At 66.3% G+C, this 55291-nt stretch carries 47 protein-coding genes and 2 pseudogenes; 21 read left to right on the top strand and 28 right to left on the bottom strand.

The window, feature by feature from the left end:
* Window positions 1–74: 74 nt before the first annotated feature.
* From A6A05_RS06495 to asnB, 3 genes are all read right to left on the bottom strand, one after another.
* Complete coding sequence (locus A6A05_RS06495; RefSeq protein WP_068498613.1) at window positions 75–680, bottom strand: exopolysaccharide biosynthesis protein; 606 nt, start codon at window positions 678–680, stop codon at window positions 75–77.
* Entirely contained in the window at window positions 677–979 is a 303-nt protein-coding gene (locus tag A6A05_RS06490) for an ATPase inhibitor subunit zeta (RefSeq protein ID WP_068498626.1), read from the bottom strand. The genes A6A05_RS06495 and A6A05_RS06490 overlap by 4 nt, the downstream gene beginning before the upstream one ends.
* A gap of 111 nt (window positions 980–1090) precedes the next feature.
* Window positions 1091–3124 (bottom strand): asparagine synthase (glutamine-hydrolyzing), encoded by a 2034-nt coding sequence (asnB, locus tag A6A05_RS06485; RefSeq protein ID WP_172822207.1) that lies wholly within the window; start codon window positions 3122–3124, stop codon window positions 1091–1093.
* 67 nt (window positions 3125–3191) lie between these two features.
* Between asnB and A6A05_RS06480 the strand changes: the two genes are divergently transcribed.
* Window positions 3192–4400 carry an O-antigen ligase family protein gene (locus A6A05_RS06480; RefSeq protein ID WP_068498611.1) on the top strand — a complete coding sequence of 403 codons (1209 nt, stop codon included), beginning with the start codon at window positions 3192–3194 and terminating at the stop codon, window positions 4398–4400.
* Entirely contained in the window at window positions 4397–5653 is a 1257-nt protein-coding gene (locus tag A6A05_RS06475; protein WP_068498622.1) for a glycosyltransferase family 4 protein, read from the top strand. Before A6A05_RS06480 ends, A6A05_RS06475 begins: the two co-directional genes overlap by 4 nt.
* Here A6A05_RS06475 and A6A05_RS06470 read toward each other — a convergent pair.
* Together A6A05_RS06470 and A6A05_RS06465 are read right to left on the bottom strand one after the other, a co-directional pair.
* Window positions 5640–6581 carry a glycosyltransferase family 2 protein gene (locus A6A05_RS06470; protein WP_082910751.1) on the bottom strand — a complete coding sequence of 314 codons (942 nt, stop codon included), beginning with the start codon at window positions 6579–6581 and terminating at the stop codon, window positions 5640–5642. The two genes, A6A05_RS06475 and A6A05_RS06470, sit on opposite strands and share 14 nt — an antisense overlap.
* A complete protein-coding gene (locus tag A6A05_RS06465) occupies window positions 6578–8413 on the bottom strand; it encodes a hypothetical protein (RefSeq protein WP_156520940.1) in 1836 nt (611 codons plus the stop codon). Before A6A05_RS06465 ends, A6A05_RS06470 begins: the two co-directional genes overlap by 4 nt.
* A gap of 29 nt (window positions 8414–8442) precedes the next feature.
* Here A6A05_RS06465 and A6A05_RS06460 point away from each other — a divergent pair, with 29 nt between their 5' ends.
* From A6A05_RS06460 to mog, 4 genes are read left to right on the top strand one after another with little or no spacing between them, the layout of a single operon-like run.
* A complete protein-coding gene (locus tag A6A05_RS06460) occupies window positions 8443–10323 on the top strand; it encodes a polysaccharide biosynthesis protein (protein ID WP_068498606.1) in 1881 nt (626 codons plus the stop codon).
* Window positions 10323–12398: a heparinase II/III domain-containing protein gene (locus tag A6A05_RS06455; protein WP_068498604.1), complete on the top strand. Its 2076-nt coding sequence runs from the start codon at window positions 10323–10325 to the stop codon at window positions 12396–12398. Before A6A05_RS06460 ends, A6A05_RS06455 begins: the two co-directional genes overlap by 1 nt.
* Window positions 12399–12408: 10 nt before the next feature.
* Window positions 12409–13161, top strand: coding sequence for a YkgJ family cysteine cluster protein (locus A6A05_RS06450; RefSeq protein ID WP_068498602.1), 753 nt, complete (start codon window positions 12409–12411; stop codon window positions 13159–13161).
* Window positions 13162–13164: 3 nt separating this feature from the next.
* A complete protein-coding gene (mog, locus tag A6A05_RS06445; RefSeq protein WP_068498601.1) occupies window positions 13165–13695 on the top strand; it encodes a molybdopterin adenylyltransferase in 531 nt (176 codons plus the stop codon).
* On the opposite strand, the gene A6A05_RS06440 is transcribed toward mog, so the two are convergent.
* From A6A05_RS06440 to ccoN, 18 genes are all read right to left on the bottom strand, one after another.
* Entirely contained in the window at window positions 13696–16086 is a 2391-nt protein-coding gene (locus A6A05_RS06440; RefSeq protein WP_156520939.1) for a DUF748 domain-containing protein, read from the bottom strand.
* 9 nt (window positions 16087–16095) lie between these two features.
* The gene (locus A6A05_RS06435) at window positions 16096–17829 is read right to left on the bottom strand and encodes a sensor domain-containing diguanylate cyclase (RefSeq protein ID WP_216635766.1); all 1734 of its coding nucleotides are present in this window, start codon (window positions 17827–17829) and stop codon (window positions 16096–16098) included.
* Between the two features lie 56 nt (window positions 17830–17885).
* Window positions 17886–19298 (bottom strand): diguanylate cyclase, encoded by a 1413-nt coding sequence (locus tag A6A05_RS06430; RefSeq protein WP_068498595.1) that lies wholly within the window; start codon window positions 19296–19298, stop codon window positions 17886–17888.
* Window positions 19299–19386: 88 nt separating this feature from the next.
* A complete protein-coding gene (locus A6A05_RS06425) occupies window positions 19387–20403 on the bottom strand; it encodes an NAD(P)/FAD-dependent oxidoreductase (protein ID WP_068498593.1) in 1017 nt (338 codons plus the stop codon).
* A 14-nt stretch (window positions 20404–20417) separates the two neighbouring features.
* Window positions 20418–21284: a TIGR01459 family HAD-type hydrolase gene (locus A6A05_RS06420; RefSeq protein WP_082910749.1), complete on the bottom strand. Its 867-nt coding sequence runs from the start codon at window positions 21282–21284 to the stop codon at window positions 20418–20420.
* The gene (locus A6A05_RS06415; RefSeq protein ID WP_068498588.1) at window positions 21281–22342 is read right to left on the bottom strand and encodes a quinone-dependent dihydroorotate dehydrogenase; all 1062 of its coding nucleotides are present in this window, start codon (window positions 22340–22342) and stop codon (window positions 21281–21283) included. Before A6A05_RS06415 ends, A6A05_RS06420 begins: the two co-directional genes overlap by 4 nt.
* 1 nt (window position 22343) lies before the next feature.
* Complete coding sequence (locus A6A05_RS06410) at window positions 22344–22688, bottom strand: DUF952 domain-containing protein (RefSeq protein WP_068498587.1); 345 nt, start codon at window positions 22686–22688, stop codon at window positions 22344–22346.
* Window positions 22685–23539 carry a pantoate--beta-alanine ligase gene (panC, locus tag A6A05_RS06405; protein ID WP_068498585.1) on the bottom strand — a complete coding sequence of 285 codons (855 nt, stop codon included), beginning with the start codon at window positions 23537–23539 and terminating at the stop codon, window positions 22685–22687. Before panC ends, A6A05_RS06410 begins: the two co-directional genes overlap by 4 nt.
* A gap of 12 nt (window positions 23540–23551) precedes the next feature.
* On the bottom strand, window positions 23552–24385 hold the full coding sequence (gene panB / locus A6A05_RS06400; protein WP_068498582.1) for a 3-methyl-2-oxobutanoate hydroxymethyltransferase: 834 nt from the start codon (window positions 24383–24385) through the stop codon (window positions 23552–23554).
* A 16-nt stretch (window positions 24386–24401) separates the two neighbouring features.
* On the bottom strand, window positions 24402–25157 hold the full coding sequence (locus A6A05_RS06395; RefSeq protein ID WP_082910747.1) for a helix-turn-helix domain-containing protein: 756 nt from the start codon (window positions 25155–25157) through the stop codon (window positions 24402–24404).
* Window positions 25158–25179: 22 nt separating this feature from the next.
* On the bottom strand, window positions 25180–25380 hold the full coding sequence (gene ccoS, locus A6A05_RS06390) for a cbb3-type cytochrome oxidase assembly protein CcoS (RefSeq protein ID WP_156520938.1): 201 nt from the start codon (window positions 25378–25380) through the stop codon (window positions 25180–25182).
* Entirely contained in the window at window positions 25377–27716 is a 2340-nt protein-coding gene (locus tag A6A05_RS06385) for a heavy metal translocating P-type ATPase metal-binding domain-containing protein (protein WP_068498580.1), read from the bottom strand. The genes ccoS and A6A05_RS06385 overlap by 4 nt, the downstream gene beginning before the upstream one ends.
* Complete coding sequence (locus tag A6A05_RS06380) at window positions 27713–28201, bottom strand: FixH family protein (RefSeq protein ID WP_068498579.1); 489 nt, start codon at window positions 28199–28201, stop codon at window positions 27713–27715. Before A6A05_RS06380 ends, A6A05_RS06385 begins: the two co-directional genes overlap by 4 nt.
* Before the next feature lie 13 nt (window positions 28202–28214).
* Window positions 28215–29645: a cytochrome c oxidase accessory protein CcoG gene (gene ccoG, locus A6A05_RS06375; RefSeq protein ID WP_068498577.1), complete on the bottom strand. Its 1431-nt coding sequence runs from the start codon at window positions 29643–29645 to the stop codon at window positions 28215–28217.
* A 248-nt stretch (window positions 29646–29893) separates the two neighbouring features.
* Entirely contained in the window at window positions 29894–30757 is an 864-nt protein-coding gene (gene ccoP, locus A6A05_RS06370) for a cytochrome-c oxidase, cbb3-type subunit III (RefSeq protein ID WP_068498575.1), read from the bottom strand.
* A gap of 1 nt (window position 30758) precedes the next feature.
* Window positions 30759–30923, bottom strand: coding sequence for a cbb3-type cytochrome oxidase subunit 3 (locus tag A6A05_RS20010; RefSeq protein ID WP_082910745.1), 165 nt, complete (start codon window positions 30921–30923; stop codon window positions 30759–30761).
* Window positions 30924–30937: 14 nt separating this feature from the next.
* A complete protein-coding gene (gene ccoO, locus A6A05_RS06365; protein WP_068498574.1) occupies window positions 30938–31666 on the bottom strand; it encodes a cytochrome-c oxidase, cbb3-type subunit II in 729 nt (242 codons plus the stop codon).
* Between the two features lie 14 nt (window positions 31667–31680).
* Window positions 31681–33132, bottom strand: a complete 1452-nt coding sequence (gene ccoN / locus A6A05_RS06360; RefSeq protein ID WP_068498572.1) for a cytochrome-c oxidase, cbb3-type subunit I — start codon at window positions 33130–33132, stop codon at window positions 31681–31683.
* A 230-nt stretch (window positions 33133–33362) separates the two neighbouring features.
* Here ccoN and A6A05_RS06355 point away from each other — a divergent pair, with 230 nt between their 5' ends.
* The 9 genes from A6A05_RS06355 to A6A05_RS21745 all read left to right on the top strand — a co-directional run bounded on the left by A6A05_RS06355 (window position 33363) and on the right by A6A05_RS21745 (window position 45616).
* On the top strand, window positions 33363–34568 hold the full coding sequence (locus A6A05_RS06355) for a class I SAM-dependent rRNA methyltransferase (protein ID WP_068498571.1): 1206 nt from the start codon (window positions 33363–33365) through the stop codon (window positions 34566–34568).
* An 88-nt stretch (window positions 34569–34656) separates the two neighbouring features.
* Window positions 34657–36750: an adenylate/guanylate cyclase domain-containing protein gene (locus A6A05_RS06350; RefSeq protein WP_068498569.1), complete on the top strand. Its 2094-nt coding sequence runs from the start codon at window positions 34657–34659 to the stop codon at window positions 36748–36750.
* Between the two features lie 9 nt (window positions 36751–36759).
* On the top strand, window positions 36760–37788 hold the full coding sequence (gene dctP / locus A6A05_RS06345; RefSeq protein WP_068498566.1) for a TRAP transporter substrate-binding protein DctP: 1029 nt from the start codon (window positions 36760–36762) through the stop codon (window positions 37786–37788).
* 200 nt (window positions 37789–37988) lie between these two features.
* On the top strand, window positions 37989–38720 hold the full coding sequence (locus tag A6A05_RS06340) for a DUF6901 family protein (RefSeq protein WP_068498617.1): 732 nt from the start codon (window positions 37989–37991) through the stop codon (window positions 38718–38720).
* Window positions 38721–38792: 72 nt separating this feature from the next.
* Window positions 38793–40487 (top strand): hypothetical protein, encoded by a 1695-nt coding sequence (locus tag A6A05_RS06335; RefSeq protein ID WP_068498563.1) that lies wholly within the window; start codon window positions 38793–38795, stop codon window positions 40485–40487.
* A gap of 169 nt (window positions 40488–40656) precedes the next feature.
* Window positions 40657–41643 carry a bifunctional riboflavin kinase/FAD synthetase gene (locus A6A05_RS06330; protein ID WP_068498561.1) on the top strand — a complete coding sequence of 329 codons (987 nt, stop codon included), beginning with the start codon at window positions 40657–40659 and terminating at the stop codon, window positions 41641–41643.
* 17 nt (window positions 41644–41660) lie between these two features.
* On the top strand, window positions 41661–44516 hold the full coding sequence (ileS, locus tag A6A05_RS06325) for an isoleucine--tRNA ligase (RefSeq protein WP_068498559.1): 2856 nt from the start codon (window positions 41661–41663) through the stop codon (window positions 44514–44516).
* A 5-nt stretch (window positions 44517–44521) separates the two neighbouring features.
* Window positions 44522–45025: a signal peptidase II gene (gene lspA, locus A6A05_RS06320; protein WP_068498557.1), complete on the top strand. Its 504-nt coding sequence runs from the start codon at window positions 44522–44524 to the stop codon at window positions 45023–45025.
* A 3-nt stretch (window positions 45026–45028) separates the two neighbouring features.
* Entirely contained in the window at window positions 45029–45616 is a 588-nt protein-coding gene (locus A6A05_RS21745; RefSeq protein ID WP_082910743.1) for a DUF3035 domain-containing protein, read from the top strand.
* A gap of 466 nt (window positions 45617–46082) precedes the next feature.
* On the opposite strand, the pseudogene A6A05_RS21740 reads toward A6A05_RS21745, so the two are convergent.
* A pseudogene (locus tag A6A05_RS21740) lies at window positions 46083–47003 on the bottom strand (methyl-accepting chemotaxis protein); the annotation flags it as partial.
* A gap of 94 nt (window positions 47004–47097) precedes the next feature.
* Window positions 47098–47526, bottom strand: a complete 429-nt coding sequence (locus A6A05_RS06295; protein WP_156520937.1) for a cache domain-containing protein — start codon at window positions 47524–47526, stop codon at window positions 47098–47100.
* Between the two features lie 717 nt (window positions 47527–48243).
* On the opposite strand from A6A05_RS06295, the gene A6A05_RS06285 reads away from it, so the two are divergent.
* The 5 genes from A6A05_RS06285 to A6A05_RS06265 all read left to right on the top strand — a co-directional run bounded on the left by A6A05_RS06285 (window position 48244) and on the right by A6A05_RS06265 (window position 52103).
* Window positions 48244–48582 carry a hypothetical protein gene (locus A6A05_RS06285; protein WP_156520936.1) on the top strand — a complete coding sequence of 113 codons (339 nt, stop codon included), beginning with the start codon at window positions 48244–48246 and terminating at the stop codon, window positions 48580–48582.
* A 370-nt stretch (window positions 48583–48952) separates the two neighbouring features.
* Window positions 48953–49192 (top strand): hypothetical protein, encoded by a 240-nt coding sequence (locus tag A6A05_RS06280; protein ID WP_156520935.1) that lies wholly within the window; start codon window positions 48953–48955, stop codon window positions 49190–49192.
* The gene (locus tag A6A05_RS06275; RefSeq protein ID WP_425411937.1) at window positions 49189–51090 is read left to right on the top strand and encodes an Eco57I restriction-modification methylase domain-containing protein; all 1902 of its coding nucleotides are present in this window, start codon (window positions 49189–49191) and stop codon (window positions 51088–51090) included. The genes A6A05_RS06280 and A6A05_RS06275 overlap by 4 nt, the downstream gene beginning before the upstream one ends.
* A gap of 367 nt (window positions 51091–51457) precedes the next feature.
* Window positions 51458–51709 carry an AbrB/MazE/SpoVT family DNA-binding domain-containing protein gene (locus A6A05_RS20715; RefSeq protein ID WP_156520934.1) on the top strand — a complete coding sequence of 84 codons (252 nt, stop codon included), beginning with the start codon at window positions 51458–51460 and terminating at the stop codon, window positions 51707–51709.
* A complete protein-coding gene (locus A6A05_RS06265; RefSeq protein WP_068498536.1) occupies window positions 51702–52103 on the top strand; it encodes a type II toxin-antitoxin system VapC family toxin in 402 nt (133 codons plus the stop codon). Before A6A05_RS20715 ends, A6A05_RS06265 begins: the two co-directional genes overlap by 8 nt.
* A gap of 108 nt (window positions 52104–52211) precedes the next feature.
* On the opposite strand, the pseudogene A6A05_RS06260 reads toward A6A05_RS06265, so the two are convergent.
* Both A6A05_RS06260 and A6A05_RS06255 read right to left on the bottom strand, forming a co-directional pair.
* A pseudogene (locus A6A05_RS06260) lies at window positions 52212–52985 on the bottom strand (transposase family protein); the annotation flags it as partial.
* Between the two features lie 16 nt (window positions 52986–53001).
* Window positions 53002–53559, bottom strand: coding sequence for a recombinase family protein (locus A6A05_RS06255; RefSeq protein ID WP_068498535.1), 558 nt, complete (start codon window positions 53557–53559; stop codon window positions 53002–53004).
* A gap of 109 nt (window positions 53560–53668) precedes the next feature.
* On the opposite strand from A6A05_RS06255, the gene A6A05_RS06250 reads away from it, so the two are divergent.
* Window positions 53669–53884: a hypothetical protein gene (locus tag A6A05_RS06250; protein ID WP_068498533.1), complete on the top strand. Its 216-nt coding sequence runs from the start codon at window positions 53669–53671 to the stop codon at window positions 53882–53884.
* Between the two features lie 64 nt (window positions 53885–53948).
* On the opposite strand, the gene A6A05_RS06245 is transcribed toward A6A05_RS06250, so the two are convergent.
* Window positions 53949–54497 carry a recombinase family protein gene (locus A6A05_RS06245; RefSeq protein WP_068498531.1) on the bottom strand — a complete coding sequence of 183 codons (549 nt, stop codon included), beginning with the start codon at window positions 54495–54497 and terminating at the stop codon, window positions 53949–53951.
* Window positions 54498–55291 lie beyond the last annotated feature (794 nt).

The following is a 55291-nucleotide window of genomic DNA, read 5'->3' as shown; positions in this document are numbered from 1 at the left end:
CTGTCCGGCGCAACCCTCGATTGGGACATGCCGTGGGACGGACCGCCAGCCGTTTCAGGGGGCGAACATAGGGTCTAAACCAAGAAATGGGACAGCGTCAGGCCGCCGCCCCACACCAGGCCGCCCAGAATGGCGAACGAGGCGATCGACAGGCCATAGCCGATCAGAATGGCGATCCCATCGCGCCAGATCAGGCCGGCGCTCAAGGCCAGGATGGCCAGACCCGGCGGGATATTGCCGAGGGGAATCGGCAGGGCCAGCATCAAGCCCTGTCCCGCCACGGCCAGGGTGGCGAGGACGGCGCCGCCACCGCTGGCCAGCACCGTCAGCCGCGCGGCCGACCTTCGTTCGACCCGACGCAACAGCGGCACCAATCGTCGCAAGGCAGCGTCCATCACCGGCTGCGGCAGACGGCGCCCGCCCAGGATGGACGGCAGGCTTCCGTGGCTCCGTCCGATCAGGTGGGCAAGACTGAGCCACATCACCAGCACGCCGCAAATCAGCCCCAGGGGGATGCCGGGCGACGGCACCATCCCCAGGGCCGCCAGCGGCAAAATCGGCAGCAGGGCCGAGCGCTCGGCCAGCCGGTCGGTGGCCTGGGCGAGGGTGGCGTCGCCATCCCCACCCAGCCTGCGCAAGCCGGCCACGGTCAAGGCCAGAGATCGGTCCTTGGGCGTCATCTCGGTCCCGGCGCGTCCTCGGCGGCCAGGCAAAGGGCCAATTGGGCGTGCAACTGGTCGGGCGTGACGCTGCCCTGCGGCAGGTCGAGCAGCAGCTTGGCGACGACATCATCGTCGCCGGGCAGTTCGAAATCGGCCTCGACCAGGGATTTCGCATAATCGGTCGCTGCCTCGCCCGCCAGTCCCAGCCGCTCGGCCGCCCACTGGCCCATGCGCCGCACGCCCCGAACCCTGGCCTTGAAGGCGGCGTCCTCGTCCAGCTTGGCCTTGCCGTCACGGGCGGTCATGAATGCATTCATCGTGTCCTCCATCATCGTCGGCGGCTGCGATCCCGCGTCGAATACAGAAGTGGGTCCGAAGATTGACAAGTTAAGGCCGGGAAATGATATCTGATTAATCGGAAAACGTTATCAACCGCAGCAACCGCCGCCCCGGGCCTTGGGCGCCTCGCCGATCCAGCGGCGGTTCCAGGCGGTGATGTTCCACAGCACCCAGATCGGCAGCGAGGCATCGCGCCGGCCGGCGATGTGGTCGTCGATCATCGCCGCCACCGCCTTCTTCGAGAAGCCGAAGCGGTCCAGCAGCGACGACGACAAGATCTCGGCGCGGGCCTTGGCGCCGAAGCCCCCGCGCAGCCATTGCGCCATCGGCGCGCCGAACCCCATCTTGGGCCGGTCGATCACCGCGTCGGGAATAAGCCCGCGCACCGCCTGCTTCAACAGATCCTTGGCCCCGCCGGCCACCTTGTCGGCCTGGGGAATATCCATGGCGAAATCGACCAGATGATGATCCAGGAACGGCACCCTGGCTTCCAGCGAACTGGCCATGGCGATCTTGTCGACCCGCATCAGCAGCAATTCCGGCAGCCGCAGGCTAAGGTCCAGATGGGCCATGCGGGTCAATTGGTCCGAGCCGGGACGGGCGTGGTCGAAGCCGCCCAGCACCCAGCCCGGCACACGCGCGCTGTCGGGGTCCAGCCATTCGTCGGGCAGCAGGCCGGTGGCGACCAGCGTCTCGGCGGCGGGCGAACCGGCGAAGGCCCGGTTGTCGGGAACAAGCGCTGCCTTCTGGCCTTCCCACAGCGACACGGCGCCGCCCCAGAACAGCTCGCCGTCGGGCTGGGCGGCGCGGTCCAGGATGTCCAGCCGGCTGGCCAGATCGGGCCGGGCCCAGGCCAGCGGGGCGGTCAGCCCGGCGGCCAAGCCGCGCAACGGCCGGGGCAGCCAGCGCCGCCACGGCCCCCAGGCCCGCCGGTGCACATCCAGCCAGCTCATCCAGCTGGAATAGCCGCAGAACAATTCGTCGGCGCCCTCGCCGACCATCACCACCTTGACCCCGCTCTTGCGCACCAGTTCCGAGACGAAATGCAGCGGGATACAGACCCAATCGGCGATCGGCTCGTCCTGGGTGTGGATCAGTTCGTCCAGATAGGCCTCCATCTCGGGGGCGGCCAGGGTGACGACATGGTGCCGGGTGGAAAATTCGCCCGCCACCCGCTCGGCCCAGTCCAGCTCGTTCAGATGGGTGTGGTCGGTGAAGCCGACGGTGAAGGTGTTGACCCGGCTGCCGGCCAGCCGGCTCATCAGCGCCACCAGGCTGGAGGAATCGATGCCGCCCGACAGGAAGGCGCCGACCGGGACGTCGGCGGCCAGATGGCTGGCCACCGCCGCTTCGAGCCGCGTCCGGATGCCGGTGACGAAATAGTCGCGCCGGGCGGCGGCCGACAAATTCTCGACCGACGGGGTGCGGCCGGGTAACGGCCGCCACCAGCGCTTGGCCGCCAAGGTGCCGGCGGCCGAGATGTCCAGCCGGTGACCGGCCGGCAGCTTGAACACCCCTTCGAACAAGGTCAGCGGCGCCGGCGCGGTCAGGAACGACAAGGCGTGCCACAAAGCCGGCGCGCAGACGTCGCGCACCAGCCGGGGATGGGCCAGCAGCGCCTTGATCTCGGACGCGAAAGCCCAGGCGCCGTCGATGCGGGCGAAATAAAGCGGCTTGATGCCCATGCGGTCGCGGGCCAGATGCAGCGTGGCGCCGGCCTGGTCCCACAGGGCAAAGGCGAACATGCCGTCCAGGCGTTCCAGCAGGCCGTCGATGCCCCATTCCTCGAAACCGTGCACCAGGACTTCGGTGTCGGAATGGTCGGTGGCGAAGCGATGGCCGGCCCGTTCCAAAAGCCGGCGCAGGGCGGCGTGGTTGTAGATCTCGCCGTTGAAGGTGACGCGGACGGTGCCGTCCTCGTTGGCCATGGGCTGGGCCGCCCCGTCCGACAGATCCAGGATCGATAGCCGCCGATGGGCCAAGCCGATGGCGCGGTCGTCGGACAGCCACAGGCCCGACCCGTCGGGGCCGCGATGGGTGATCGCGGCACTCATGCCGGCCAGCAGCCCCGGCTCGACCGAACCGGCGCCTGGGGGGTGAAGAAGGCCTGCGATGCCGCACATGGCAGCCTTTCTAGGCCATGCCCGGCGGGTTGGCAACCGGTCGGCTCGCTGATATGGTCCGGCCATCATGACCACCACCTCGCCCACCCGCTTATTGCTGTTCGTGGCCGGCCTGACCATGCCGCCGCTGGCGGTGCTGGCCGCCAATGGGCTGGCGCCAATGGCCGCAGTGGTCGGGCTGCTGGCGCTGGCGCGGCTATGGTCGCGCCGCATCGACCTGGCTGCGGGATGGTCGGTGGCCGCCTTGTCCATCTTGTTGTTCGCCTGGGCGGCCCTGTCGGCGCTCTGGTCGCCGGTGCCGCTGACGGCGTTGGGTTCCGCGGCGCGTCTTGGTGGCTTGGCCTTGATCGGAACCGCCGGCATTCTTGCCGCGCGTAGCCTGGACAGCCATGAACGCAGCGGATTGATGACCGGACTGATGATCGGGTCGCTGATCGCCGCCTTGATCCTGAGCGTGGAATACCTGACCGGCAACAGCCTGTCGGGTGCCCTGTTCGAAGTGCGCGGCATGAAGCCGCTGCCGCCGGGTGCCAAGTCGCAATTCAATCGCGGCGCCACCATCCTGGCCTTGGCGGCGTGGCCGCTGGTCGGCTGGCTGACCGAGCGGCAGGGCCGCAAGCGCGGTTTCATCCCCCTGGCGGTGATCGGCGCGGTCATCCTGGCCGGCGACAGCCTGGCCGCCATTCTGGCTGTGCTGGCTGGATCGATTGTCTATGGCGCCGCCGTGTGGTCGCCAAGAGGAGCGGCCCGGCTTGTGGTTGTCGCCACCGCCGCAGCAGCGCTCGCGGTGGTGACGGTATCGCCACGCCTGCCCACTCCGCCGGCCAGCTTCACTTCTCTGGACTGGCTGCCGATTTCGGCCCATCACCGCTTGGCGGTGTGGCAGTTCACCGGCGCCAAGGCGACCGAGCACCCGCTGCTCGGCTGGGGCATGGAATCCTCGCGGGTGATCCCCGGCGCCGAGGACCGCCTGGACACCGAATGGTTCACCCCGGATGGAAAAAGCAAGGGCAGCCTGACCGGCACGCGCCTGCCGCTTCATCCCCACAACGCCCTTTTGCAGATCTGGCTGGAATTGGGCATGGTCGGCGTCGCCCTGACCCTGCTGCTGGTCGGCCAGGCCACCCGCGACCGCCGACCGGCTCATCTGGCCTGCCTGACCGCCGCGCTGGTGGTGGCGTCGGTCAGCTATGGGGCCTGGCAAAGCTGGTGGGTCTCGGCCCTGTGGATCATCGCCGCCCTGTGCGCGCCCGACAGGGAAGGCACGCCCGCATGAACATCGTGTTCCTGACCGAGAACTTCCCGCCCGAGACCAACGCCGCCGCCACCCGTGTCTATGAACGCGCCCTTTACTGGGTCAAGGCCGGGCACCGGGTCACCATCCTGACCTCGGCCCCCAATTTCCCGCAAGGTCGCCTGTTCGACGGCTGGCAGAACCGCTGGCGCCAGGTCCAGGATGTCGATGGCATGCGGGTGGTGCGGGTCAAGACCTATATCAGCGCCAACGAAGGCTTCGCCAAGCGCACCCTTGATTTCGTCAGCTTCATGATCACCGCCTATGGCGCCGGCCTGTTCGAATCCCGTCCCGACGTCATCGTCGCCACCAGCCCGCAATTCTTCGCCGCAATCGGCGGCTGGGCGCTGGCCGCCACCCGCCGCGTCCCCTTCATCTTCGAGCTGGGCGATCTGTGGCCGCGCTCGATCACCGCCGTCGGCGCCATGCGCGAAAGCCCGGTGATCCGCGCGCTGGAAGCGGTGGAGCTGTTCTTGTACCGCCGCTCGGCCGCGGTGGTCGCCCTGACCCATGCCTTCAAGGCCGATCTGGTCCGCCGCGCCATCCCGCCGGAAAAGATCGCGGTGGTGATCAACGGCGTCGATCTGCCGCGCTACGCGCCCCGCCCGCGCGATACCGAACTGGCCCGGCAGTGGGGCCTGGAGGGCAAGTTCGTGCTGGGCTATGTCGGCACCCACGGCATGGCGCACGGCCTGATCAACGTGCTGGACGCCGCCGAGATGTTGCGCGACGACGACCGCATCCGCTTCCTGTTCGTCGGCGCCGGCGCCGAGCGGCAGATGCTGATGGACGAAGCGGCGCGGCGCAACCTGCCCAACGTGGTGTTCCAGGGCATGCAGCCCAAGGAGATGATGCCGCGCATCTGGTCGTTGTGCGACATCGCCCTGGTCCACCTGAAAGACGATCCCGCCTTCGCCGAGGTGATCCCGTCGAAGATTTTCGAGGCCATGGGCATGGGTCTGCCACTGCTGCTGGTCGCCCCCGAGGGCGAGGCCAGCCGCATCATCCAGTCCGACCGGGCCGGTTTGTGGGTCCCGGCCGCCTGGCCGCAACAACTTGCGGATGCGGCCAGACAATTGCTTGATGACAGCGCCTTGCGCACCGCCTTGGCAGAGGCCAGCAAAACGGCGGCAAACAGCCATTCCCGCGCCTATCAGGCCCAGCGCTTCCTGGATGTGATGGAACTTGCGGTTGCGGGCGCCAGCCGCGACCGGGCCGGTTTCATCGATTCTTAACGAATCGTTTCGGAACCGCCGCAATGTCGATGGCGATTGACTGCAAAAGAAGTTGCAAGCCAAGGATCACCGGCATCGCGACCAGCATCACCGTGCCGGCCGAGCGCACCTGACCGCTTTCCACCGAGCGGACCCATTCGAAAACCCCAGTGATTCCGCCAAAAAGCAGCATGGGCACCGCCAGCAGCAGATAGATCGACGCCATATTGAAGTCGTGGACGAAATAGCGCAGCAGCAATCGGCGCAGGAAGGCCCGGGCCAATTTGGCCGGAAATTGCCGCGCCACCCGCGCCACCGACAGCGAGCTGGGCTCGTCGCCATAGCGGGCCGGCAGGGCGATATCGACCACCACCGCTTCGACCAGATACAACCGACACAACAGGTCGATCTCGAAAAAATAGCCTGAATCAAGGCGTTCCAGCATCAGTGCCTCAAGCGTCTCGCGGCGGATGGCGGTGAATCCGTTGGTCGGGTCCATCACCGTCCAATAGCCCGAAGCCGCCTTGACCAGGAACGACAGCACCGAATTGCCGAACAGCCGCGCGGGCGGCATCGCCGCCAGGGCCTTGAAGTCGCGGAAGCGGTTGCCCTTGGCATAATCGGCCTCACCCTCGGCCAAGGGCCGGATCAAGCGGGCGGCATCGGCCGGCGCCATCTGGCCGTCGCCATCGATCTTGACCAGGATATCGGCGCCCAGCGCCAGGGCGGCGCGATAACCATCGACCATGGCGGCGCCGACGCCGCCATTGACGGCGCGCTTCACCACCGTCACCCGGGGATCGCCAAGGGCGGCGGCGACCTCGCCCGAGGATTCCGGGCAGCAATCATCGACCACGACGATCTGCGCGAATTCCGGCCCGATCGCCCGGATCACCGCCGCGATCTGACGCGACACCCGATAACAGGGCAGGATGGCGGCAACGATCATGGCTTGTCCCCGTTCCAGCGCTTCAGGATGATCCATCCCTCGTGACTTCGTTGCAACAGCGTTGCCTGTTCGGCGGGCATGGGGATGCCCACCGCACTCTCGACGGCCGGGGTGGCGCGGCGGACGATCAGATGGGTGTATCCGGCCAGGCGGGCCGCCACCATCGCCGCATCGGCGTCGGCCAGGTTGAACAGCCCGTCGACCCGCGCCCGGCTGCCCCGTAACGACCAGCGCATCGCCAGCCAGGTTTGCCCGGAATCGGTCAGATCGACCACCGCCAGCCGGTCACCCGCGCCCAAGGCCGGCGCCGCCTGCTGGGCGACATGGCGCAGGAACGGATGGGGGGGCTCGCGATCGAAACGGATGCGGGGGGCCAGCAGGGCCGGGCCGGCCACCACCAGCGCCACCGCCAGCCAGCCGATCCACGCCCGGCCGCGCCAATGGCGCCGGTAAGCCACCCAGGTCACCAGGGCCAGGGTCAGCAGGGCGCCGACATGCAGGTTGTAGCGCCAATAGGAGGCGGCGGCGGCGGCCTCGTAACGATCGAAGGCGGCGACATAGGCGAACAGCAGGAAGGCCTGATAGCCCAGGGTAACCAGGGCGGCGATGGCCACCAACCGTTCAGGCCCCGGGCGACGGCGCCACAAGGCCCGCGCCCCCAGCCCGGCCACCACCGCCATGGACCCGAAATGACCACCCTTATTGATCGCGACATGCCCCATGCTGGCAAGGATGTCGGGCAACAGGTCCAGCGACCAGTTGGCGAACGGCCGCACGGTGAATTCCGCCCCCGGCAGATGGGTCGCGACGTGGCTGCGCCACAGCATCAGCACCAACACCGGCAGGGCGAAGATCAAGATCAGATGGCCCAGCGCCGTGCCCCGCCCGATCCGGGTCTCTTGCAGGAAAGCCACGGCGATGGCCACGCCCAGCAGCACCAGCAGGACCAGATTGGATTGCTTGAAGGCGACCATTCCGGCCAGGACCAGGCCGGCCTTCCACGCCAGGGTGCGCGCCTGCCCGTCGCGGCCGGCGGCCAGCGCCTCGATGGACGCCCACCCCAGAAAGGCGCCCAGCGCCAGCAGCACCGCCGTTCCGGCATCGGCATAGGCGGTCAGCGCCACCTTGGCAACGAAGCTGGGGCCGGCCAGGGTGGCCAGCAGCAAGCCTGCCGCCACCAAAGCCGGACCGGGCCGGGACAAGCCCTGGCTGTCGGCCATGATCCGGGCCATGACCAGACCGAACGAGGCCAGCAGCATGACATTGCCCAGGGCGCCCGCCTGTTCGATCAGGCCGCCGGCCAGGCGCGAGGCCAGATAGGGCAGCAGGGCGGCGCCGAACGGATAGGCCGGGAAACTGCCCGAATGGGCCGCCAGCCCCTGGCGCGGCACCCGGTCGTGCTCGACCAGATAGGCGGCGTTCCACAGCCATTGCGAAAATTCGTCCCATTGCGACGGCACCATCGCCGCCACCACCACCAGCAGCGGCAGGACCAAAGCCACCGCCAGCACCGCGCCCGGCGCCACCGGCGGCTCGGAACGGCGCCCCAGCCACCACGCGCCGCCCGCGACCGCCACCGCCAGCCCGGCGCCCAGCCCGGTCAACGGCCAGCCGAAGGTGCCGCCCACCAGGGTCAGCAGGGCGGCGCCCAGCCCCCAGCCGGCGGCCAGGTCGGTCTCGCGCCAGGTGGTGCCGCCCAGGGCGGCGCCCAGCACCGCCAGGGCCGCGGCGGCGGCCAGGACGGCAAGCAGGCCGATGGCCTGGCCGATGTCGGGAAAAAAGGCGGATACGGTTTCCATCGGGCCAGAAAGTAGCGGAATCGCCTTGGACATCAAAGGCCAAGTCCGCTAATGATCCGATCATGCGCGTGAAACCGATTCTGCACCGTGGCCATGTCGCCTTCGCCCATGACGTGATCATGGCCGCCCTGTCGTTCCTGGCCGCCGTCCACCTGCGTCAGGGCGAACTGGCGATGCCCGGCTGGGACGCCGCCATGATGGCGATCGCCACCATGGCCTTCACCCTGACCGCCGCCGCCGCCTTCCTGATGTCGCGGATGTACAAGGGGGTGTGGCGCTATGCCTCGGTCAACGATCTGATGACGCTGACCCGTGGCGCCACCCTGACCATCCTGATCTTCACCGTGCTGATGTTCCTGGTCACCCGCCTGCAGGATCTGCCGCGCTCGGTGCCGGTGATCAACTGGTTCGTGCTGCTGGCCCTGTTGGGCGGCCCGCGCTTTCTGTATCGGTCGTGGAAGGATCGTCGCCGCTCGGCCAAGAACGCCGCCGGCGGCACCCGGGTTCCGGTCCTGCTGGTCGGCGCCGGCGACGAGGCCGAGCTGTTCATCCGCGCCACCATGGCGCCCGACGCCGAATATCGGGCCATCGGCCTGATCTCGGATGGCGGCGGCCGGGTCGGACGCAACATCCACGGCATCGACGTGCTGGGCTCGACCGCCGAGCTCGAATCGGTGATGGCCCGCCTCAAGGCCGCCGGCAGCCTGCCGCAGCGGCTGATCGTCACCGACCACCGCCTGGATGGCGGCGAGATGCGCCGCCTGCTGGACCAGGCCGACCGCCTGGGCCTGCCGCTGGCCCGTATCCCCCGCCTGACCGACCTGAAGGACGGTGTCGAGGACAAGCTGACCATCCGCCCGATCGCCGTCGAGGACCTGCTGGGCCGGCCGCAGACCGTGCTGGACCGCGAGGGCATGGAGGCCCTGATCAAGGGCAAGCGCGTGCTGGTGACCGGGGCCGGCGGCTCGATCGGCTCGGAACTGGTGCGCCAGATTTCCGACTGGGCGCCGGAAAGCCTGGTGCTGTTCGAGGCCTGCGAGTTCAATCTTTACACCATCGACCTGGAACTGGCCGGCCGCCACCCCGACCTGGCCCGTCACCCGGTGCTGGGCGATGTCCGCGACGCCACCCGGATCGACGACGCCATGCGCGCCCACCGGCCCGAGCTGGTGTTCCACGCCGCCGCCCTGAAACACGTTCCGATGGTGGAATGGAACCCCGACGAGGGATTGCTGACCAACGCCGTCGGCACCCGCAATGTCGCCGATGCCTGCGCCGCCCACGGGGTTCGGCTGATGGTGCAGATCTCGACCGACAAGGCGGTCAACCCGACCAACGTCATGGGGGCGTCCAAGCGCGTCGCCGAGATGTACGCCCAGGCCCTGGACCTGTCGGGCATCAGCACCCGTTATGTCACCGTGCGGTTCGGCAACGTGCTGGGCTCGACCGGCTCGGTGGTGCCGCTGTTCCAGAAGCAACTGGCCGAGGGTGGGCCGCTGACCGTCACCGACCCCGAGATGACCCGCTATTTCATGACGGTGCGCGAGGCGGTCGAACTGGTCCTGCAGGCCTCGGCCTTCGGCGACGCCCATCCCGATTATCGCGGCAAGATCTTCGTGCTGGATATGGGCGAGCCGGTCCGCATCGTCCACCTGGCCCGCCAGATGATCCGCCTGGCCGGCCTGCGCCCCGATATCGACATCAAGATCGCCTTCACCGGACTGCGCCCCGGCGAGAAATTGTTCGAGGAAATCTTCCACGGCGCCGAGCCGCCGGTCGCCACCGACCGCGAGGGCATCCTGGTGGCCACGCCCCGCTCGGTCGATGTGGCCGAACTGGCCGCCGAACTGCACAACCTGGAAGGCGAATGCCGCGCCCACGACGCCCCGGCCGCCATCGCCCGCCTGCGCCGGCTGGTGCCCGAATACGCGCCCAAGCCCTGATGTCGCTGACCCACCTTATCCGCCACGCCCTGACCATGTCGCCCACCGAGGCGGCGGCCAAGACAATCCGTTACGCCACCAGAACAATAGGCCGGCGGCTGGTCGGCAAGATGCTGCGCAGGCAAAGCACCTTCCCGCCGCCCGAGCAGGTCCGGGGCGCGCTGATCCGTCGTTTCCACGCCCCCGACCGCGCGCCTCTGGAGGCCAACGCCGATTCCTTGCGGAGGCTGGCCGCCGATGTGCTGGCGCATCGCTTCGACCTGTTGGGGTCGGGGCCGGTGGTGGTGGCGCACGGGGCGCGCTTCGCCGGGTTCGGCCGCCATCGCTATGGCCCCGGCCGCGCGCTGGGCGCCGACTGGAAGGCGGCCATCGTCGCCCAGGCCACGCCGGGCAACCGGGTGCAGGTGATGATCCTGCTCGATTGCCTGACCAATCCCGATTACCGCCCGATCGACTGGCATGTGGATTTCAAGTCGGGCTATCGCTGGCAGCCCGACACCTTCGGCCCCAGCGTCGCCTATGGCCACAAGCCGGGCGTGGACGTCAAGGTGCCGTGGGAACTGGCCCGGCTGCAGCACCTGCCCGGCCTGGCCCTGGCCTTCGGACTGGATAATGATCGGCGCCTGGCTGACGAGTTCCACGACCAGGTACTGGACTTCCTGGCCGCCAACCCGCCCGGCTGGGGGGTCAACTGGGCCTGCCCGATGGACGTGGCGATCCGCGCCGTCAACATCATCGTCGCGCTGGACCTGTTCCAGGCCGGCGGCGCCACCTTCGACGAGGATTTCCACGCCTTCGTCGCCACCGCCCTGCTGGCCCATGCCCGCCATGTCGCCGGCCATCTGGAATGGAACGAGGCCCATCGCGGCAACCACTTCCTGGCCGACATCTGCGGCCTGGCCTGGATCGCCGCCACCCTGCCCGCCACCCCCGAGACCGACATTTACCTGGCCCTGGCGATCCGCTGGCTGCAGGTGGAAATCCCCCGCCAGTTCGATGCCCAGGGCGCCAATTTCGAGGCCTCGACCGCCTATCACCGCCTGTCGGCGGAAATGGCCATCCATACCGTGGCGATGATCAACGGCCTGCCCGAAGCGCGCCGGGTCACCGACTATGATCACCGCCTGTGGCGGCGCCGGCCCGCCTTGCCGCCCGGTCCCATCGCCTGGCCGCCCTTCGGCCCCGAATGCCTGTCCCGTTTGGCCGGCGCCGCCCGTTTCGCAGCCGATACGACCATGCCGTCGGGCCGCATGGTCCAGATCGGCGACAATGATTCCGGCCGCTTCCTGATCTTGACCCCCGGCCTGGACGGGCTGGACCCGGGGGCGCTGATCGCCGCCGCCCAGGGGTTGGTGCGGGTGGACCTGGCCGCCCCGCCCCGGGCCGCCCTCGAGACCGAGCTGGTCCGCCAATTGTCCGGCGGGCCGGTCGAGGTCACCATCCCCGCCGCCGTCTGGCCGGCTGGGAATGCCGCCTTCACCCCGGCCATCCGGCTCGAGATCGTGCCGCCCGATGCGACGGCGCTGGGTGGCCTGACCGCCATCGCCTCTCCGGAATTCGGATTGTTCCTGTGGCGAAACGACAGGACCTTCATCTCGGTGCGCTGCGGCCCGGTCGGCCAGAACGGCAATGGCGGCCATGCCCACAACGACCAGCTGGCGGTCGAGATCGAGATCGACGGCATCGGCTGGGCCACCGACCCGGGCACCGGAATCTATACCCCCGACCTGTCGATACGCAATCGCTACCGTTCTGTCCTGGCCCATTTCGCGCCGCGCCTGGGCGAGCGCGAGCCGGCGGCCCTGCTGGCCCCGTTCCGGCTCGAGGATTGCGCCCAGGCCCAGGCGATCCGCTTCACCGCCGTGGAATTCGTCGGAACCCACCATGGCTTCGGCCAGCCGGTGACCCGCCGGGTGTCCATCGAGCCCGGCCGTATCGTCATCGAGGACAGCGCCGGCCACTTGGCGCCCGGCACCCATGTGGTGACCTCGCCCGACCAGTTGGCCCGGTTGTGGGGTCTGACGGTGCCGTTCTCGGCCGGCTACGGCTTGCCAAACCCGCCCGCCGGGCTGTAGGACTGAACCCATGGACACGCGCTTTTCCTGCACCGCCTGCGGCAAGTGCTGCTTCGGCTGGGTGCCGCTCACCATCCCCGAGGCGCTGGCTCATGCCGGCCGCTTCCCCTTGGCCATGGTGTGGTCGCCGCTTCGCGCCACCCCCGGCCGCGAGCCCGGCGCCGGGGTCGGTCTGCTGGTCCCGGTCGGGCCGGGCCGGCTGTTGCCGGTGCGGGTGGCGCCGACCGCCTATATCCCGCCCAGCTTCCGCTGCCCGGAACTGCAATCCGATGGGCTGTGCGGCATTCACCACTCCAAACCGATCCGCTGCCGCACCATGCCGGTGGCGGGCTGGCGCGCCCCCGACGATCAGGCCGACCTGCTGACGCCCCGGCCCGGCTGGGAGTGCGACATCGGCGAGAGTGCGCCGGTGGTGGTTCAAGACGGCAGGATCGTCGACGACACCGACTGGCGGGCCGAACACGACGCCCTGCTCGCCGACCAGCCAGCCATCCGGGCCTTCGCCGCCATGGTGATGCAGGCCGAACCGCGCATGGGCCAGATTCTGGCCCAGACCGCCGCCCAGGCCGGCGGCAACGTGGTGATGGGCTTCGGACCATTGCTGCGCCAATTGGCCGGCACCGACGTCGCCCTGGTGGCGTCCCGCCAGCGCCCGGTGCTGGAGGATTTCGCCGCCCGCACCGCCGCTGATCCCGGCCTGGCCGATTATCACGCCCGCTACACCAGTTGGTCGGCCGACCTGGCCCGCCTGTCGAGGACTTAAGCCATGATTGCCAAGATCGGTTTCGTCACCGTGTCCGACCGCGCCTCGACCGGCGTTTATCAGGATCTGGGCGGACCGGCGATGGTGGAGTGGATCACCAAGGCGCTGACCAGCCCGTGGCAGGCGGTCAGCCGCCTGATCCCCGACGACCAGCCGACCATCGAGGCGACCTTGCGCGACCTGGCCGACCAGGACGGATGCTGCCTGATCCTGACCACCGGCGGCACCGGCCCGGCCAAGCGCGACGTCACCCCCGAGGCGACCGAGGCGGTGTGCGAAAAGATGATGCCGGGCTTCGGCGAGCTGATGCGGACGGAAAGCCTGAAGGTGGTGCCGACCGCCATCTTGTCGCGCCAGACCGCCGGCATCCGCGGCGCCAGCCTGATCGTCAACCTGCCCGGCAAGCCCAGCGCCATCGCCGATTGCCTGGCCGCGGTGATGCCGGCCATCCCCTATTGCGTCGACCTGATCGGCGGCCCGTTCCTGGAGACCGACCCGGCGGTGTGCCAGGCGTTCCGGCCCAAGCAGAAATAATCACAACATCAGCAGCACGCCGGGCTGCGAATTCTTGTCGGAACCGACCCGCGACCGGCAGGTGAACAGACGGCCGGGATCGATGCCGGCGCGTTCGACCAGATAGGTCTTGGCCGCCTGGGCCCGGGAATCGGCCAGCGCCAGCAGGCGTTCGGTGTCGGGGGGCGTGGCCGGTTCCTTGCCGACCAGGGTCTGCAGTCGGGCCAGCAGGCTGCCGGCGCGGATCAGCGCGCTCCAATCCTCGTGGGTGTCGGCGGTGCCGCAGACCGACAATTTCAGCCCCGGACGCTGGCGCAACAGGCCGCCAACCGTCCCCAACTGCTCGAGCGCCGGACCTTCCAGCTGGTTGGAGCCGGCGGCGAAGCGCAACGGCTCCAGCCCCAGGCGGGGCTTTTCCGCCTCGTCGATCACCAGCCCGATCAGGGCGGCGACCGGAAAGGCCACCTTCAGCGTGGTCAGCACCGTCGATTTCAGGGCGCCGGCCACCGCCTGGCCGACGGCGTCGGACACGTCGAAATCGGGATTGGTCAACTCGCCCTTGACCGGGATGGTCAGGCGGATGCGGCCCTCGGAATCGCGCAATAGGTCCAGCACCGTCTCGATCGGCATGTCGGCCTGCTTGGCCAGCTTCGCGTTGGGATCGGGCTGGGCGACGTAAAGCTGGGTCAGGGTCAGCTCCAACTGACCGGTCAGGCGACCGTTGTCGGTGCTGGCCTTGATGTCGGCGTCCAACTGGCCGGTATGCAGATGCACCCCCAGCACGTCGGCGGCATAGGGCGACAGCACCGGCAAGTCGATGGCCCGCGCGGTAACGGCGACGCGGCCGGCGAAGGTATCGGCGAACGGCCGGATATCACCCGAGGCCGTGATGCGGCCCTCGCCCAGCCGGGCCTTCAGGGTGAACGGGCTATCGCGGCCGGGCCGGGTGCTGTCGAGGTCCTTGGCGGTCAGGTCCAGCCCGTCCAGGGCCAGCCGCACCGGCTCGGCGGGCACGCGGTCCTCGTATTCCAGGCGCGAGCGGCCGTCGATGCGCAGCCGGCCGACGGCGAAGGACGGCATCTCGCCACCGCCGTCATCGCCTTGGCCCAACCCGACCCAGCCGGTCTTCAGCCGCGTCACCCTGATCAGCGCGCCGGTGATGTTGGCCGCGGCCACCGTCACCCGACCATCGGGATCGACGTGCAGCCCTTCCAGACCGACCTGACGGCTTTCCAACCGGCGGGGAAAGGCCTCGGCGCCCTTGCCGGCCAAGGCCGCCAGCATGCGAAAGTCGATCCGGCCGATGGTCGCCGGCTGACCGGCGGCCAGTTGGATGCCGCGGGCGTCGATCCGGTCGGCGCTCAGCCACTCCCGGTCCGGCTGATGGATCGACACCCCGTCGGCCACCAATTCGGCCTGGCCGGTCAGCGGCGGCAGGATGCCGAAGGCCTTGGCCGGCATCAGGGTGCCGTCGATGGTCAGGCGGCGATTGGCGATGGTCATGTCGCCGGTGATGACCCGCAGATTGTCGATCACGCTTTTGCCGGTCACGGCCCGGGTGGCCAGCGATGCAGTGCCGGTCCATTCCAGCCGCTCGGCCGAGATGCGGCCGCCGTCCCAGGCCAGGGCGGCGCCCGCCACCGCGAACCGGCCATCGGCGGACAGGCTGTCCGGTTCGCCCTCGACCTTGATGCGCGCGTCAAGCACGCCGCCCGGCGGGGTGATGCCGGCACCTTTGGCCAACTCGGCCAGGCTGCCCAGATCGAACCGGGCGATGTCGAGGGTCACGGCCAGCGCCGGCCGGTCGGCGAACGGGGTGGCGTGGCCCGAAAGCGTCAGCGGCGCGCCGTTGATCCGGCCGGCCAGGCGAAAGCGGGCCGGCTGGTCTGGCGCCCAGCTCTTCAGGTCGGTCAGGTCGAAGCGGTCGATGGCGATGGTCGCCTTGAACGACCCGTCGGACAGGTGGAAGGTGCTGTTGGTCAGGGCCAGGGCGGCGATGTCGAAGCTCCAGGAATCGCCGCCGGCGCCGCCGCTGGCCGCCACCGGCAATCCGTTGACCTCGATTTTGGTGCCGACGCGGCGCGCCTCGACCGTGACGCCGGCCAGGTCCAGCCGTTCGACCTCGACCCGCTTCGACAAAAGCGGCTTCCAGCGGAACCGCAAATCCAGGCCGTCGATGCCCAGTGCCTTGCCCAGGCTGGGGCCGGCTTCCATGCTTTTGACGACGATGGCGCCGTTGAACAGCGACAAATCGGCATGGGCGATGGCCACCTGGGTCCAGCCCATTTGATGCAGAACGCGGTTCAGGGCCCAGCGCAACCCGGCATCCGGCCCCCAATGGGCCAGCCCGGCCAGGGCCGCCAGCACCAGTGCCGCCACCCCACCCCAGATTGCCCGCCGACGCCCGGTCACAGAGCGCCTCTAGCCCGCTTCGACCCGGTTGCGGCCGGCTTCCTTGGCACGGTACAGCGCCTGGTCGGCGCGGTTCAGCAAGATATCGACCGCCACGTCCTCGGGCCGGCAGGTGGTCAAGCCGATGCTGGCGGTGATGCCGATGGCGCCGCCATCGGCCAGCTTCAGTCGCAGCGCCTCGATATTGCCCCGCAGCCGCTCGGCCACCTCGAGCGCGCCGGACAGCCCGGTCTCGGGCAGCATGATGGCGAATTCCTCGCCGCCCATGCGGCCGATGGCGTCGATGTCGCGCAGCGAATCCTTGCAGGTCGCGACCAATGCCTTCAGCGCGTCGTCGCCGGTGGCGTGACCGTGTCGGTCGTTGATCATCTTGAAGACGTCGACATCAAGCATCAACACCGACATCTCGTGGCCATAGCGCAGACAGCGCTCCATCTCATTGGAGGTCAGGGACAAGATGTTGCGACGATTGTGGGCGCCGGTCAGCGGATCGGTGGTGGCCAGGCGGCGCAGCTCGCGTTCCATCACCTTGCGATCCGAGATGTCGGTCATGATGCCGATGGTGCCGACCGGGCGGCCTTCCTCGTCGCAAAACGCGGTCTTCAGGAACAGCCCGTCAACGCGGCCGCCGCCCGGCAGCATGATCGCCGCCTCGAAGCTGGTCCGCTCGATGGTTCCGGCCATCAGTTCGACGTCCGAGATCGCGTCTTCGTCGGGCAGGGCGGCAGCGCCGTCGCCCGGGCCGAACAGGTCGCGGAAGGCGCGGTTGGCGCTTTGGATGTTGCCTCGGGCGTCGCGGAACCATACCGGGCTGGGCACGGTGTCGGTCAGCCGCTCGGTGAAGCGCCGGGCGGCATCGGCGATCTGACGCATCTCCTCGGCCTTGGCCCGTTGCTCGGCCAGTTCGCGGGTGCGGCTGACCACCCGCATCTCCAGCGTTTCGTTGGCCCGACGCAGGGCCATCACCGCGCGGTTGTGGGCGGTGATGTCGCGCGCCTCGACCATCAGCTCCTGGCCGGTGCGCGACGGCAGCTTGGCGATCTTGACGATCGCGTCGAAGTTCGAGCCGTCCTGGCGGTGCAGCCGAAGCGGCACCGAGGTGTCCTCGGCGATCGCCGTCTCGATCATCTCGCCCTTCAACAGATCGGCGTAATCGGGATGGAAGATCTCTTCCAGGCGGCGGCCCAGCACCGCCTCGGGCTCGGCCGCGCCCAGCATCTTCAGGCCCGCCTGATTGACATAGCGGATCACGCCTGCCACCACATGGCAGACCAGATTCATCGAATTGTCGACCAGCAGGTGGAAGCGGGAATCGCTGTCTTGCGCCGAGCCGGCCAGCTTGCCTTCCTTGGTGATGTCGCGACACGTCACCACCGTCGCGTCGGCGGCGATCTCGCGGGCGCGGTGCACCTGCAGCTCGACATCGCGGGTCAGGCCGTCAAGGCGCTGGATGCGGGTGGGCACCGGCCGGTCCTCGCTGGCCATGCCGGCCAGGAACAGGTCCAGCACCGGACCGTATTCGGGGATCAGGAATTCGGCCATGCGCCGCCCGATCAATTCCTCGGTGGTCTTGCCGCCCAGCATGCGGGCACCCGCCCCGTTGATGGCGGTGATGGCGCCGCCCCGGCACAGGCAGATCAGGTCGCGGCTGACCTCGAGAATCTGCATCATCTCGCCGTCGAAGCGCGGTCCCCGGCGTCGCCGTTCCGTGGCGAGATCGATGATGTTCTGGCCCGGTTCCATGTCCATACCCCTTTCTCGGCCGGCTCTTCCATCCCCCTGGAAGGCGGCCCGTCCCCTTATGGCTGACAGGCATCCACCCGGTCGCGCCCCGATTCCTTGGCCCGATACAAGGCCCCGTCGGCGCGGCCGAGAAAGGTGTCGAACAGCAACTCGTCGGCGTCGCGTTCGGCGACACCGAAGCTGGCGGTCACCGACAACCCTCCGTCCGTCAGGGGGATGATGATCGCCCCAATGGCCCGGCGCAAGCGTTCCGCCACCGCGACCGCCGCATCCAACCCGGTTTCCGGCAACAACACGGCGAATTCCTCGCCGCCCAGGCGGCCCAGAAGGTCGATTTCGCGCAGGCAACCTTGCACCGCGTCGGCGACTTTGCGCAACACCTCGTCGCCGATTCCGTGGCCGTAGGTGTCGTTGACCTTCTTGAAATAGTCGATATCCAGCATCACCACCGAAAGCGGGGTCTGATAGCGTGCCGCGCGCTCGATCTCGATATGGCCGCTGGCCATGAAACGGCGGCGATTGGCGGCGCCGGTCAGGGGGTCGGTGACCGCCAGGCGGTGCAGTTCCTTTTCCAGCGCCTTGCGCTCGCTGATGTCGGTGGCGATACCGATGATGCCGTGCACGGTTTCGTCTTGGGTGAACACCCCCTTGGTGATCAGAAGCGTGCGCTGCTGGTCCCGGGCATCGACCAGCTGGGTCTCGAGCTCGATGCGGGTCTGGTGGCCGCCCAGCAGGGACTGGTCGCCGGCATCCTCGTGCACCGGCATGCGCGCCCCCAGCGCCTGGGCGGCGGTCATGCCGTGCCACTGGTCGGGCCCGATGGCGAACAATTCGCGGAAGGCGCGGTTGGTCAGACGGTAACGCTGCAGGGCATCCTTGAACCATACCGGCTGCGGCATCAGCTCGACCAGGGATTCGGCGAAGGCGCGGGCCTCGGCCAAATCGCGGGTGCGTTCCTCGACCCGGGCTTCCAGGGTGGCGTTCAACTGCTCGATGGTGGAAATCTGCTGCCACGACCGAAGGGCCGCGACCAAGGCGGTGAACAGCTTCTGCGCGGTCAGCTCGGTCTTGGCGCGGTAGTCGTTGATGTCGTAGGCCAGCATCACGTCGCGTTCGGGGGCCTCGCCCGGCTGGCCGGTCCTGAGGATGATGCGCTGGCGGCGGTCGCCCAAATCCTCGCGGATCATGCGGGCCAGATCCAGGCCGGCATGGTCGGTTTCCATCACCACGTCCAGCAGCACCACCGGGATGTCGTGATTGGCCTTCAGGATCCCCTGGGCCTCGCCGGCCGAATGGGCGCTGACGATGGCGAAGGGGCGGCCCTCGAACTGGAAGTCGCGCAGCAGGACCTGGGTCATGCTGTGGACCTGAGGCTCGTCATCCACCACCAGCACCTGCCAGGGATCGGTCCTCTCGGTCTTGGCGCGCGAGCCCTTTTTCAGGGATAGCTTGGTCTTTTCCTCTGCCATCGGCCCCGATCCGTCGTGGAATCCCCCCCGTGGGGCCATCTTCGCAGAGGTCCCGAACGACGCCAACCGGAAAGAAGAAAGGCCCAGGTCAGCGCGGAACGCCCGCGCTGGTCGAGTGCTCGAAATGCAGGGCCTCGCCGGGATGGGCGAATTCATAGGCCGAATGGGCGGCCCTGGCCGCCTCGGCAAAGCCGGTCAGGATCAGCTTCAGCTTGCCGGGATAGGCCGAGATGTCGCCGGCGGCGAAGATGCCCGGCGCACTGGTGGCCATGGTCGCCGGATCGACGGCGATGGTGTTGCGGTCCATGGCCAGCCCCCATTCGGCGATCGGGCCAAGGTTGGTGGCCAGGCCGAAGAACGGCAGCAGGGCGTCGGCCTCCAGGCGGCGGACCTCGCCTTCCAGGGTGGCGACGGTAACCGCCGCCAGCCGGCCGTTATCGCCTTCCAGCCCATGCAGCTGATAGGGCACCACCAGCTCGACCCGGCCGGCATCGGCCAGGTCCTTGAGGCGCGATTCGGATTCGGGGGCGGCGCGGAATTTCGGCCGACGATGCACCACCATCACCCGCTCGGCCAGTTCCGCCAGCGAGATGGCCCAATCGACGGCGGAATCGCCGCCACCGGCGATCACCACCGACTTCCCCCGGAAGTCCTCGCGCCGGGCGACGAAGTAATGGACGCCCAGGCCGGCTCCCTTGCCCTCGAAGGCGGTGATGCCGTCCAAGGGCGGCCGGTTGGGGCCAAACGCGCCCGAGCCGGCGGCGATGATCACCGCCTTGGCGGTGATCTGGGTGCCGTCCGACAGGGTGCAGCGCCAGGAATCGGCCACGCGGTCCAGCCCGACCATCTGGCGGCCCAGATGGATGGTCGGCTTGAAGGCCGCCGCCTGGGCCTCGAGCCGGGCGATCAGCTCGGCCGCCGGCAGACTGGCGAAGCCGGGAATGTCGTAGATCGGCTTTTCCGGGTACAGCGCCATGCATTGGCCGCCGACCGCGTCCAGCGCATCGACCAGATGGCAGCGCATCTTGACCATGCCGCACTGGAACACCGCGAACAGCCCCACCGGGCCGGCCCCCACCACCACCGCATCGGTTTCGTAGTTCATGCAGGTCGAGCCTTTCACCAGTAAAGAGTGGGCAAAGCCGCCAACGGACGGTCGCCATGGCGGGCGACCACTTCGTCCAGGCGGCTGGCATCGGGAATGGCGCCGGGGCGGATGCCCAGTTCCTCGGCATGGATGCCCTGGGTGACGAAGATGGCGCCGATGCCGGCGCCGTTGGCGCCGCGAATATCGGTGTGCAGCGCGTCGCCGACCGCCAGGATGCGGTCCTTCGGCGCCCCCAGGATCGACGACACCTGGCCGTAGATGGCCGGGTCGGGCTTGCCGCGCGTCGATACAAGGCCGCCCAGTTCGGCGTAGCGGCTGGCCAGTTCACCGGCGCACATGATGCGCGCCCCTTGGCGGATCACCACATGGTCGGGATTGGCGCACACCATCGGCAGGCCGCGCCCGACCCCTTCGGCCAGCAACGCCTGGTAATCAGAGATGGTCTCGGTCAGCTCGACCGGCCCGGTATTCAAGATGAAATCGGCCTGGTCCAGCGGCACCGGACGGTAATCCAGCCCGTCATAGACATTGCGGTCGCGATCGGGGCCCAGATGATAGAGCTTGCGGCCCAGCACAGCATAGAAGGGATCGGTGCGGTTCTTCAGCTCCAGATGGACCGCCTCGCCCGAGGACAGCACGAAATCATAGAGCTCGCGGCCGATGCCCATCTTGTCCAGCTGGGCCACCAGCGCGTCGGACCGCCGGGGCGCGTTCGACAGCAACAGCGTGCGCTTGCCGGCGGCGCGGATGGCGACCAGGGCCTCGCGGGCGCCCGCATAGGCCTCGACCCCGTCATGGATCACCCCCCACAAATCGAGAATCAGCCCGTCGAAACGGTCGGCCAGTGCCGACAGCCCATCGATGATCGGAATGGTCACCGGTGATCCGCCCCCACCGCGTCGGCCAGGCAGGCGAAGCCGTCCCGGGCCAGCAGGCCGATCAGGCCGCGATTGACCCGGGTGACCAGGCCGGGGCCTTCATAGATCATCGCCGAGTAAAGCTGGACCAGCGAGGCGCCGGCCCGGATCTTGGCATAGGCCTGTTCCGGGCTGGCGATGCCGCCGACCCCGACCAACGGCAATTTCCCCTGGGTCAGCACATACATGCGGCCCAGCACGGCAGTCGAAGGGGCGAACAGCGGCGCCCCCGACAGGCCGCCGGTTTCCTTGGCGAAAGCCGATTTCAGGCTGTCCGGCCGGGCGATGGTGGTGTTCGACACGATCAGCCCGTCCAGCGCGCCGGCCAGGGCGACGGCGGCGATGTCGGACAGATCCTCGTCGTTCAGATCGGGAGCGATCTTCAGCAACAGCGGCGGGCGCTTGCCCGACGGCACCGCCCGGTCCAGCGCGTCGCGGGTGCGCCCAACCAGCCCTTCCAACTGGTCGCGGCCCTGCAGCGAGCGCAGGCCCGGCGTGTTGGGCGACGACACGTTGATGACCAGATAATCCGACAGCGGCGCCAGGCGAGCGGCGCCCTTTTCGTAATCCGAGGCGGCGTCCTCGGTGTCCTTGTTCTTGCCCAGATTGGACCCGACGATGCCGATGCGCGGCCGCGCTTCCAGGCGCTTGGCCACCGCCTCCAGGCCTTGGTTGTTGAAGCCCATGCGGTTGATGATGGCCCGGTCCTCGGGCAGGCGGAACATCCGGGGCTTGGGATTGCCGGGCTGCGGCCGGGGCGTCACCGAACCGATCTCGACGAAGCCGAAGCCCTGATGCAGCATGGCGTCGGGCACTTCGGCATTCTTGTCGAAGCCGGCGGCCAGGCCGACCGGATTGGGGAAGCGCAGGCCCCACAGGGTGCTTTCCAGCATGGCGGAATCGACGCGCGGTTGGCCGGGCACCAGGCCGCAGGCCAGGGCGCGGACGGTCAGGCCGTGGGCCTTTTCCGGGTCCAGGCTGCGGATGACCGGCCCGGCGAGCTTGAAGTAATCGAACAATTCAGTCCCTCAGCGGCGGGAAGTGATGACGGCCATCGACCAGCGGCAGGTCGTGAACGGCGTTGACCGCCGCCACCGGCAGCGATCCGTAAAGATGCGGGAACACTTGGCCGCCGCGCGCTGTCTCCCACTTCAAGGCCGGACCCAGCCGGGCGGCATCGACCTCCAGTAGCACCAGGCCGTCCTGGCCGGCGCGATGCTTGGCGGCGCTGGCCTCGACCTGAAGCGCGGTCGAGAAATGGATGAAGCCGTCGGCCACATCCTGCGACGAGCCGTCATAGCGCCCTACGGCCTGGGCGGCCCGCCATTCGTCGGCACGGCACATATGGTAGATGGTCGGACTCATGGCTCCACGCCGATATTGTCGATCAGCCGGGTGGCGCCCAGCCGGGCGGCGGCCAGAATGCGGGCCGGCCCGGTCAGATGCGCCATCGGCGCCAGGGTCAGGGCGTCGCGCACCTCGACATAATCGACCGACGCGAAACCGGTGGCCAGCAGGTCGGCGGCGGCCAGATGGCACAGTTCCTCGGACCCCTTGCCGGCCTTCAGGCCCTCGGCCACCGCCTGCAGGGACCGATGCAGCATCGGCGCCACCTTGCGGTCCTCGGCCGACAAATAGGCGTTCCTGGATGACATCGCCAGACCGTCGGCCTCGCGCACCGTCGGCACGCCCACCACCTCGACCGGGATGTCCAGGTCGGTGACCAGCCGGCGGATCACCGTCAATTGCTGCCAGTCCTTCTCGCCGAACAGGGCGACATGGGCCTGGGCCTGTAAAAGCAGCTTGGTCACCACCGTCGCGACACCGTCGAAATGGCCGGGCCGGGCACCGCCGCACAAGCCTTCCGACTCGCCGGCCACCGATACCTTGGAGGCGAAACCTTGCGGATACATCTCGTCGACGGTCGGCGCGAACAGCAGGGCGCAGCCGGCCTGGTCCAGCAATTGGGCGTCGCGTTCCTCTTGGCGGGGATAGCGCGAGAAATCCTCGTTGGGGCCGAACTGGGTCGGGTTGACGAACACCGAGGCGACCACCCGGTCGGCGATGTCCAGTCCGGCGGTGACCAGCGCCAGATGGCCGTCATGCAGCGCCCCCATGGTGGGGACGAAGGCGACCTTGAGGCCCTGGTCGCGCCAATAGCGCACCCGGGCGCGAAGGTCGGCCTTGGAGCGGACGATGTCGAGGGATTCGGCCATGGGCTACGCTCGTCAGATCTTGGGGGGTTTGGGCACGCCGAAGCAATGTTCGGGCGCCGGGAAGGTGCGTGCCTTGACCTCGGCGGCAAAGGTCGCCGCCGCCTGGTCGATGATCGGACCCAATTGGGCATAGCGCTTGACGAATTTCGGGGTGAAATCCGAGAACAGACCGAACATGTCGTCGCTGACCAGAACCTGGCCGTCGCAGGCCGGCGAGGCGCCGATGCCGATGGTCGGGATCATGATCTCGGTGGTCAGCGCGCGGGCGACCGGCTCGACGGTGCCTTCGACCACCACCGAGAAGGCCCCGGCCTCGCACACCGCGCGGGCGTCGGCACGGATGCCCGCCGCTTCCTCGGACTGGCGGCCTTGCGCCCGGAACCCGCCGGCGGCGTGGACCGCCTGTGGCTTCAGCCCGACATGGGCCATCACCGGAATGCCGCGCTCGACCAGGAAGGCGATGGTATCGGCCATCTCGCGGCCGCCTTCCAGCTTGATCGCCGAGCAGCCGGTCTCGACCATCACCCGGGCGGCGTTGCGAAACGCGACCTCCTTGCTTTCCTGATAGCTGCCGAACGGCATATCGACCACCACGCAGGCATGGTCCGAGCCGCGCATCACCGCACGGCCATGATTGATCATCATGTCCAGCGTCACCCCCAGGGTGGTATCCATGCCGTAAAGCACCATCCCCAGCGAATCGCCGACCAGCAGCACATCGACATGGCGGTCCAGCAGGCGCGCGACCGGGGTGGTATAGGCGGTCAGCACGACGATCGGTTCGCCACCCTTGCGGGCGCGGATGTCGCGGGTGGTGACGCGCTTGGCTTGGACTTGGGTGCTCACGGTGGCGATCCTCGCTTCAACCGGTGGGGCCGCCCTCGGCGGTTTCCTTGAGGCGCTTGGTGTCTTGCAGGACCACATGGCCCGAGGCCGGCAGTCCGATGATGCCGTCGCGCTTCAATTGGGTGAAGGTGCGGCTGACCGTCTCGATGGTCAGGCCAAGATAATCGGCGATGTCGGCCCGGCTCATCGGCAGATCGACGGGGCTGGCGGCCAGTCCGCGCTCGACGGCGCGCCGCGACAAGGTGTCGAGGAAGCTGGCCACCTTCTCGCGCGCGGTCTTGCGGCCCAGCAGCAGCATCTGGTCGTGCGCCGCCACCAGGTCCTTGACGGTCATGGTGAACAGCCGGCGTTCCAGCATCGGAATCTCGCCGCGCAACGAATCGAGCTTCCTATGGGTGAAGCGGCACAATTGGGTCTGGGTCAGGGTCTCGGCGGTATAGGCGTAGCCGCCGTCGAGGCCCAGGCCGAACAGATCGCCCGAGAACAGGAACCCGATGATCTGGCGTCGCCCATCTGACAGAAGCTTGTAAAGCTTCACCGCGCCGCCCGAGATGGAATAGACGTGGTCGGCGACGTCGCCCTCGCGGAACACGGTGAAGGCGGCCGGCAACTCGGCGTGGCAGCGCACGCTGGCCAGGCGCTTGATCTCGTCCGACGACAGGTCGGCGCAAAAGGCGATCTCGCGCACGACGTCGCAATTGCGGCATGACGGCCGCGCGAGATCGATTTCGCGTTCTGCCTTGTGGTCTTCAAAGTCCAGTGGTGGCGGCATCACACTCAACCATTCGCCCCCGTCAGCCCGATGACCCGTTGGGACCGGGCGGCGGGGCCGCCTTCGGCTGGGCGGGGGCATCGTCGTCATCTTCGAAAAGAATGCGATGCGCCGCCCCGTCCAGGTCGTCGAACTGACCGGACTTCAGGGCCCACAGGAAGGCCACCAGGCCGATCAGCCCCAGAACCAGAGCCACCGGAATCAGCATCAAAAGATTGGTCAAGCCTTTCTCCCGCGCGTCAGCCGCAGGGCGTTGCCAATTACTACCAGCGACGAGGTCGACATGGCAATCGCCGCGATGAGGGGGGTGACCTGGCCGGCCACCGCCAACGGTACGGTGAAGAGGTTGTAACCCAGGGCCAGCGCGAAATTCTCCATCACCAGACGGCGCGATTTTTCCGCCACCCGCAAGGTCTCCAGCACCGGGGCCAGGCGCTCGCCCTGGAACACCACGTCGGCGGCGGTCTGGCTGACATCGACCGCACTGGACGGCGAGGCCGAGACATGGGCGGCGGCCAGGGCTGGGGCGTCGTTCAATCCGTCGCCGACCATCAGCACCTTGTGTCCCTGCCCCTTCAGCTGTTCAAGCCGGGCCACCTTGTCGGCCGGGGTGCAGCCGGCCCGCCAGGTGTCGATGCCCAATTCGGCAGCCAGCAGCCGCACGGTCGCCTCGCGGTCGCCCGACAACAGCTCGACGGTCAGGCCGCGCGTTTTCAGGTCCCGCACCATCGCCGCCGCATCCGGTCGCGGTCCATCCTGGAAGGCGAAGCGCACCGGGGCCACGCCCGGCCGGTCCAGCCACAATTCCGGCCCCTGGGCATGTTCGTCGTCGGCGATGCCCAGCCAGGCGCGGCTGCCCAGACGGATGGCGCCGGCGACCATGCCGCGGCCCGGTTCCTCGCGGAGATCGGGGGCCAGCCCCACCGATGGCGCCGCCGATGCCAGCGCCTTGGCCAGCGGATGGTGCGAGCCGGCGGCCAGACGGGCGGCGTCCGCCAGGTCGGTGGCGTTCCAGCCGCCATTCTCGACCAATACAGGGCGGCCCAGGGTCAGGGTGCCGGTCTTGTCGAACACCACCCGGTCGATTTCGGCGAAGCGTTCCAGCGCGGTGGCCGATTTCAGCAAGATGCCCTGACGCAGCAGCCGGCCCGATGCGATCACCTGGACCACCGGCACCGCCAGGGCCAGGGCGCACGGACAGGTGATGATCAGCACCGCAACCGCATGCAGCAGCGCCACCTGCCAGGGGATCGAGCCCAGCAGCACCCAGCCCAGGAAGGTGACGAGAGCGGCGACATGGACGACGGGCGCGTACCACCGCGCCACCCGGTCGGCCAGGGCGACATAGCGGGCGCGGCCCTGCTCGGCCACCTCCATCATGCGCACGATCTCGGCCAGCAGGGTCCGCTCGCCCACCGCATCGACGGTCAGGCGCAGCGGCCCCGACAGGTTGATGGTGCCGGCGAACACCCGCGCGCCGGGTCCGATGGCGGCCGGTACCGTCTCGCCGGTGATCAGGCTGGTATCGACATCCGACACACCCTCGGCGACCAGTCCATCGACGCCGATCCGCTCGCCGGCCGCCACCAGCACGGTCTGGCCGACCGCCACCTGGGTCGGCGGCACCAGCTTCTGGGTGCCGTCGGCTTCCAGCACGGTGACGGCGACGGCGTCGAGCGCCAGCAGATGTTCCGCCGCCGAGCGGGCGCGCCCCCTGGCCCGGCTGTCGAGATAGCGCCCGATCAGCAGGAAGAACAACAGCGTGATGGCCGAATCGAAATAGGCATGTTCGCCCGAGCGGATAGTTTCGGCCAGGCTCATGGCTGAGGCCAGGGTCACACCCAGGGTGATCGGCACGTCCATGTTGGTGCGCCCGCCGCGCAACGCGGCAAAGGCAGAGCGGGCGAAAGGCCGCACGCAATACAGCACCGCTGGCAGCACGATCAGCGCGCTGATCCAATGCATCAGGTCGCGGGTCGCCGGCCCCATATAGGAAAAATGCCCGGCCCACACCGACACCGACAGCAGCATGACGTTGCCGGCGGCGAAGCCGGCCACGGCCATGGCACGCAGCAGGTCCTTTTCCGCCTTGTCGGTCTCGCGGCCCAGCTTGGCCGGGTCGAACGGCACCAGGCGATAGCCGACCTTGAAGACCGGGGCCAGGAAGGTGCCGGGATCGACCTGATCGGGCCGCCAGCGCACCACCAGGCGCCGGGTGGTCATGTTGACCCGCGCCCAGGTGACACCAGGCTGGCGCGACAGCAGCGCCTCGATCAGCCAGACGCAGGCGGCGCAGTGAATGCCCTCGACCATCAGGTTCAGGCTGGCTTCGCCGTTATCGCCCTGCTGGACATGGGCGGAAACGTCATGGAAGGCCGAGGCGGCCTCGTCCGGGCGGGTCGGCCGGGCGTTGGGATCAAGCGAACGGCGCGCGTAATAGCGCTCGAGCCCCAGCCCCTGGACCAGCTCGAAGGCGCCCTCGCAGCCCCGACAGCAGAACTCGCCGCCCAGCGAGGCCGGAACCGGCGACCCGCAATGACGGCACGGTCTTTCGATCACGGAACCACGATGCGCTGGCTGTGCTGATAGGAAACGCCTTCGCCAAGGGCCGCCATCTCCAGATCCCACACCCCGTTCAAGGGCAGGTCGTAATGGCCGCCATAGCGCCCACCGCCCAGCGGGGCCAGGGTGATCTGGTGATCAAAGCCGCCCAGGGTCGGACGGATCACCGAAGCGGTCACCGCCAGCCCTTCGACCGGCTTGCCGTCGCGGTCCTTGTAGGCGATGTCGATATCCACGCCAGGCTGCACGCCGGCCACCGGCTTCAGCTTGGTATCGACCGTCCAGCCCATGTCGGCCTGGGCCTTGGCCGCCTCGAGCGCACGGTTGTAAAGACGGCCCTTTTCATAGGCGTCGGTTTCCGCCAGACCGGTGAAGGTCGAGGTGGCGAAATAGGCCAAGGTCGCGTTGACCCCGATGACCACCAGGAAGGCGCCGACGAAGATATAGGGATACCACCAGCCGCGTTGGCGGGTCTTTTCCATGCTCGTCATATCCTTATGGCCCCGCGAAGAGTGATTCGGTGCGGAGCGTGCTCCCCTCGGACAATTCCGTCAACTCGAAGAAGATCGGGGTCTTTTTGCCCCTAAGGTTGCCTTCCGGCACATCGACATAGACGCGGAAGGTGCCGATATCGTCGCCGGTCACCTGCAGCTCGGTCTCGGCCACACGGGTGGCACCGCCCACCACGCTCAAGGTGGCGCCCTCGAGACCGGTCACCTTGACCCGGTAGGTCCGGTCCTTGCGGATCATGTTCAGCACCTTGTAGGTGTAGCCGTTGCGGATTGCGCCGTCGGACTGCACCACGAACAAGGGCGTGCGTTCGTGAAGCACGTTGGCCTCGGTGGTGCGCCGGGTCCCCAGCGAAATCATCATGCCGGCGGCGATGACCACGATCAGGGCGGTGTAGAGCAGGGTGCGCGGACGGATCAGCTTGGTCTCGCCCTTGGTGCCCTTGGCGCGGGCCTCGACATTGTTGGCCGAATCATAGCTGATCAGGTGCGGCGGCAAACCGTACTTCTTCATCACCGTGTCGCAGGCGTCGGCGCACAGGCCGCAACCGATGCAGCCCATCTGCAGGCCTTCGCGGATGTCGATGCCGGTCGGGCAGGCCTGGACGCAGGCCTTGCAATCGATGCAATGGCCGCGGCCTTCGAAACTGCCGCCCTTGCGCATCGGGGCGCGCGGCTCGCCGCGCCAGGTCTCGTAATTGATGATCAGCGAATGCTCGTCCAGCATCGACGACTGGAAGCGCGAATAGGGGCACATGTACAGGCACACCTGCTCGCGGGCGAAACCGGCCAGCAGATAGCAGAAGCCGCCGATGATGAAGATGCACGAATAGGCGCCGATCGACGCTTCCAGCGTCAGGATTTCCTTCAGGGTCTGGAAGGCGTCGCCGAAGAACAGCACGAACGAGGCGCCGCACGCCGCCGAAATCAGCAGCCACACCGCATGGACGATGGCGGTCTTGGTGATCTTGTGGGCATCCCACTTGCGCCGGACCAGATTCATGCGGGCCGGGCGGTCGCCGACCACCAGCCTTTCCACCAGGATGAACAGGTCGGTATAGACCGTCTGCCAGCACAGGAAGCCGCACCACACGCGACCGGCCAAGGCCGACATGAAGAACAAGACGATCGCCGCCAGCAGCAACAGGCCGGTCAGGTAATAAACCTCCTGCGGCCAGATCTCGATGAAGAAGAAATAGCCGCGCCCCCCGTCCAGGTCGGCCAGGATGGCCTGGTCCGGCGCGCCGGGCCCGCGATCCCAGCGCAGGAACGGCGCCAGGTGCCAGAAGCCCAGGGTCAGCGCCATCAACCACCACTTAAGGTTCCGGTAGATACCCTTGACCGCGCGCGGGTGGATGATCACCGTCTCGGCGTAAAGCGAGGTGGATTGCTTGGGCGGCGACACATGCTGGTTCATCGCGAAACTTCTCTCCGGGGGCTGAGCCCCTTGCTTTGCGCCCGAAACGGGCGCTCGACCGGGCCATCCAACGATTATCGCCGACATGCGCGCGCGGCACGGCCGGCGTCAACTTAATTTCAGGTAATCGACCAATGACAAATGCCCTGACCCGAAGGCACGCGGTGCGAACCTTCGGGTCAGGACACCAGAAACGGAGAAGGGGTGCGCCCCGCGAACAGAGCGCACCCCGACCCGATTACCTTGGCTTACTTGCCGCCACCCAGCGAGTGGACGTAGACAGCCAGGACCTTGATGGTGCCAGCGTCCAGACGCTCGGTCCAAGCCGGCATCGAGCCGTGCTTGGGCTTGGTGATCTGGGCGATGACGCCTTCCTTGCCGCCCTTGTAGAGCCAAATGTTGTTGTTGAGCGCCGGAGCACCCAGGTCCTTCATGCCAACGCCGCCTTCCTGGTGACAGGCCGAGCAACGTTCAGCGAAAAGGGCCTCGCCGGGCGAACCGGCGGCCGGGGTCTTGGCACTCAGCGACACGACATAGTCGGCCAGCTGGCTGACCTGGTCGGCCGACATGGCGTCGCCGGTACCGAAGGGCAGCATTTCGCTCTGACGCGAATCCGGGTGGGCATTGCGGACACCGAACTTGATGGTCTGTTCGATATCGGCCAGGGAACCACCCCAAATCCATTCGTCATCGGCCAGACGCGGGTAGGCGCCGGGAACACCGACACCGCCGGCGCCGTGACAGGCCGAGCAGTTTTCGCCGAACAGACCCTTACCCGCCGACTGGGCGAAGTTGAGCAGGGCCTTGTCCTTCACGATGTCCTCGGGCGAAGCGTTCTGCAGCTTGGCCATCCACTGGGCGCGCGAAGCCTGCTGAGCCTTCAGATCCTCGGCCACGTTGGCGCGCGAGGAATAGTTCAGCATGCCCTGGGTGTAGCCCGTAGGCGTCGGCCAGGCCGGCATCGCGATCCAGTACCCGATGGCCCACAGCACGCAGGCCCAGAACACATAAACCCACCATTTCGGCAGAGGAGTGTTCAACTCCTTGATGCCGTCCCACTCGTGACCGGTCGTCATCTGACCGGAAACCGAGTCCTTTTCCATCGAAGCCATGTTAGCGCTCCTTGTCGTCGTCGTCCCTCAGGGGAATGTCACCGTACGATTCCAGCCGATCCTTGTTCTTGGGGCGGAAGGCGTAGATGACGATCCCGAGGAACAAAACCATCAACCAAAGTCCCCAGATGGAACGGAGGAACTCAGAAATTTCAATAAGAGTCACTCCGTGTCCCTCCGTTAACGGCGAATGGTTTCCGGCTTAACCTTGGTGAAGTCGACCATGGTGCCGAGGACCTGCAGATAGGCCACCAGAGCATCCATTTCGGTAACCTTCTTGGGGTCACCATCGACATCACCCATGCGGGCCTTCGGGTAGGACTTCAGAACGGCGGCGTCCGGCGAATCGCTGGAAGCCTGTTCGGTCAGATCCTTCACCGCGTTGGCGATCTGAGCATCGGTGTAAGGAACACCGACGATCTTGAGCGCCGTCATGTTGCCCTGGATGCTCGAGGTATCCAGAGCGCGCATGAGGTGCGGATAACCCGGCATGATCGATTCCGGAACGACGTCGCGGGGATTGATCATGTGACGGACATGCCAGTCGTTGGTGTACTTGCCACCCACGCGGGCCAGGTCCGGGCCGGTACGCTTCGACGACCACTGGAAGGGGTGGTCATACTTGGACTCGGCCGCCAGGCTGTAGTGACCATAGCGTTCGACCTCGTCCTTGAACGGACGGATCATCTGGCTATGGCAGTTGTAGCAGCCTTCGCGGACATAGATGTCACGGCCAGCCTGCTCGAGCGGGCTGTACGGACGGACACCGTCGACCTTCTCGATGGTGGATTCGATGTGGAACAGCGGCACGACCTCGACGAGGCCGCCCACGATCACGCACAGCAAAATGCCCACCGCCAGGAAGAAGACGTTGGTTTCGAGATGCTTGTGATGCTTGAAGACAGACATTGCCGTTCCTCCCCTTAGCGAGCGCCGGCGGTGGAGGGCTGCATGGCCTCGTCGGCCACGTCACCCTTGATGGTCTTAACGAAGTTATAGACCATCACCAGCGCACCCAGGACGAACAGCAGGCCGCCCAGAGCACGGATCACGTAATAGGGGTGCATGGCTTCCACGGTCTCGATGAACGAGTACTGCAGGAAACCAAGGTTGTCGTACGCACGCCACATCAGACCCTGCATGATGCCGGAAATCCACATGGCGGTGATGTACAGCACGATACCGATCGTGGCGACCCAGAAGTGCACACCCACCAGCTTCAGCGAGTAGACTTCCTTACGGCCCCACAGCTTCGGAACCAGGTAGTACAGGGCACCGAACGACACGAAGGCAACCCAACCCAAGGCACCCGAGTGCACGTGGCCGACGGTCCAGTCGGTGTAGTGCGACAGCGAGTTCACCGCCTTGATCGACATCATCGGACCTTCGAAGGTCGACATGCCGTAGAAGGCCACCGACGACACCAGGAAGCGCATGACCGGATCGGTCCTAAGCTTGTCCCAGGCGCCCGACAGGGTCATCAGGCCGTTGATCATGCCACCCCACGACGGCATCCACAGCATCACCGAGAAGGTGGCACCCAGGGTCTGGGCCCAATCCGGCAGGGCGGTGTAATGCAGATGGTGCGGGCCGGCCCAAATGTACAGGAAGATCAGCGCCCAGAAGTGCACGATCGACAGACGGTACGAATAGACCGGACGCTCGGCGCGCTTGGGCACGAAATAGTACATGATGCCCAGGAAGCCGGCGGTCAGGAAGAAGCCCACCGCGTTATGGCCGTACCACCACTGGGTCATGGCGTTCTGGACGCCACCGAACAGGTTGTACGACTTCATCCACGAGCCACCGAACAGACCGGCCGGAACGGCCAGGTTGTTGCCCAGGTGCAGCATGGCGACGGTCAGGATCATCGAGAAGAAGAACCAGTTCGCCACGTAGATGTGGGGTTCCTTACGCTTCATGATGGTGCCGGCGAACGCGATCAGGTAGGCCACCCAGATCACGGTCAGCCACAGGTCGATCCACCATTCCGGCTCGGCGTATTCCTGGCCCTGGCTGAAGCCCAGCACATAGGTCAGGGCGGCCACGACGATCAGCGCCTGGAAGTTGAAGAAGATGAAGTTGCCGAGACCGGTGCCGCCGAACATTTCGGCGCGGCAGGTCCGCTGAACCACATACAACGAGGTGGAGAAAAGAATATTGCCGCCGAAGGCGAAGATCACGGCGGAGGTGTGAACGGGACGCAGACGACCGAAGGTGGTCCACTCCAGGTCCATGTTCAGGGCGGGGAAGGCCAGCTGCCAGGCGATGAAATCGCCAGCCAGAAAGCCCACCACACCCCAGAAAATCGCCGCAAGGACGAACTTCTTCACCACGTCTTCGCAATAGCGCGTGGCGTCGGTGTTGGTGCTCATGCCGAACTCCTGTTTCGACCGGAAAAGGGTCAACCCGAAGCGCCTACCGGCCCATGCGAAACGTTCCCCCGCCGCACGACCCGGTCGGTTAGACTTTGCCTCGAGTGGGCGCACTATGACCAGATGAACAAGGAACGCCATTGATCCATATCAAAATCGCTTAAAAATTAAGGTCTCCGCCGCAGTTTTTCTGCCTTTCCTGGATTCATTCCGCTCGTTAGAGTGGGGCCATGCCCGCCTCATCCCCCGACACGCCCGCCACCCGCCCGGTGATTCGCTTCGCCAAGGGCCGGTCGCGGCGCTTCCGCGCCGGCCACCCGTGGATCTTCTCGAACGAAATCGAGATGACCCCCGAAGCCAAGTCCTTGCCGCCCGGCAGCCTGGTCACCATCCAGGATGCCGGCGATGAGAAACTGGCGGTGGCCACCTTCAACCCCCATTCGCTGATCGCCGCCCGAGCGTTGTCGCGCGACTGGACGGAAACGGTCGATGCCGCCTTCCTGGCCCGCCGCCTGCGGGCCGCGCTCGGCTTGCGCGACACCTTGTTTCCTTCGCCCCATTACCGGCTGATCCATTCCGAGGCGGACGGACTGCCCGGTCTGGTTCTCGACCGCTATGGCGACGTGCTGGTGGCCCAGGTCAACAGCGCCGGCATGGAAGCCCTGACGCCCCTGCTGCTCGATGCCCTGACCGAGGTGCTGGCGCCCACCGCCATCGTGCTGAAGAACGACAGCCCGGTGCGCGGCCTGGAAGGCCTGGCCCTCGAGCACCGCGTCGCCCTGGGCGCCATCGACGGCCCGGTCGAGTTGATCGAGAACGGCTGCCGCTTCCTGGCCGACCTGGATGGCGGCCAGAAGACCGGCTGGTTCTACGACCAGCGCGACAACCGGGCCTTCGCGGCAGGGCTGTCCAAGGGCCGGCGTATGCTGGACGTCTATACCTATGCCGGCGGCTTCGCCGTGCAGGCGGCGATGGCCGGAGCCACCGAAATCGTCGCCATCGATCGGTCGGAACATTCGCTGGAGCTGGCGGCCCGCTCGGCCGAGCTGAACGGTGCCCGCGTCACCTGGGTCCGGGCCGAGGCCTTCGCCGAGATGGCCCGCCTGCACAGCGCCGGCGAGCGGTTCGGCATGGTGGTGGTCGACCCGCCGGCCTTCGTCAAGTCCAAGAAGGACCTGCAGGCGGCCTCGAAGGGCTATCGCAAGATGGTTCGCCTGGCCGCCCCGCTGGTCGAGCCCGGCGGCTTCCTGCTGGCCGCCTCGTGCTCGCATCACATGCCGTTGGACCTGTTCACCGACGAGATCGCCCACGGCCTGTCACAGGCCGGCCGGACCGGGCGGATCCTGCGCCGCTCGGGCGCGGGCGCCGACCATCCGCTGCATCCGATGGTGCCGGAAAGCGCCTATCTCAAGGCGGTGACCCTGCAATTGGATTAGTTTGCCGGGTTGATCTTCGCCGATCAGGCGACTACCCTGCCCCGCGCCTATGCACAAAGGCATAGGGCGGCGGCGCGGGAGGCGCACCATGGAAAAGTCCAGAGTACGCCTGCGAATCGGCATCGCGGTGACCTTTCTGGTCGTCGTCGTCCCGCTGACGGTGGCGATGGTCGGCTTTCTCTATCGCCAAAACGCGATGCTGGCCCGTCAGATGGCGGTCCAGGCCATGCAATTGGCCGAGCGTGAGGTCAAGATCACCGTCACCGCCCTGTTCGGCAACCTGGCGGCGGCGGTGCAGATGTCGGTGGCAGCCGGCCAGGCGGCCCAGGACGGGCTGCACCGGCCGGAATCCTTGCGGCCGCTGTTCGAGCAATTGCAGCGCATCCCCCAGGCCTACAGCCTGTATTACGGCCTGCACGGCGACGGCGCCTTCCACCAGATCGTCCGCCTCAGCCCCGAGATGACCAAGTTCGGCCCAGCCGGGGCCAAGCCGCCGGCCGACGCCAAATGGGTGATGCGGGTCATCGATTCCTCGTCGGGCGAGCGGCGCGACACCTATCTGTACCTCAGCACCTGGGGCAAGGTGCTCAAGATTGAGCGCGCCAACGCCACTTACGACCCGCGCGAGCGGCCGTGGTACGTCGCGGCGATGCCCGATGACCAAGTGGTCAGTTCCGGCGCCTATGTCTTCAGCGGCACCGGCCGGCCCGGGCTGACCCTGTCGAAGCGCCTGACCACCGAGGACGGCACCCGCGTCGGCGTGTTCGGCGCCGACCTGTCGATCGATTCGCTGTCGGCCTTCCTGCGCGAACGCAGCATCGGCCTGGGCGGCACCACCTTCATCCTGGACGAGGATTTGCGGCTGATCGGCTATCCCTATGCCGACCGCATCGCCATGCAGAGAAACGGGCGCCTGACCCTGGTGCACGGCTCTGAAGTGGACGATCCGGTGGTGTCGGTGGCGGTCGAGGCCTATCGCGGCGGCAGCCAAAGCTTCACCGTCCAATCCAAGGAGGACGGCAGCACCTGGCTGGCCAGCCTGAGCCCGTTCCCCGACCAGTTCGGCCGCAAGTGGGTGATCGGCGTGGTCGCCCCCGAGGATGTCTTCGTCGGACCTTTGCGTCAGGCCAGCATGGCCATCTTAGGGATCGGCACCGCCTTCGTCCTGATCGCCACCATTGCCATCGTGTGGCTGTCGCGCCTGCTGGTCCGGCCGATCCACGCCTTGATCGAGGAAACCGACCGCATCCGCCGGTTGGAACTGGACGCGCCGGTCGCCACCAGCTCGCCGATCCTGGAAATCGACGCCCTGGCCAACGCGGTCGACACCATGAAGGCCGGCCTGTCCAGCTTCGGCCGCTATGTGCCCAAGGGGCTGGTCGAAGACATCGTGCGCTCGGGCATCGGCACCACCATCGGCGGCCAGCGCCGGCCGTTGACGGTGATGTTCTCGGACCTGCAAGGCTTCACCGCCGCCACCGAATCCATGGACCCGGAAGCGGTGCTGCCGTGGCTGTCCGACTATTTCGACCGGATGTCGAAGGCCATCCATGCCAATCGCGGCACCATCGACAAGTATATCGGCGACGCGGTGATGGCGATGTGGAACGCGCCGCTGGACGATCCCGACCATGTGATCAACGCCTGCCGGGCGATGCTGGCCTGCCGGGATGGCATCCACCAGGACCAGGCCGGTCCGGCCCTGGTCACCCGCATGGGCCTGCATACCGGGATCGCCATGGTCGGCAATGTCGGCTCGTCGGACCGCATGCAATACACCGCCCTGGGGGCGATGGTGAACCTGGCCTCGCGCATCGAAAGCCTGAACAAGCAACTGGGCACCGAGTTGCTGGTCACCGACGCTGTGGCGCAGGCGGTGGCGGGCCGCTTCCTGCTGCGCCCGTTCGGGCCGGTGGTGGTGGCCGGCGCCTCGATCCCCATCGCCGTCCACGAACTGGTGGACCAGGCCGGAGCCGACCACCCGCATCTGGCGGCGTGGAACCGGGCCTTCGCCGCCTATGAATCCCGCGATTGGGCCGCCGCCATCGACGGCTTCGCCGCCTTCACCGAATCACACCCCGCCGACAAGGCGGGCCATCTGTTGCTGGCCAACGCCCGGCACTTCCAAGCCGAGGGCTGCCCCGCCGACTGGGACGGCGCCCTGCGGTTCACCAGCAAATAGGAGACGTCGATGACATTGGCCCGCGCGCTCCTGTTGATCCTGGCGGCCCTGCTGGCCCGGCCCGACCATGCCGGCGCCGCCGCCGTGCAGATCCTTCTGGGCCATCCGCAGCAGCATCTGCCCAAGTCGGACCCGGTGGCTGCCACCGCCGATTTCTTCCGCGCCGAGGTCAAGCGCCTGTCGGCCGGCCGCATCGCCGTCGAGATCCTGTCCGACGGCCTGGTCGGCGGCAATCGCGACATGACCGGCCTGGTCGGCAAGGGAACCCTGCACGCCGCCATGACCACCATCGGCGGCGTCTCGCCCCTGCATCCGCCGATCCAAGTCCTTTACCTGCCGTTTGCCTTCGACAGCATCGCCCAGGCCCGGCGGGTGCTGGACGGCTCGTTCGGCCGGGCCTTGGCCGCCGACATGGCCGCCACCACCAAGATGCGCCTGTTGGGCTTCGTCGATCCGGGCGGCTTTCACATCCTGACCAACCTGGATCGCGACATCCGCGTGCCCGACGACATGTGGGGCCTGAACGTCCGCGCCATCCCCGGCTTCAAGCCGCTCGAGGCGATGATCCGTGCCGCCGGCGCGCGGCCGATGCGGGTGTCGTCGCGCGAAGAGATGATCGCCCTGGCCACCGGGGCGGTCGATGGCCAAATGAGTCCGGCCATCACCGTCGTTTCGCGCAATTTCGACACGGTCCAGGGCTATGCCACCCTGACCAACCATCTGTACGCCCCGCTGGTCTTCCTGTTCCACGGCCCGACGCTTGATGCCTTGGCGCCCGAGGACCAGGCATTGGTGCGCCAGGCGGCGACGGCCGCCATCGCCCACGGCCGGGCCACCGCCGACCGCCTGGAACGGTCCGAGCGCGGCCTGATGGGCTTACGCAAGCGCATGATGGTGCGCACCCCGACGCCCGAGGAACAGGCCGCCTTCCGCGCCGTCTTCCGCCCGCCGGTGGAAGAGGCGATCCTTGAGGCGCTGGGCGACCAGGGCGAAAAATGGGTGGGGATGTTTAACCAGGCCATTCGCAGCGGCCGCTAGGGCGAAGGAAGTAGGCGAACGACGCGTAAGTATAGGCCCTCGGGTTGCCACCCGAGGCCCTTGGGGTTGCTACCCGACATCCTTCCGAGTGATTGTCGCCCGGCCTTGCCGTCCCTATGATTCATTCAATCGAACTCGTTGCAATATTTGACGATATTGTGACCAAGGAAGGCGCACGTCGAAAGGCGGCGAACGGGACCATGGCTCACATCGACAGTACGAACGCCAGCCTGGCCTTATCGGCGGCAAGAACCATCCGCTACACCTTCTTCACCGCCGGCCAGCCCGACATCGCCATCACTCTGCGTTTCGACGCCAAGACCCACCGCCTGGAACTGCCGCCCGACGCGCCCAAGCCCGAATGGGCCCGGCTTTCCTGCAACAAGTGCCCCAACTGCCAGCTGGCCGAGACCGAGCAATGGTGCCCGGCCGCCCTGGGCCTGGCCACCATCTTGCCGGATTTCGCCGGCCGGGTGTCGCACGAGCGTTCGGTGGTCGAGGTCGGCACCGCCAACCGCACGGTGGTCACCAAGACCACCCTGCAGCAGGGTCTGGCCTCGCTGATGGGGCTGATCTGCGCCACCTCGGGCTGCCCGCAAACCAAGTTCCTGCGGCCGATGGCCCGCTTCCACCTGCCGTTTGCCGACGAGCAGGAGACCTTGTTCCGGTCCTTCGCCACCTGGCTGCTGGCCGAGCATGTCCGCAACCACCTGGCCGGCATCGACGCCAAGGCCTCGCTGGAAGGCCTCAAGCACCGCTACGAGGAGATGAGCGTGGTCAATTCCAGCCTGGCCGAGCGGCTGCGCACGGTGGCGACCCGCGACGCGGTGCTGAACGCGGTGATCATCCTGGATCTGTTCGCCCAGATCGCCCCGGCCAACATCGACGGCGATTTCGAGGACATCCTGACGGCACTAGAGGTAGAGGACTGACCCGGCCATTAACCGATTCTTATCCGCAAACCCGGCTAGATACCAGAGTAACGCACAATCCGGGGGACCAGGGTGGCGTCGGGGCGCGAGAATTTCGAAGTTCAGGTACTGAAGGAAGGCCGCTGGGTCACCGAGTCCGCTCGGGACAAGGAAGAAGACGCCCGCGCCCTGGCCAAGAAGTTCCTGTCCGACAAGTCCTGCGCCGGCGCGCGGGTCATGCGCAACTGGTTGAACCGCGACGGCTCGATGAACGAGACCGTATTGTTCGAGCAGACCCAGTCGCCCAAGGGCGAATCCGTCGTCCGCATCAACCCCATCGAGTCCGCTCCGGCCATCTGCGAACGCCCGCGCGACTATTTCGGCCTGGAAAGCCGGATGGCGATGAATCGCATCTTCCGCACCTATCTGGAACAGGTGTTCCTGACGCCGACGGAATTGCTGCACAACGCCAAGGAACTGAGCCGCATCCGCGAGAAGGACAGCCTGGTGCCGTCGGCGGTCGATCTGGTGGCGACGCTGCAGACCAAGGGCACCGAGATCCCGACCAAGCAGCGCCGCGACGATATCTTCGCCGCCCTGGACCAGATCTACGCCCAGGCCCGGCGTGCCGACGGACTGAAGCTGCCGCAGATCGGCGAGCGCTTTTCCGACCTGTTCGAGGACCTGGCCGGCAAGGGCGAGGATGGGCCGGAATATCTGGCCATGGTGGTGCTGTCGCGCGACCTGATCGGGCGGCGCAACTGGGTGGGCAAGCTGGACCAATTGTGCCGCCTGGCCCTGGGCGAGCCCAACCGGCAGGCCGGCCTGCTGCTCGACACCGTCATCGCCGACGTGCTGGGTGCCAACATCATCCAGGAAATCCTGGGCTGGCAGCCGGCGCTGGGCTCGGCCATCGTGGCGATGCTGGACCTGGCCGACGGCAAGTTCGATTGCTCGAAAAGCGAGGCCCAGGACACCACCGAGAAGCTGAACAAATTGTTCGGCCAGGGCCGCCTGCCCGGCAGCCGCCACGTCATGATCGAGCGGGCCATGCGCCAGCTCAAATCCTCGAACCCGCTGTCGCGCAACGACCCGGGCAAGGAGATGGAGGAATACCAGAAGGTGCTGGTGCGGCTGTTGTCGCCCGGCGGCCTGCTGGCCGGGGCCGAGGCCGCCGAGGCCCTGACCGTGCGCGGCACCCGCTTTGTCGAGCAAGGCGGCGCCACCGGCCGGCGCGCCGCCATCACCAACACCGTCCACGCTTTGCCCGACAAGGCCACCGGCGTCATGTACCTGGCCGAGCTGAGCAAGACCGGCTTCGCCGACGAGCATCTGGCCGACATCGTCAAGCAGCTGGATCTGGTCTTTTCCGCCCGCGTCATCGGCGAGCTGACCCGGCGGACCAATTCGCCCAAGGAACGGCTGCAGACCGCCACCAACGCCTTCAATGCCGCGTTGTCGTCGGCGCTGCCCGACGAGGTCAAGAAGAAGGTCACCGCCCATATCGACGGCGTGCTGGAACGCTTCCTGGTCGATGAGAACGTCATCGAGAAGCTGGACCACCCGACCGATCACATCCGCGACCGCGCCGTGCGCCTGGTCAAATTCGCCGGCGCCGGCGTGCTGCCCGAGGGCAAGGCGCTGGCCCGGGCGCGCGAGCGCATCATCAAGCTGTTGCGCATGCCCAATTTCGACGCCCGCTTCGTCGAAGGCATCAGTGACCCCGAAAAGCAGCAAAAGGCCCTGCGCGACTTCCACCAGCTGCTGGTCAAGGCCGGGTTCGGCTGATGCCTCCAACCTGAACCACGACACCCTTGCGAGCATTGAGCGAGCGGCCAGGGGCGCGGATGCGCCCGCCCGGCGAGGGGCGATCATATCGCGCCGCGCTTGCGTAGAAGGCCGGCATCGGATACCCCTTACCGTCCCTGATTTTCAGTAGCGAGCCGGCGGCGGCACCATGCGTTTGATCAGACATTGCGGCGAACTGACCTCCGACCTGTCCGGGGCGGTGGTGGCGCTTGGCAATTTCGATGGCGTCCATCGCGGTCACCAGGCGGTGATCCTGGCCGCCAAGCGCATCGCCACCGAACTGGGCGCGCCCCATGGGGTGATGACCTTCGAGCCGCATCCGCGCGCCTTCTTCAATCCGGCCCAGGCCTCGTTCCGCCTGACGCCGTTTCGCGTCAAGTCCCGCCTGATCGAGGCCTTGGGCATCGATCTATTGTTCCAGCAGCATTTCGACGCCGACTTCGCCAATCTTTCGGCCCAGGCCTTCATCGACGACATCCTGGGCCATTGCCTGAACGTCCGCCATGTGGTGGTCGGCTATGATTACGTGTTCGGCAAGGGCCGCCAGGGCACCGGCGCCCTGCTGCAGAAGATGGCCGACGAGGGCCGCTTCGGCTTCACCTCGGTCCCGCCGGAAGTGGCCCCTTCGGGCGAGACCTATTCCTCGACGGCGGTGCGCACCCATCTGGTCGAGGCCCGCCCCACCGACGCCGCCCGCCTGCTGGGCCATTACTGGGAAATCGAAGGCCGCGTCGAACATGGCGACGCCCGCGGCCGCACCATCGGCTTTCCCACCGCCAACCTGCATCTGGGCGAGTATCAGCCGCCGGCCGCCGGGGTCTATTCGGTCAGGGCCGGCATCGACAAGGGGGCGACCACCCTGTGGCGCGACGGAATCGCCAATTTCGGCCGCCGCCCGACCGTCGATGGCGGGCCGCCGGTGCTGGAAGTCCACCTGTTCGATCATTCCGAGGATCTGTACGGCCGCCATCTACGGGTCGCCCTGATCGATTTCATCCGCCCCGAACGCCGCTTCGACGGCCTGGATTCCTTGAAGGCCCAGATCGCCGCCGATGCCCTTCAGGCCCGCGCCATGCTGGCCCTGCGCCATTTCCCCGAAAGCCCCGGCCCGCTGGTGCCGGTGGCCGAACCATAAGCCCCCCGAGCACCGCCATGAGCGTCGATATCAAAGCCACCGTCTTCCTGCCCAAGACCGACTTCCCGATGAAGGCCGGCCTGCCCGAGCTCGAGCCCAAGCTGCTGGCGCGGTGGGAAAGGATCGGCCTGTTCGCGCGTCAGCGCGACGCCGGCCAGGGCAAGCCCAAATTCACGCTGCATGACGGCCCGCCCTACGCCAATGGCCACCTGCATATCGGCCACGCGCTCAACAAGATCTTGAAGGACGTCATCAACCGCACCCAGTCCATGCTGGGCAAGGACGCCCATTACGTCCCGGGCTGGGACTGCCACGGCCTGCCGATCGAATGGAAGATCGAGGAAAAGTACCGCGAGGCCGGCCAGGACAAGGATCAGGTGCCGGTGGTGCAGTTCCGCGAGGAATGCCGCCAGTTCGCGCGCCAGTGGATCGACATCCAGCGCGAGGAATTCAAGCGTCTGGGCGTGGGCGGCGACTGGAATCATCCCTATACCACCATGACCAACCGGGCCGAGGCCACCATCGCCCGCGAGTTGGGCAAGGTGCTGCTGGACGGGTCCTTGTACAAGGGCGCCAAGCCGGTGATGTGGTCGGTGGTGGAAAAGACCGCCCTGGCCGAGGCCGAGGTCGAGTATCACGACCATACCAGCACCACCATCTGGGTCGGCTTCCCGGTCGAGACCAGCCCCAGGACCGAACTGGTGGGTGCCAAGGTGGTGATCTGGACCACCACGCCGTGGACCATGCCGGGCAACCGCGCCGTCGCCTACGGCGCCGACATCGATTACGTGCTGGTCAAGCCGCAGGGCTTCGCCGCCGATGCCGGCCCGCATGCCTTTGAAGGCGTGCGCATGCTGGTGGCCCAGCCGCTGTTGGAACAGGTTCAGAAGGATGCCGGCTTCGCGTCCTATGAGATCCTGGGCAGCTACAAGGGCGCTGACCTGGCCGGCACCATCTGCCGCCATCCGCTTCGCAATCATCCGCAGGCCGCCGGCGGCTATGATTTCACTGTCCCGCTGCTGGAAGGCGATTTCGTCACCACCGATACCGGCACCGGCTTCGTCCACATCGCGCCGGGCCATGGCGAGGACGACTTCCATCTGGGCCGGGCCAACAACATTGCCGTGCCCGACACCGTGCAGCCCGACGGCACCTATTACCCGTCGGTGGCGATCTTCGCAGGCCAGGCCGTGCTGGCCCAGGGCAAGAACGGCAAGTATTACAGCCCGGTCGCCAAGCCGGTGATCGAGGCGATGAAGGCCTGCGGTGCCCTGCTGGCTTCGGGCAAGGTCGAGCATTCCTATCCGCATTCCTGGCGATCCAAGGCGCCCTTGATCTTTCGCACCACGCCGCAATGGTTCGTGTCGATGGAAACCACCTCCTTGCGCGCCAAGGCGCTGGCCGCCATCGACGACACCCGCTTCGTGCCGGCGCAAGGGCGGAACCGTATCGGCTCGATGATCGAAAGCCGGCCCGATTGGTGCCTGTCGCGCCAGCGCGCCTGGGGCGTGCCGATCACCGTGTTCGTCGATAAAAGGACCGGCCAGCCCCTGCGCGACGGGGCCGTGATGGACCGTATCGTCGCCGCCTTCGAGACCGATGGGTCGGACGCCTGGTACACCTCGAAGCCCGAGCGCTTCCTGGGCGAAGGCCGCGACCCGGCCGATTACGAGCAGGTGTTCGACATCCTGGATGTGTGGTTCGATTCCGGCTGCACCCACGCCTTCGTGCTGGAAGGCGATGAATGGCCGGGTCTGGCCTGGCCGGCGTCCTTGTACCTGGAAGGCTCGGACCAGCATCGCGGCTGGTTCCATTCCTCGCTGCTGGAAAGCTGCGCCACCCGCGGCCGCGCCCCCTATGATTCGGTGCTGACCCACGGCTTCGTCCTGGACGAGGACGGCCGCAAGATGAGCAAGTCGCTGGGCAACGTCGTCAGCCCGCAGGACGTGGTCGGCACCCAAGGCGCCGACATCCTGCGCCTGTGGGTGGTGGGGTCCGACTATTCCGACGATCTGCGCATCGGCCCGGAAATCCTGAAGACCCAGGTCGATATCTATCGCCGGCTCAGGAATACCCTGCGCTATCTGCTGGGCGCGCTCGACGGCTTCACAGATGCCGAGAAGCTGGCGCCCGACCAGATGCCCGAGCTGGAACGCTGGGTGCTGCACCGCCTGACCGAGCTGGATGCCGGGCTGAAGGTCGCCTGCGACGACTTCACCTTCCATGGCTGGTTCACCGAGCTGCACAATTTCTGCGCCGTCGATCTGTCTGCCTTCTATTTCGACATCAGGAAGGACGCGCTGTACTGCGACCGACCCGATTCCCTGCGCCGCCGCGCCGCCCGCACGGTTTTCGACATCGTGCTGGATTCCTTGTGCAAGTGGCTGGCCCCGTTCGCCTGCTTCACGGCGGAAGAAGCCTGGCTGGCCCGCCATCCGTCGGAAGACGGCTCGGTCCATCTGGAAACCTTCCCCGACATCCCGGCCGGCTGGGCCGACCCGGACCTGGCCGCCAAGTGGGAAAAGATCCGCCTGGTGCGCCGCGTCGTTACCGGCGCCCTGGAAGTGGAACGCGCTGCCAAGCGCATCGGCTCCAGCCTGCAGGCCAACCCGGTCCTTTATGTCGAGGGCGCCCTGGCCGCCGCCATCGAGGGCCAGGACATGGCCGAGCTTGCCATCACCTCAGGGATGCTGGTGGTCGAGGGCGAGGCCCCGGCCGAGGCGTTCCGCCTGCCCGACATCGACGGTGTCGGCGTGGTGTCGCGCCCGTCGGACGGCGACAAGTGCCAGCGCTGCTGGAAGGTGCTGCCCGAGGTCGGCCACCAAGCCCACGCCGGAATCTGCGCCCGCTGCGCCGAAGCGGTGGCGGGCTGACGGCCATGCTGCGACGCGGATTGGGCCTGGCGGCCATCATCATCATCCTCGACCAATTGTCCAAATACTGGATCGTCGAGCGGGTGATGCGGCCCGAGGGGGTGACCGACACCCCCTTCTTCAGCCCGGTCCGTGTCGAGATCCTGCCGATCTTCGACCTGGTGATGGCGTGGAATCGCGGCGTGTCGTTCGGCATCTTCAACAATGGCGGCGACTGGAACTGGCTGGCTTTGTCGGTGCTGTCGGTGGCCATCTCGGCCGGCCTGGTGGTGTGGCTGAAAAAGGCCGAGAACGCGCTGGTCGCCCTGGCGCTGGGCGCCATCATCGGCGGCGCGCTGGGCAATGTCATCGACCGGCTGCGCTGGGGCGCGGTCGCCGACTTCCTGGACGTCCATGTCGCCGGCTATCATTGGCCGGCCTTCAATGTCGCCGATTCGGCCATCAGCGTCGGCGCCGTGCTGTTGATATTGGATTCCTTGTTCACACGCCGGAACTCGGATAAGAATTAGGCCATGACGATGCTCGCCCTCTTCCGCCGCCCCCTGCCCGCCCTGCTGACCTGCGGGGTGATGGTCGTTCTGCTGTCCGGCTGCGACAGCGTCAAGCGAAGCATGGGCTTCGAGAAATCGGTCCCCGACGAGTTCCAGGTGGTCGAACGCGCCCCCCTGGCGATGCCGCCCGACTTCGCCCTGCGCCCGCCGTCGCCCGGCGCCGTGCGCCCGCAGGAAGGCAACACCCGCGACCAGGCCCGCCAGGCTTTGCTGGGCAACGCCCGCCAGGTCACCCCGGTTTCCACCCAAGGTCGCACTCAGGGCGACGTCGCCCTGCTGAAGAAGGCTGGGGCGGAAAACATCCAGCCCAACATCCGCATGCTGATCAACAAGGAAACCCAGTCGATCGCCGAGGCCGACAAGAGCTTCGCCGACAAGGTCGTGTTCTGGCAAAAGCCGGCCGGCCCCGGCTTCGGCGAACAGCTGGACGCCACCAAGGAAGCCCAGCGCCTGCGCGAGAACCAGGCGCTCGGTCGCTCGACCCTGGAAGGCGACACCCCGCGCATCGGACGGCGCAAGAAGGGCGTGCTGGAAGGCATTTTCGACTGATCCCACCGGCCGGTATGCCCGGCTTGCACGGCTGACGCCCGGCCCAAGCCGGGCCGGCCCCGGTTCCCGCGTGGCGCGGACCGAGCTGCTGGCCCGTTCGATCCATCGACCGGTGAAGGATATCACCGGATTCATGCTTCAATTGGCCGACACCGTATCGAAGAACGTCGCCGACCTGTCGAAATCGTCGGCGCAGACCTGTGCCGGAATCGTGCGGGTGATCCGGAGCGCCCGCAGCCTGGCCGATCCGGCCGACGGCCTGAGCGGTGAGACCGACCGCACCTGACGCCGTGGCGTCAGGTGCGGTTTTTGTCGCGATGGTTCGACCTGGTGAATGCAGACGGGCCAGGAAGTCCTCGGTCTCACCGGTCAGGCTATCGACGGTCTGGGCCAGTGCCTTGGCGCTCCACATCACCCGAATGGTCCCGGCGCAGGTCTTGGCAGAGGTCCGCGCCAGCAAGCCGACAGAATTGGACACCACGTCGGCCTGACGGGCCACCTCACCGACATGCCCGGCGATCTCGCGGGTCGAGGCATCCTGTTGCTGCACCGCGCCAGCGATGGTCGATGAAACGCCGTCGAGGGTCTGGACGACCGTGACGACGTCGGCAATGCTGTCGGCCATCACCTTGGCGGAATCCTGGATTTCGGCGACCTGCCGGGCGATGTCCCCGGTGGCGCTGGCGGTCTGGTCGGCCAGATGCTTGACCTCGTCGGCGACGACGGCGAAGCCCTTGCCCGCTTCGCCCGCACGGGCGGCTTCAATCGTGGCGTTCAAGGCCAGCATGCGGGTCTGGGCGGCGATCCCCTGAATCAGACCGACCACATGGCCGATGGCCTGAACCGCCGCCGTCAGTCCCTCCATGCGGTTGGCGGTCTCGCTGACCTCGCTGACCGCCTTGCGGGTGATGTCGTTGGCGGCGCTGACCTGCTGAGCGATTTCATCGACGGCGAGTGGTAATTGGCTGGTCGCCTCCGACACGATGCCGGCCCGTTCGCTGGTGATACGAGCCGCCTCGCCCATCTCCAGCGACAGGCTGCCGCTACGCTGCGAGCGCTCGGACATTCCCAGCGCCGTGGTGCTGATCGCACCGGTGGCGCGATCGACCTCCTCGACGCGTGAGCGAACCCCCTGGGCGTGCTCGGCGGCGGCGTTGCCGCGTTCGGCCCGGGCCTGATCCTCGATCTCCCGCGACCGCTGGCTTTCCGCCTCGATCGCCAGCTTGTCGATGGCATTGCGCTTGAACACTTCCACCGCGCGGGCCATTTCACCGACCTCGTCGGTGCGTGCCGTCGAGGGCACCGCCACGTCCAGGTCACCATCGGCCAAGCGGTGCATCACCGCGGTAATGCCCAGCAGCGGCGCCGAGATGCCGCGGGCCAGCACCCAGGCCACCGCCAACCCCGCCACCAGCGACACCAATGCAATCGCCCCGGCGATCAGGCGGGCCTTGCCGTACTGGGCGACATAGTCGGAGGCATCAAGGATGATTTCCACCGCCGCCACCGGCTTGCCGGAATAATCGATCACTCATGCGAAACGACGACAAATCGTCGCCGAACTTGCCGGGCATGTGGATCCGCAGAAGCGATCGGGCCGGCGCGGTATGGAATTGGAACTGATCGACCCCGACCTTTTCCTTCAACGTGGCGAAGCCGGGGGCGAACATTTGGGTCAGACGCTCGCGGTTGCCGGCGGCGAAGGCCTGCTGGACCTCGGGCACGGTCGCCACCAGCCAGGCCATGCCGGCACCGGTGTCGGCCGCGGTGGCCACCGCGGCGGTGAAGGCGTCGTTGACGCCCTCCAGTTCGCGGGTCTCCGCCCGCATGATGGTCGAAGAAATCTGATGCAGCAGCAGCGGCACCACCGCCGCCACCACCAAGCCCAGCGTCGCGGCAAAACTTGCCACCAATCTCCGCGAAGGAAAGCATCATGGCGAATTCGCCCCCTCCGAACGGCCCCAGCAAGACAGGCAACCCGTCTGGCCCTGGTCGCGGCAACAACCCGCCCAAGGGAAAGTAAGGAACAACAAAGGCCGGTCTTATGACCGGCCTTTGGCGCATGTGGGCGATAGGTTCCTGAACTTCGACAGAAACGCTGTGTCGGACTTCTTGTATTCCTTATAGGAAATTTCCTTCATCGTTGCCTCAAGCGTACACAGGCACCGCTCTTGTTTGGCAAGATAGGTGTCCCGCGATAGAAGGCTGCCCGAGCCGTCGATGCAGGCCCTTGCGAGTTCATACTCAACCCGGATGGGATAGCGGTCATCTGGGCCGGAGACTACCCAGTTGAAGCCCAGGGCACACACTGTCCCCACAAGAATGCCCTTTCCATACGAGGAACCCTTTGGCTTTCCCTCGTTTTCTGGCTTAGGTGGCGTGGCTTGCGTGTCAGAGGACATGGCACATCCGTTCCACTTCGCCCCGCCGCCAATACAGGCTGACAGCCGTGTTGCCGATCAACAGTCGCCCAAGACCTTCATCAAGCGCGGGCATCCCCTTCTCCTCCACCTTTGCGCGGCTAGGCATATTGCCACCAGTACGCGAATGAGGCGAGGGGAATGGAACCGCAGTGCCTTGCATGATCCCGGCCTACCGTTGTCGTAGTACAGCAACGGAGACCCCCCATGGGAGATTTTGAAGGCAAGTTGATGGGCTGGCTCTCGGCCCTGTGGCCCGCAATCCAGGCGGTGATGGATGCTATCGCCACGATGTTCCGCCGCTTGGTCCTGGGCATGTTCGGCGGCGTCGCCAAGGAAGATGCCGCCGCCGACAAGGCCCGGCAGCAGGCGCCCGACGCCCCGGAGGCGCGACCGGACGCCGAGTTGGAGGAATGGCAGGTGGTGGCCGATGATCGGCGCGAGGCCGAGGCAGCGCCCGAGCCACGCGGCGAAAGCGGCTCCGATGGCAGCCCGCCCCCCGACGCGGACCCCGAGGCCCCGACCGGGCCGGGGAGGCGCCCATGAGCCGGGAGCCGTGGGTGACGCCGGGAGGCGTCGCCTTCGCCCGCGACCTAGCCACGCTAGCCGAGGCGTTGGGCGATAGCGATTCGGCCGCTGTGTTCAGGGCGTTGGCGATCGATCTAGGAGGGGTCCAGGGGCTTGCCCCGGCCGATGCCTATGGAGATAACCCGCAGGGGCATCGCAATAGGCGTAGTCGGTCGCTACCGCTATTCGAATCCTCCCTTTTCTGCCCCGATGATGCCCCCCTCTCTACGCAGCAGCCTGCGCCCGCTCCGGGGATATCGGATGGATGGGATGCTCTTCGCTGTTCCAATGGCAACATTCCCGCCCTCCACATCCGCTATTCCGGCGAACAGGATTGAGGGCGGCGACCATGAGCGGTTTTCAGTTCGCGCACCTCGAAACCTACGCCCGTAAGCCCAAGGATGGCAGGGGCACAGGTTTCATTTTTGGCGAGGCGGCAAGGCGTCCAGAGGCATCGGTGCATGTCGAGACGCCATCCCAACCTGTCGTCGTCTACGGCCAAACCGTCGAGGCCGTCGAACGCCTCCACGATGAGCGCGCGACGGCAGCCAAGACGGCAACGAAGGCAGGTAGGACAAGGACACGCTGACTCTGCTACTCGACACCGTTTGGGGCTTCGATCTCAATCCGCTGGCGGTGCAGGCGTCCCGCGTCAATTTCCTGATCGCCATCGCCGATCTGATCGCCGCGAGCAAATCCGAGGTCGAATTGCCGGTGTTGCTGGCCGACGCGGTTTACTCCCCGGCGCGTTCCCCAGATGCGGACGAGGATGTGGTTGAATACCGGATCGGCAGCACCCAATCCGATCTCAAGGTGCTGATCCCGGCAGACCTCGCCTTCAACCGGGCGCGTCTTGACCGGGTGTTTGCCGTCATGGCCGATTGCGTGGAGGCCGAGGACACCTACAGCAAGGTGGAGAAAGCCCTTGTCAAGAAAGGGGCGTTGACTGCCTCTGAAGCGGGCAATTGGAAAGAACCTTTGGCGGAAACCTATGAGCAGGTGCTGAACCTGCACAAGAAGGACTGGAACGGTATCTGGTTCCGCATTGTCAGGAACTTCTTCTGGTCAGCCGTTGCCGGGCGGTTCGACGTTGTGGTGGGAAATCCCCCGTGGGTCCGCTGGTCAAGCCTCCCGGAACACTACCGGGAAAAGATCAAGCCCACTTGCCAGCAATACGCCATTTTCTCGGAAACGCCTTTTCACGGCGGCAACGAACTCGATATCTCGGGAATGATCACCTACACGGTCGGCGACAAGTGGCTGAAGGATGGCGGCACGTTGGTATTCGTCATCACCCAGACCCACTTTCAAAGCCCGTCGTCCCAGGGGTTCCGAAGCTTCAAAATCAACAAGGAAGCCAATTTCCTCCCCGTCGCGGTTGACGACCTCAAGAACCTCAAGCCTTTCCCGAAGGTCGCCAACAAGACCGCGATCATGCGGTTGGAGAAGGTCGGCAAGAAGAAGCCGAAGTATCCCGTATCCTACCGGGTTTGGGAAAAGGCGGATGGCTACAGTGCCACCATCCCCGAGGACGCCGACAAGGGCACCGTCCTCGGTCGGGTCTCGATCTTGAATTGGGAAGCAACCCCGGTAGACGGCGGTAACTCTCCTTGGGCCATCTTGCCCATAGGGCGATTTGCGGCCATGTCAGCGATCCAGGGGCAGAGCGATTGGCTCGCTGGCCGAAAAGGCGTCACGTGCGATCTCAACGGGGTGCTGCTGGTCAATATCCTCGATGTGCATCCGACCGACGGGCTGGTGCAAATTCGAACCCGCCCGGAAGCGGGACGGACGGACATCGGCCCGGCTAGGACTTATTGGGTCGAACCCGATCTGCTCTATCCGCTGCTGAAAGGGGCTGCAGATTTCTCGGCCTGCCATGTCCATGTTCAGGACGATCTCTATGTGTTCGTCCCGAACACGGGCATCAACCGCGCCGATTATGAAGCCGCCGAGGCCGTGGTAGACGATCTGCCGAAGACAAAGACGTATTTCCGCGCCTACCGGAAGCAATTGCTCGCAAGATCGACATACAAGCAGCGCCAGAGCGGTGCGCCGGAATACGTCATCTATAATGTCGGCGCTTACACGTTCGCTCCATGTAAAGTGGTCTGGGCCGAACTTTCCAAGACCTTCGAGGCTGCGGTGGTAACCAGCGCCGAAATGCCCAACGGTGGTAAGCGAGTGTTCGTTCCCGACCACAAAATCTACTTCGCCGACTTCACCGACGAAACCGAAGCGCATTACGTCTGCGCCCTATTGAACTCGTCACTTGTCCGGGAATACGTGCAAAGTCACACCATCCAAATCCAGGTCTCCAATATCTTCAAGCACCTGAGCCTTCCTGAATTCGATTCGAAGAACGGAGACCATAAGAAGCTGGCAAAGATATGCAAGGACGCCCACGGTGCCAAGACCGAGGAGAAAAGGTCGAATTTATTGGCTGCCATGGACAAAATTTCGGAACGCCTTCTTAGAACCAATTAACTTGGACAGGTTTTCTCCACAGGAACTGCCGTAGCTGCCCACCACCTCATGACGGTGCCAACGACGGCAACGATCCGACGGACCATCCTCCTCGCTCGGCTCGGTCGCCTCCATGCCAGCATATCCATCTGGCGCGCCCGGAAAGCCGCCTGGCGGCCTTGTCGACCGGATCTCCCTTGTTTCACGGTCGATACCCGGTAGTACGCGACGCATTTCATGCCCGAAACCCCGATATATAAAACTCTCTAATGTCCGTTAGCGGGTTTTATATCATGAAAATATGGGCACGAGCGACTGCCATCACAGGCATTGAGACCAGTTGGCGGAAGTGGCATAATGATAAAAATGACATTATAGGTATGATGATATGAACGAGATGCACGTCACCATGGCGGCCAATGGTCGTATCGTTGTTCCGTCACAGGTTCGTTCGAGCCTTGGTATGGAAAAGGGCGGTGGCTTTGTGATGACAGTGGATGAGAGAGGTACAATCCATCTCGAACCACTGCGCAATATTATCGCCCGTGTCCAGGATGAAGTAAGGGGCTACATCCCCGACGATGTCGATCTGGCTGACGAACTGTCGGTCGACCGTCGGCAGGAAGCGGCCCATGAGTAAAATCGTCCTCGACGCCTCGGCTCTGCTGGCCCTCATTCATCGAGAGCCAGGGCAGGAGATTGTCGCTGACGCTGTGGTCGAGTCCGTCATCTCTGCTGTCAATTTGGCCGAGGTCATCGGCAAGCTGGCTGAACGTGGAGTACCTCTCGATCGAGCGGAAGCAATCGCACTGTCCTTCGGCATCGAAGTCGTCTCACTGGACGCGGGGCTTGCCGCGAGGGCAGGTCAACTACGTCCGAGCACCCGATCTGCTGGCCTGTCACTGGGCGACCGTTGTTGCCTGGCCACAGCAATGGCATTGGGGCTGCCGGCGCTGACCGCCGAGGCAGCCTGGGAGCCGCTGGCCGATATCCTGGGCGTTGATGTTCGGAATATCAGGCCACGGGGACATTGAGCAGAGATAAATTTCAAGGCGCTTTGAAGGCCGTCTCAATCCCTACATGCGGGTGAGTTCTTGTTTTGTGCGACATTAGCGTACAAGGTATGCACTTTCGTTAGGTGACCCCAGGCAGTCCATGACACGCTGGAACACGCGGCTTCGAACGATCGGGCCATTGTCCATGTAGATGGTGCCGGGGATGCCCTGGAAGGGCGAACCGTCGTCACCCTTGGTGGCCATGGCGTTGTAGAGGAACCGCAGGGCCGATTCCGCGTCTTCGCCGTAGACACACCGATACTCTTGGTATGCGACGCCGCTGCGGTCATCGACGACGCTGTACAGCATCAGTGTCGGGTTGCCGCGCCCCGGTTCGATCCACAACGGCGCCGTGACTTGCTTGAGGTCGGACGGGCTGAGGTCGAATTGCCACATTTCATTGCTGCGCTTGGCTTGGAAGCGCACGGCGGCCGGTTCCCTGGTCATTCGAACGTGATCGTAGCCCCACTCACGCAGGTATCGGTTGACGGTGGTGCGCGACAGCATACCGGCCTGCGGCTGCACCAGGCCATCGGGCGTCTCGACGCCGTATTCCTCCATGAGTTGGATCGCGCGGGCGGTCGAGAGATGATGCCCCTTCTTGTTGGTGGTGCGGATTTTCAGGGCGGCGACGATCTCGCAGTAGCGTTCCATCTCGGCCGCCGGCACCTTCCGGGGCTTGCCTCGATCAGCGCGGCGCACCGACTTTGGCCGGACAAGTTGACGAAGCTGCCGGTACAGGGTGGCGCGCGACACGCCATAGAGCGTGGCGGCGCTCTCCATCGTCGCCTTGCGGTCGGGATGGCGGGCCGGCAGCACGTCCAGCCGACGGCGCAGGTTGATCAGCGCCTCGGTCGGGATGCTGCCGTGCCCGCCTTTAGCCATTGGCTTCGGCCACGTAGCTGTACAAGGTGGGCTTGGAGATGCCCATGAGGCGGCAGATTTCCACCACGGTGTGCTTTTTCTCCGTGTAAAGCTGGACGGCGAGCCGCCGTTTCTCCGGATCAAGCTGCTTGCGGCGCCCGCCAACGCGGCCTCGCGCACGGGCGGCGGCTAGACCGGCGGCGGTGCGATCGCGGACAAGGTTGCGCTCGAATTCCGCCAGGGCGCCGAAGAGGTGGAACACCAGCCGGCCGCCGCTCGACGTGGTGTCAATCGCCTCCTGGAGGCTGCGCAGTCCGACGCCCTTGGCCTCCAGGGTCTCCACCAGCCGGATGAGGTCCTTCCGCGAGCGGCCGAGCCGATCCAACCGCCACACCACCAGCGTGTCTCCGGCGCGGGCAACCTCCAGCGCGGTGTTCAGGCCAGGCCGGTCGGCCTTGGCCCCGCTCTTGCGGTCCTCGTAGGTCTTCTCGCAGCCGGCGGTGAGGAGCGCGTCGTGCTGGAGGTGGAGGTTTTGGTCATCGGTCGAGACGCGGGCATAGCCGATCAGCACGGCGGCACCTCATCAATGGCAACAAACCCGTCCATGCGCGGGCGACGTTGACGATGATAACTTGACCGAATTTCTTTACCACGATTCCGGCGGCCAAGCGTACTGACCGATGGTATCGGCCAAGGGGCAAGAAAACGGACGTTTTCTTGCCTACCGCGAGACTCACTACCTGCGACAATCCATTCACCGAAAGCGTCGACGAAAATCCCCGGCAAGCAGCTGCTGGCACGTCCGCGCCAACGTCCTGCTGGTGACGGCTGAAGCGGGCATCATCGGCGGCATCGGTTTCATGGTGACCGTCGCCATGACCCACCATCCAAGCTGATTACCCGGATCAACCAGCTACGTCGGGAACTGGGTGGGGAGGTTCGATGAAAGGACTTTCCCCATCACGGCTTTTCCAGCGCCCGGTATACCGAAGTCCGGGCGATACCCAGGGTCGTGGCGATGGCGGCGGCGCCCATGCCTTCGTCCTTGAGGCGCCGAATTTCGGTCGGGTCGATGGAGCGCGGACGACCACGGTACTTTTCGGGGTGGTCGCGTTTCGTACGGGCAATGCCTTCGATCTGGCGCTCGCGGCGAAGCTGCGTTTCGAAATTCGCGAAGACCCCAAGGAGGTTGATGGTCAATTCCCCGTAGATCGATGTGGTGTCGAAGGGCTGTTCGGTCGCGACCAGATCGGCGCCCTTGCTCTTGAGCAGCCGCACGATGTCGAGCAGGTCACCAAGGCTGCGACTGACGCGATCTATCCGGGTCACACACAGGACATCGTTTTGACGGATGAATTCCAACAAGGCTTCCAATTCGTGGCGCCCCTGGCGGCTGGTACCGCTGACCTTCTCGCTGCGGATGACCTCGCACCCGGCAGCCTTAAGGGCTTCGATTTGCACGGTGAGGTCTTGCGAATTGGAACTGACCCTGGCGTAGCCGAATTTCATGGTGATGTCCCCTCCGGGTCTAAGACCCAAAGAGTTGGCCGCAACATAAGCCCGGATACAACCCTAATGGAGCAATAAAAGCCGGGCGTGGCCGAGTTGCAACAGGGTGTACTTAAATGGTGCTGACCTTCGTCCAAAACCCGCCAACGGTTTTCGACTGCGTATAAATATAGTCATGCCGAGGCAGCACCTCGGTACCAAGAGGGTTCTATCGAAGAACAGTGGTTACCGGGACGCATGACCGGCACGATGAGAGCGCATCCTCCGCTCGACTGGAAGATCGCTGCTGACACCCAGCGGTTCCCGCCAGACCACAATGGGGACCAAAAGACGGTCGGCACGTGATGAACCACGACGACCACCCAGCATCGGATAGAGCCGTTGGTTCGATGTTGGCACCGGCTATGGCGAGAGCCAGAAGGTCGGAGGTGATGACAGGGTTCGGTAGCCCACCTGTCGGTGATGATGCGTCACCAGCCTCTCCACGGCGTGTCGAGACTCAGATGATGTCCCGATTCCACATTCCTCTCCAAGCGGGGGGGAAGGTGGTGTCTCGATCTAGATGATGATCGACAATTCGAGGGATCGAAGAATGTCCGATGAACCAACGTCGCTCAGGTGACGAGCAACGCGATGTCACCTGTCGCGTTCAATGAAACCTGTCAAAGACCCAGGCCATCAGATTTCCCACGTAGATGCTTATGTGCGCTTAGCCTGTTGCCGTCACCTCCAGATCTGGAGGTGACGGCAAGGCCACGGCGGCGCAGTTTCACCGCCGCCTACAAGGCGGCGTT

It is taken from the genome of Magnetospirillum moscoviense, from assembly GCF_001650635.1.
Lineage (GTDB): Bacteria > Pseudomonadota > Alphaproteobacteria > Rhodospirillales > Magnetospirillaceae > Magnetospirillum > Magnetospirillum moscoviense.
This window is presented reverse-complemented; position numbering and strand designations above follow the sequence as displayed.

Bases quoted from the DNA above. Each gene is read 5' to 3' on its own strand.
- A6A05_RS06495 (WP_068498613.1), bottom strand. From the start codon at position 680: ATGACGCCCAAGGACCGATCTCTGGCCTTGACCGTGGCCGGCTTGCGC.
- A6A05_RS06490 (WP_068498626.1), bottom strand. From the start codon at position 979: ATGAATGCATTCATGACCGCCCGTGACGGCAAGGCCAAGCTGGACGAG.
- asnB (WP_172822207.1), bottom strand. From the start codon at position 3,124: ATGTGCGGCATCGCAGGCCTTCTTCACCCCCCAGGCGCCGGTTCGGTC.
- A6A05_RS06480 (WP_068498611.1), top strand. From the start codon at position 3,192: ATGACCACCACCTCGCCCACCCGCTTATTGCTGTTCGTGGCCGGCCTG.
- A6A05_RS06475 (WP_068498622.1), top strand. From the start codon at position 4,397: ATGAACATCGTGTTCCTGACCGAGAACTTCCCGCCCGAGACCAACGCC.
- A6A05_RS06470 (WP_082910751.1), bottom strand. From the start codon at position 6,581: ATGATCGTTGCCGCCATCCTGCCCTGTTATCGGGTGTCGCGTCAGATC.
- A6A05_RS06465 (WP_156520940.1), bottom strand. From the start codon at position 8,413: ATGTCCAAGGCGATTCCGCTACTTTCTGGCCCGATGGAAACCGTATCC.
- A6A05_RS06460 (WP_068498606.1), top strand. From the start codon at position 8,443: ATGCGCGTGAAACCGATTCTGCACCGTGGCCATGTCGCCTTCGCCCAT.
- A6A05_RS06455 (WP_068498604.1), top strand. From the start codon at position 10,323: ATGTCGCTGACCCACCTTATCCGCCACGCCCTGACCATGTCGCCCACC.
- A6A05_RS06450 (WP_068498602.1), top strand. From the start codon at position 12,409: ATGGACACGCGCTTTTCCTGCACCGCCTGCGGCAAGTGCTGCTTCGGC.
- mog (WP_068498601.1), top strand. From the start codon at position 13,165: ATGATTGCCAAGATCGGTTTCGTCACCGTGTCCGACCGCGCCTCGACC.
- A6A05_RS06435 (WP_216635766.1), bottom strand. From the start codon at position 17,829: ATGGAACCGGGCCAGAACATCATCGATCTCGCCACGGAACGGCGACGC.
- A6A05_RS06430 (WP_068498595.1), bottom strand. From the start codon at position 19,298: ATGGCAGAGGAAAAGACCAAGCTATCCCTGAAAAAGGGCTCGCGCGCC.
- A6A05_RS06425 (WP_068498593.1), bottom strand. From the start codon at position 20,403: ATGAACTACGAAACCGATGCGGTGGTGGTGGGGGCCGGCCCGGTGGGG.
- A6A05_RS06410 (WP_068498587.1), bottom strand. From the start codon at position 22,688: ATGAGTCCGACCATCTACCATATGTGCCGTGCCGACGAATGGCGGGCC.
- panC (WP_068498585.1), bottom strand. From the start codon at position 23,539: ATGGCCGAATCCCTCGACATCGTCCGCTCCAAGGCCGACCTTCGCGCC.
- A6A05_RS06395 (WP_082910747.1), bottom strand. From the start codon at position 25,157: ATGCCGCCACCACTGGACTTTGAAGACCACAAGGCAGAACGCGAAATC.
- A6A05_RS06380 (WP_068498579.1), bottom strand. From the start codon at position 28,201: ATGGAAAAGACCCGCCAACGCGGCTGGTGGTATCCCTATATCTTCGTC.
- ccoG (WP_068498577.1), bottom strand. From the start codon at position 29,645: ATGAACCAGCATGTGTCGCCGCCCAAGCAATCCACCTCGCTTTACGCC.
- ccoP (WP_068498575.1), bottom strand. From the start codon at position 30,757: ATGGCTTCGATGGAAAAGGACTCGGTTTCCGGTCAGATGACGACCGGT.
- ccoO (WP_068498574.1), bottom strand. From the start codon at position 31,666: ATGTCTGTCTTCAAGCATCACAAGCATCTCGAAACCAACGTCTTCTTC.
- ccoN (WP_068498572.1), bottom strand. From the start codon at position 33,132: ATGAGCACCAACACCGACGCCACGCGCTATTGCGAAGACGTGGTGAAG.
- A6A05_RS06355 (WP_068498571.1), top strand. From the start codon at position 33,363: ATGCCCGCCTCATCCCCCGACACGCCCGCCACCCGCCCGGTGATTCGC.
- A6A05_RS06350 (WP_068498569.1), top strand. From the start codon at position 34,657: ATGGAAAAGTCCAGAGTACGCCTGCGAATCGGCATCGCGGTGACCTTT.
- dctP (WP_068498566.1), top strand. From the start codon at position 36,760: ATGACATTGGCCCGCGCGCTCCTGTTGATCCTGGCGGCCCTGCTGGCC.
- A6A05_RS06340 (WP_068498617.1), top strand. From the start codon at position 37,989: ATGGCTCACATCGACAGTACGAACGCCAGCCTGGCCTTATCGGCGGCA.
- A6A05_RS06330 (WP_068498561.1), top strand. From the start codon at position 40,657: ATGCGTTTGATCAGACATTGCGGCGAACTGACCTCCGACCTGTCCGGG.
- ileS (WP_068498559.1), top strand. From the start codon at position 41,661: ATGAGCGTCGATATCAAAGCCACCGTCTTCCTGCCCAAGACCGACTTC.
- lspA (WP_068498557.1), top strand. From the start codon at position 44,522: ATGCTGCGACGCGGATTGGGCCTGGCGGCCATCATCATCATCCTCGAC.
- A6A05_RS21745 (WP_082910743.1), top strand. From the start codon at position 45,029: ATGACGATGCTCGCCCTCTTCCGCCGCCCCCTGCCCGCCCTGCTGACC.
- A6A05_RS06285 (WP_156520936.1), top strand. From the start codon at position 48,244: ATGGGAGATTTTGAAGGCAAGTTGATGGGCTGGCTCTCGGCCCTGTGG.
- A6A05_RS06280 (WP_156520935.1), top strand. From the start codon at position 48,953: ATGAGCGGTTTTCAGTTCGCGCACCTCGAAACCTACGCCCGTAAGCCC.
- A6A05_RS20715 (WP_156520934.1), top strand. From the start codon at position 51,458: ATGAACGAGATGCACGTCACCATGGCGGCCAATGGTCGTATCGTTGTT.
- A6A05_RS06265 (WP_068498536.1), top strand. From the start codon at position 51,702: ATGAGTAAAATCGTCCTCGACGCCTCGGCTCTGCTGGCCCTCATTCAT.
- A6A05_RS06250 (WP_068498533.1), top strand. From the start codon at position 53,669: ATGGTATCGGCCAAGGGGCAAGAAAACGGACGTTTTCTTGCCTACCGC.
- A6A05_RS06245 (WP_068498531.1), bottom strand. From the start codon at position 54,497: ATGAAATTCGGCTACGCCAGGGTCAGTTCCAATTCGCAAGACCTCACC.